The 57,671-nt window shown below is 40.0% G+C and carries 43 protein-coding genes and 8 tRNA genes (2 of these 51 running past the window's edge); 28 read left to right on the top strand and 23 right to left on the bottom strand.

The window, feature by feature from the left end:
- A protein-coding gene (locus tag ACZ1GV_RS07045) for a TonB-dependent receptor domain-containing protein (protein ID WP_472673568.1) crosses the window boundary here: on the top strand, nucleotides 1–1,698 show its 3' portion. Its footprint begins 1,164 nt before the window's first position; the window shows 1,698 of its 2,862 coding nt (coding positions 1,165–2,862); the start codon falls outside the window, past its left edge; the stop codon is at nucleotides 1,696–1,698.
- A 144-nt stretch (nucleotides 1,699–1,842) separates the two neighbouring features.
- Here the strand turns inward: ACZ1GV_RS07045 and ACZ1GV_RS07050 are convergent, their stop codons facing one another.
- Complete coding sequence (locus ACZ1GV_RS07050) at nucleotides 1,843–4,065, bottom strand: NADP-dependent isocitrate dehydrogenase (protein WP_472673569.1); 2,223 nt, start codon at nucleotides 4,063–4,065, stop codon at nucleotides 1,843–1,845.
- Nucleotides 4,066–4,203: 138 nt separating this feature from the next.
- Here ACZ1GV_RS07050 and ACZ1GV_RS07055 point away from each other — a divergent pair, with 138 nt between their 5' ends.
- From ACZ1GV_RS07055 to ACZ1GV_RS07090, 8 genes are all read left to right on the top strand, one after another.
- The gene (locus tag ACZ1GV_RS07055; protein ID WP_472673570.1) at nucleotides 4,204–4,899 is read left to right on the top strand and encodes a pseudouridine synthase; all 696 of its coding nucleotides are present in this window, start codon (nucleotides 4,204–4,206) and stop codon (nucleotides 4,897–4,899) included.
- Between the two features lie 87 nt (nucleotides 4,900–4,986).
- Nucleotides 4,987–6,114, top strand: a complete 1,128-nt coding sequence (mnmA, locus tag ACZ1GV_RS07060; protein ID WP_472673571.1) for a tRNA 2-thiouridine(34) synthase MnmA — start codon at nucleotides 4,987–4,989, stop codon at nucleotides 6,112–6,114.
- The gene (gene hflD / locus ACZ1GV_RS07065; RefSeq protein ID WP_472673572.1) at nucleotides 6,095–6,751 is read left to right on the top strand and encodes a high frequency lysogenization protein HflD; all 657 of its coding nucleotides are present in this window, start codon (nucleotides 6,095–6,097) and stop codon (nucleotides 6,749–6,751) included. The genes mnmA and hflD overlap by 20 nt, the downstream gene beginning before the upstream one ends.
- A gap of 9 nt (nucleotides 6,752–6,760) precedes the next feature.
- Nucleotides 6,761–8,131: an adenylosuccinate lyase gene (purB, locus tag ACZ1GV_RS07070; protein ID WP_472673573.1), complete on the top strand. Its 1,371-nt coding sequence runs from the start codon at nucleotides 6,761–6,763 to the stop codon at nucleotides 8,129–8,131.
- Nucleotides 8,132–8,222: 91 nt separating this feature from the next.
- Nucleotides 8,223–9,371, top strand: coding sequence for a cupin domain-containing protein (locus tag ACZ1GV_RS07075; RefSeq protein WP_472673574.1), 1,149 nt, complete (start codon nucleotides 8,223–8,225; stop codon nucleotides 9,369–9,371).
- 2 nt (nucleotides 9,372–9,373) lie between these two features.
- Complete coding sequence (locus ACZ1GV_RS07080; protein ID WP_472673575.1) at nucleotides 9,374–9,829, top strand: GNAT family N-acetyltransferase; 456 nt, start codon at nucleotides 9,374–9,376, stop codon at nucleotides 9,827–9,829.
- Between the two features lie 177 nt (nucleotides 9,830–10,006).
- Nucleotides 10,007–11,050, top strand: coding sequence for a Leu/Phe/Val dehydrogenase (locus ACZ1GV_RS07085; protein WP_472673576.1), 1,044 nt, complete (start codon nucleotides 10,007–10,009; stop codon nucleotides 11,048–11,050).
- A gap of 284 nt (nucleotides 11,051–11,334) precedes the next feature.
- A complete protein-coding gene (locus ACZ1GV_RS07090; RefSeq protein ID WP_472673577.1) occupies nucleotides 11,335–13,905 on the top strand; it encodes a TonB-dependent receptor plug domain-containing protein in 2,571 nt (856 codons plus the stop codon).
- Nucleotides 13,906–14,113: 208 nt separating this feature from the next.
- Here the strand turns inward: ACZ1GV_RS07090 and sucD are convergent, their stop codons facing one another.
- The 8 genes from sucD to sdhC form a co-directional block, all read right to left on the bottom strand.
- Nucleotides 14,114–14,986: a succinate--CoA ligase subunit alpha gene (gene sucD / locus ACZ1GV_RS07095; RefSeq protein WP_210559328.1), complete on the bottom strand. Its 873-nt coding sequence runs from the start codon at nucleotides 14,984–14,986 to the stop codon at nucleotides 14,114–14,116.
- A complete protein-coding gene (sucC, locus tag ACZ1GV_RS07100; protein ID WP_210559327.1) occupies nucleotides 14,986–16,152 on the bottom strand; it encodes an ADP-forming succinate--CoA ligase subunit beta in 1,167 nt (388 codons plus the stop codon). Before sucC ends, sucD begins: the two co-directional genes overlap by 1 nt.
- Nucleotides 16,153–16,297: 145 nt before the next feature.
- Nucleotides 16,298–17,791: a 2-oxoglutarate dehydrogenase complex dihydrolipoyllysine-residue succinyltransferase gene (odhB, locus tag ACZ1GV_RS07105; protein WP_210559326.1), complete on the bottom strand. Its 1,494-nt coding sequence runs from the start codon at nucleotides 17,789–17,791 to the stop codon at nucleotides 16,298–16,300.
- Between the two features lie 15 nt (nucleotides 17,792–17,806).
- Nucleotides 17,807–20,614, bottom strand: coding sequence for a 2-oxoglutarate dehydrogenase E1 component (gene sucA, locus ACZ1GV_RS07110; protein ID WP_472673578.1), 2,808 nt, complete (start codon nucleotides 20,612–20,614; stop codon nucleotides 17,807–17,809).
- A 124-nt stretch (nucleotides 20,615–20,738) separates the two neighbouring features.
- Nucleotides 20,739–21,452: a succinate dehydrogenase iron-sulfur subunit gene (locus ACZ1GV_RS07115; protein ID WP_210559324.1), complete on the bottom strand. Its 714-nt coding sequence runs from the start codon at nucleotides 21,450–21,452 to the stop codon at nucleotides 20,739–20,741.
- Nucleotides 21,453–21,470: 18 nt separating this feature from the next.
- Nucleotides 21,471–23,237 (bottom strand): succinate dehydrogenase flavoprotein subunit, encoded by a 1,767-nt coding sequence (gene sdhA, locus ACZ1GV_RS07120; RefSeq protein ID WP_210559323.1) that lies wholly within the window; start codon nucleotides 23,235–23,237, stop codon nucleotides 21,471–21,473.
- Nucleotides 23,237–23,584: a succinate dehydrogenase, hydrophobic membrane anchor protein gene (gene sdhD / locus ACZ1GV_RS07125; protein WP_210559322.1), complete on the bottom strand. Its 348-nt coding sequence runs from the start codon at nucleotides 23,582–23,584 to the stop codon at nucleotides 23,237–23,239. Before sdhD ends, sdhA begins: the two co-directional genes overlap by 1 nt.
- Nucleotides 23,578–23,952: a succinate dehydrogenase, cytochrome b556 subunit gene (sdhC, locus tag ACZ1GV_RS07130; protein ID WP_472673579.1), complete on the bottom strand. Its 375-nt coding sequence runs from the start codon at nucleotides 23,950–23,952 to the stop codon at nucleotides 23,578–23,580. The genes sdhD and sdhC overlap by 7 nt, the downstream gene beginning before the upstream one ends.
- Nucleotides 23,953–24,336: 384 nt before the next feature.
- Here sdhC and ACZ1GV_RS07135 point away from each other — a divergent pair, with 384 nt between their 5' ends.
- The 4 genes from ACZ1GV_RS07135 (at nucleotide 24,337) to ACZ1GV_RS07150 (ending at nucleotide 33,310) form a co-directional block, all read left to right on the top strand.
- The gene (locus ACZ1GV_RS07135; RefSeq protein WP_472673580.1) at nucleotides 24,337–25,623 is read left to right on the top strand and encodes a citrate synthase; all 1,287 of its coding nucleotides are present in this window, start codon (nucleotides 24,337–24,339) and stop codon (nucleotides 25,621–25,623) included.
- A gap of 270 nt (nucleotides 25,624–25,893) precedes the next feature.
- Nucleotides 25,894–26,970: an efflux RND transporter periplasmic adaptor subunit gene (locus ACZ1GV_RS07140; protein ID WP_472673581.1), complete on the top strand. Its 1,077-nt coding sequence runs from the start codon at nucleotides 25,894–25,896 to the stop codon at nucleotides 26,968–26,970.
- A 15-nt stretch (nucleotides 26,971–26,985) separates the two neighbouring features.
- Nucleotides 26,986–30,246: an efflux RND transporter permease subunit gene (locus tag ACZ1GV_RS07145; protein ID WP_472673582.1), complete on the top strand. Its 3,261-nt coding sequence runs from the start codon at nucleotides 26,986–26,988 to the stop codon at nucleotides 30,244–30,246.
- Entirely contained in the window at nucleotides 30,227–33,310 is a 3,084-nt protein-coding gene (locus tag ACZ1GV_RS07150; protein WP_472673583.1) for an efflux RND transporter permease subunit, read from the top strand. Before ACZ1GV_RS07145 ends, ACZ1GV_RS07150 begins: the two co-directional genes overlap by 20 nt.
- Before the next feature lie 82 nt (nucleotides 33,311–33,392).
- Here the strand turns inward: ACZ1GV_RS07150 and ACZ1GV_RS07155 are convergent, their stop codons facing one another.
- Both ACZ1GV_RS07155 and ACZ1GV_RS07160 read right to left on the bottom strand, forming a co-directional pair.
- A complete protein-coding gene (locus ACZ1GV_RS07155) occupies nucleotides 33,393–36,476 on the bottom strand; it encodes an efflux RND transporter permease subunit (protein WP_472673584.1) in 3,084 nt (1,027 codons plus the stop codon).
- A 1-nt stretch (nucleotide 36,477) separates the two neighbouring features.
- The gene (locus ACZ1GV_RS07160; protein ID WP_472673585.1) at nucleotides 36,478–37,614 is read right to left on the bottom strand and encodes an efflux RND transporter periplasmic adaptor subunit; all 1,137 of its coding nucleotides are present in this window, start codon (nucleotides 37,612–37,614) and stop codon (nucleotides 36,478–36,480) included.
- 119 nt (nucleotides 37,615–37,733) lie between these two features.
- Here ACZ1GV_RS07160 and ACZ1GV_RS07165 point away from each other — a divergent pair, with 119 nt between their 5' ends.
- Nucleotides 37,734–38,615 carry a LysR family transcriptional regulator gene (locus tag ACZ1GV_RS07165; RefSeq protein ID WP_472673586.1) on the top strand — a complete coding sequence of 294 codons (882 nt, stop codon included), beginning with the start codon at nucleotides 37,734–37,736 and terminating at the stop codon, nucleotides 38,613–38,615.
- A 380-nt stretch (nucleotides 38,616–38,995) separates the two neighbouring features.
- Here the strand turns inward: ACZ1GV_RS07165 and ACZ1GV_RS07170 are convergent, their stop codons facing one another.
- A complete protein-coding gene (locus ACZ1GV_RS07170) occupies nucleotides 38,996–39,781 on the bottom strand; it encodes a TatD family hydrolase (RefSeq protein ID WP_472673587.1) in 786 nt (261 codons plus the stop codon).
- A gap of 187 nt (nucleotides 39,782–39,968) precedes the next feature.
- Here ACZ1GV_RS07170 and ACZ1GV_RS07175 point away from each other — a divergent pair, with 187 nt between their 5' ends.
- Nucleotides 39,969–40,640, top strand: coding sequence for an MlaC/ttg2D family ABC transporter substrate-binding protein (locus ACZ1GV_RS07175; protein WP_472673588.1), 672 nt, complete (start codon nucleotides 39,969–39,971; stop codon nucleotides 40,638–40,640).
- Nucleotides 40,641–40,664: 24 nt separating this feature from the next.
- Here the strand turns inward: ACZ1GV_RS07175 and ACZ1GV_RS07180 are convergent, their stop codons facing one another.
- Together ACZ1GV_RS07180 and ACZ1GV_RS07185 are read right to left on the bottom strand one after the other, a co-directional pair.
- Nucleotides 40,665–43,244: an ABC transporter permease gene (locus ACZ1GV_RS07180; RefSeq protein WP_472673589.1), complete on the bottom strand. Its 2,580-nt coding sequence runs from the start codon at nucleotides 43,242–43,244 to the stop codon at nucleotides 40,665–40,667.
- Nucleotides 43,234–44,019 carry an ABC transporter ATP-binding protein gene (locus tag ACZ1GV_RS07185; protein WP_472673590.1) on the bottom strand — a complete coding sequence of 262 codons (786 nt, stop codon included), beginning with the start codon at nucleotides 44,017–44,019 and terminating at the stop codon, nucleotides 43,234–43,236. Before ACZ1GV_RS07185 ends, ACZ1GV_RS07180 begins: the two co-directional genes overlap by 11 nt.
- 23 nt (nucleotides 44,020–44,042) lie before the next feature.
- Here ACZ1GV_RS07185 and ACZ1GV_RS07190 point away from each other — a divergent pair, with 23 nt between their 5' ends.
- Nucleotides 44,043–44,702, top strand: coding sequence for an arylesterase (locus ACZ1GV_RS07190; RefSeq protein ID WP_472673591.1), 660 nt, complete (start codon nucleotides 44,043–44,045; stop codon nucleotides 44,700–44,702).
- 93 nt (nucleotides 44,703–44,795) lie between these two features.
- Here ACZ1GV_RS07190 and ACZ1GV_RS07195 read toward each other — a convergent pair.
- The 6 genes from ACZ1GV_RS07195 to gltX all read right to left on the bottom strand — a co-directional run bounded on the left by ACZ1GV_RS07195 (nucleotide 44,796) and on the right by gltX (nucleotide 46,983).
- Nucleotides 44,796–44,871, bottom strand: a tRNA-Glu gene (locus ACZ1GV_RS07195).
- Between the two features lie 30 nt (nucleotides 44,872–44,901).
- Nucleotides 44,902–44,977: transfer RNA gene (locus ACZ1GV_RS07200), tRNA-Glu, on the bottom strand.
- Nucleotides 44,978–45,005: 28 nt separating this feature from the next.
- A tRNA-Glu gene (locus ACZ1GV_RS07205) sits at nucleotides 45,006–45,081 on the bottom strand.
- Nucleotides 45,082–45,111: 30 nt separating this feature from the next.
- A tRNA-Glu gene (locus ACZ1GV_RS07210) sits at nucleotides 45,112–45,187 on the bottom strand.
- 34 nt (nucleotides 45,188–45,221) lie between these two features.
- Nucleotides 45,222–45,297 (bottom strand) — tRNA-Ala (locus ACZ1GV_RS07215).
- Nucleotides 45,298–45,558: 261 nt separating this feature from the next.
- Nucleotides 45,559–46,983 carry a glutamate--tRNA ligase gene (gene gltX, locus ACZ1GV_RS07220; protein WP_472673592.1) on the bottom strand — a complete coding sequence of 475 codons (1,425 nt, stop codon included), beginning with the start codon at nucleotides 46,981–46,983 and terminating at the stop codon, nucleotides 45,559–45,561.
- A gap of 69 nt (nucleotides 46,984–47,052) precedes the next feature.
- Between gltX and ACZ1GV_RS07225 the strand changes: the two genes are divergently transcribed.
- The 6 genes from ACZ1GV_RS07225 (at nucleotide 47,053) to ACZ1GV_RS07250 (ending at nucleotide 50,322) form a co-directional block, all read left to right on the top strand.
- On the top strand, nucleotides 47,053–47,529 hold the full coding sequence (locus tag ACZ1GV_RS07225) for an EVE domain-containing protein (RefSeq protein ID WP_472673593.1): 477 nt from the start codon (nucleotides 47,053–47,055) through the stop codon (nucleotides 47,527–47,529).
- A 230-nt stretch (nucleotides 47,530–47,759) separates the two neighbouring features.
- Nucleotides 47,760–47,835: transfer RNA gene (locus ACZ1GV_RS07230), tRNA-Val, on the top strand.
- 46 nt (nucleotides 47,836–47,881) lie between these two features.
- Nucleotides 47,882–47,957: transfer RNA gene (locus ACZ1GV_RS07235), tRNA-Val, on the top strand.
- A 22-nt stretch (nucleotides 47,958–47,979) separates the two neighbouring features.
- Nucleotides 47,980–48,055 (top strand) — tRNA-Val (locus ACZ1GV_RS07240).
- Between the two features lie 326 nt (nucleotides 48,056–48,381).
- Entirely contained in the window at nucleotides 48,382–49,536 is a 1,155-nt protein-coding gene (locus tag ACZ1GV_RS07245; protein ID WP_472673594.1) for an acyl-CoA dehydrogenase family protein, read from the top strand.
- A 9-nt stretch (nucleotides 49,537–49,545) separates the two neighbouring features.
- Entirely contained in the window at nucleotides 49,546–50,322 is a 777-nt protein-coding gene (locus ACZ1GV_RS07250) for an SDR family NAD(P)-dependent oxidoreductase (protein WP_472673595.1), read from the top strand.
- 14 nt (nucleotides 50,323–50,336) lie between these two features.
- On the opposite strand, the gene ACZ1GV_RS07255 is transcribed toward ACZ1GV_RS07250, so the two are convergent.
- The gene (locus ACZ1GV_RS07255; protein WP_472673596.1) at nucleotides 50,337–50,636 is read right to left on the bottom strand and encodes a hypothetical protein; all 300 of its coding nucleotides are present in this window, start codon (nucleotides 50,634–50,636) and stop codon (nucleotides 50,337–50,339) included.
- 429 nt (nucleotides 50,637–51,065) lie between these two features.
- On the opposite strand from ACZ1GV_RS07255, the gene hisG reads away from it, so the two are divergent.
- The 6 genes from hisG to hisA are packed head-to-tail and all read left to right on the top strand — an operon-like array spanning nucleotide 51,066 to nucleotide 57,011.
- A complete protein-coding gene (gene hisG / locus ACZ1GV_RS07260; RefSeq protein WP_210559304.1) occupies nucleotides 51,066–51,965 on the top strand; it encodes an ATP phosphoribosyltransferase in 900 nt (299 codons plus the stop codon).
- Between the two features lie 29 nt (nucleotides 51,966–51,994).
- A complete protein-coding gene (hisD, locus tag ACZ1GV_RS07265; protein WP_472673597.1) occupies nucleotides 51,995–53,362 on the top strand; it encodes a histidinol dehydrogenase in 1,368 nt (455 codons plus the stop codon).
- On the top strand, nucleotides 53,359–54,519 hold the full coding sequence (gene hisC, locus ACZ1GV_RS07270) for a histidinol-phosphate transaminase (RefSeq protein ID WP_472673598.1): 1,161 nt from the start codon (nucleotides 53,359–53,361) through the stop codon (nucleotides 54,517–54,519). Before hisD ends, hisC begins: the two co-directional genes overlap by 4 nt.
- A 4-nt stretch (nucleotides 54,520–54,523) precedes the next feature.
- Entirely contained in the window at nucleotides 54,524–55,606 is a 1,083-nt protein-coding gene (gene hisB / locus ACZ1GV_RS07275; RefSeq protein ID WP_472673599.1) for a bifunctional histidinol-phosphatase/imidazoleglycerol-phosphate dehydratase HisB, read from the top strand.
- Nucleotides 55,606–56,247, top strand: coding sequence for an imidazole glycerol phosphate synthase subunit HisH (hisH, locus tag ACZ1GV_RS07280; RefSeq protein ID WP_472673600.1), 642 nt, complete (start codon nucleotides 55,606–55,608; stop codon nucleotides 56,245–56,247). The genes hisB and hisH overlap by 1 nt, the downstream gene beginning before the upstream one ends.
- An 11-nt stretch (nucleotides 56,248–56,258) precedes the next feature.
- Nucleotides 56,259–57,011, top strand: coding sequence for a 1-(5-phosphoribosyl)-5-[(5-phosphoribosylamino)methylideneamino]imidazole-4-carboxamide isomerase (gene hisA / locus ACZ1GV_RS07285; protein ID WP_472673601.1), 753 nt, complete (start codon nucleotides 56,259–56,261; stop codon nucleotides 57,009–57,011).
- Between the two features lie 117 nt (nucleotides 57,012–57,128).
- Here the strand turns inward: hisA and ACZ1GV_RS07290 are convergent, their stop codons facing one another.
- Both ACZ1GV_RS07290 and ACZ1GV_RS07295 read right to left on the bottom strand, forming a co-directional pair.
- A complete protein-coding gene (locus tag ACZ1GV_RS07290; RefSeq protein ID WP_472673602.1) occupies nucleotides 57,129–57,338 on the bottom strand; it encodes a YgaP family membrane protein in 210 nt (69 codons plus the stop codon).
- 21 nt (nucleotides 57,339–57,359) lie between these two features.
- Nucleotides 57,360–57,671: the 3' end of a hypothetical protein gene (locus ACZ1GV_RS07295; RefSeq protein WP_472673603.1), read on the bottom strand. It continues 1,032 nt past the right edge of the window; 312 of the gene's 1,344 nt are visible here — the last part of the coding sequence; its start codon lies beyond the right edge, outside the window; its stop codon occupies nucleotides 57,360–57,362.

Here is a 57,671-nt window from a genome sequence, read left to right on the forward strand (position 1 = left end):
GGTGTTGTTCCTATGGCTAAATTCTTTGACGAACTAGGTAACCGTTCTGCAGCTAACGAACGTGACATGTTCCGAGTCGTTGGTGGATTTGATGGTTACTTTACACTAGGCGATACCAATTTTGATTGGGAATTGTTTTATGTTTACGGTGAATCAAACAATACACGAGTAACAGAGAATGACTTAATTCCTGGTAACTTTGCTGCTGCCGTTAACTCTATGATTGATCCTGACACAGGTGAAGCCGTTTGTGTTGATCCATCAGCTGCAACGGTAGATGCAGGAAACTGTGTTGCATATAACCCGTTTGGCTTTGCACAAGCATCACAGGAAGCTCGTGATTGGGTATCGGCTGACGTAACTCGTAAAGATCAGATAACACAAGAAGTGTTTGGTGGTTCAATCGCTTCTGATACCGAAGAGTTTTTCTCGTTACAAGGCGGCCCTATTGGGTTTGCTGCTGGTTTTGAATATCGTGAAGAGTCTTACAGTACTATTACTGATGAATTAACAAAATCAGGTGCTTTATTAGGTGCTGCAACACCGGACGAGTTTGGTGAATACGATGTAACTGAAGGGTTTGTTGAAGTTAGCTTACCTATTTTAGCTGATGTTGCTTTTGCTAAAGAGTTAACTCTTGATGCAGCATACCGTACAGCGGATTACTCTCACGCTGGTTCAGCGGATGCTTGGAAAGTTGGTTTAATGTATGCTCCAATTGAACAACTGCGCTTACGTGCGACGTTCGGTGAAGCGGTTCGTGCACCAAACTTATCAGAAGCATTCAGCCCTCAATCACCAGGTTTCGGCCGCGTATCGGATCCTTGTGATGCTGATAACATAAACGACGATCCAGATCGCGCAGGCAACTGTGCCGCTTTAGGTATTCCTGTCGGTTTCCAAGCAAATGACAACGTAAGTATCGATACAATTTCTGGTGGTAACCCAGACTTGTTCTCAGAGACTTCAACGTCAACAACGTATGGTTTAGTTTGGGTTCCTGAATTTGTTGAAAACCTAACAGTAACTGTTGATTATTATGATATTGAAATCAAAGATGCGATTATTTCAGTTACGGCTCAAAACATTGCTGATAACTGTGTAGACGCGACTGGCGGTCCTGATGAGTTGTACTGTAGTGCAATTGACAGAGACCCAACAACTAAAGATATCGACTTAGTTCGTTCTGGCCTACTTAACGCTGCAGCACTTAACGTTTCTGGTATTGAGTCAGAAATTAACTACCGTATGTCTTTAGAAAGTATGGATTTACCAGGTGACGTATCATTCAAGTTATTCGTTTCTAAATTGATAGAGCTAGAACAATTTGAATTCCAAGATCGTCCTGATGAAATCAACGTAGAGACAGGTGAAGTGGGTGACCCTGAGTTACAAGTTCGTTTATCTACAACATACGTGTTGGATGATTTAACGGTTAACTGGACTATGCGTACTATTGATCGCGTTGTAACTTACGACGTATCACCAAATGGTGGTTCTCCTGAAGATGCAGACCCGTATTGGGTGCCTAGCATAGTTACTCACGATGTTTCTGGTAACTACGCATTTAGCGATGACATCTCAGTAAACTTCGGTATGCGTAACGTGTTTGATAAGTTACCGCCTGCGTATACTGTTAACGCACAATACGACATTGTTGGCCGTCGTATATTTACTGGTGTAAACGTAAAATTCTAATCTAATTAGTTTTACATATAAAAAAACCGGCTTTATGCCGGTTTTTTTATTTTTAGTAAAACAATCTTTAAGCGTTTAGTGACCTATCTCTAGATAATAAAAAAGGCCACCTAGGTGACCTTCAATATTAACAGCAATGTAACTTTAGCCTAAAAGCGCTAAACCTGCGTTCAGTGTATTGCTTGGGCGCATAGCCGCAAAGCCTTTTTCATCAGATGGCTTGTAGTAGCCACCAATGTTCATTGCAACACCTTGTACTTCATTTAGCTCAGATACGATTGTATCTTCGTTAGCAGTCAAGTGCTCTGCTACCGCTTTGAATGTTGCTTGTAGGTCAGCGTCATCCGTTTGTGCCGCTAATTCTTGAGCCCAATAAAGTGCTAAGAAGAAGTGAGAACCACGGTTGTCTAATTCATTCACTTTACGTGAAGGCGACTTGTTGTTATCTAAGAACTTAGCCGTTGCTTTATCAAGTGTTACCGATAATACACGTGCTTTTTCGTTGCCGACTGTATTTGCTAAATGCTCATACGATGCCGCTAATGCTAAGAACTCACCTAGTGAATCCCAGCGTAAATGGTTTTCTTTTTCAAACTGCTGAACGTGCTTAGGCGCCGAACCACCTGCACCCGTTTCAAATAAACCACCACCGTTCATTAGAGGAACAATTGACAACATTTTTGCTGACGTTCCTAATTCTAAAATTGGGAACAAATCAGTTAAGTAATCGCGCAGTACGTTACCTGTTACAGAAATCGTATCTTCGCCTTTCTTGATTCTATCAAGTGTGAAACGAGTCGCGTCTTCAGGCGCTAAAATACGAAGGTCTAAACCATCTGTATCGTGATCGTTAAGGTATGTATTTACCTTTTTGATAAGCTCTGCGTCGTGCGCACGTTTTTCGTTTAACCAGAATACCGCAGGCATGCCAGATAAACGTGAACGGTTAACTGCAAGTTTCACCCAATCTTGAATTGGTGCATCTTTAACTTGACACATACGGTAGATATCGCCAGTTTCAACATGATGTTCAAACACTAGATTACCGTCTTGGTCTGTAACTTTAACAGTGCCGTTCGCTGGGATTTCAAACGTTTTATCGTGTGAACCATACTCTTCTGCTTTTTGAGCCATTAGACCAACGTTAGGTACTGTACCCATAGTTGACGGATCAAAAGCCCCGTTTTCAATACAGAAAGAAATTGTTTCTTGGTAAACCCCTGCGTAACAACGATCAGGAATAACAGCTTTCATATCTTGCAGTTTACCTTCTGCGTTCCACATTTGACCCGAAGTACGAATCGCTGCTGGCATAGATGCATCGATGATAACGTCTGATGGAACGTGTAAGTTTGTAATTCCGCGATCTGAATCAACCATGGCCAAATCTGGTGCAGTTTCGTACACCGCCATGATATCGGCTTTGATTTCAGCTTGTTTATCTGCGTCTAATTTTTCTATTTTCGCATAAACATCGCCTAAACCGTTTTTAACATCAACGCCTAGCTCTTCAAATGTCGCTGCATGTTTTGTAAATACGTCTTTATAAAACACTTTAACGATGTGACCAAATATAATCGGGTCAGAAACTTTCATCATAGTTGCTTTAAGGTGAGCTGAGAATAGTACGCCCTGCTCTTTTGCGTCGGCAATTTCGTTAGCCAAAAAGCTATTTAATGCCTTAACGCTCATAAATGTTGCATCAACAACTTCGCCCGCTAGTACAGGAACTGAGTCTTTTAAAACCTTAGTAGAACCGTCTGCGCCAACAAACTCAATTTTTAAAGAACCATCTTTAGCAATCGTTGTTGATTTTTCACTCGCAAAAAAGTCACCCTCGCTCATGTGAGCAACGTGAGACTTAGACGTTTTCTCCCACTTGCCCATAGAGTGTGGGTTTTTCTTAGCATATTGCTTTACTGCACCTGGTGCGCGTCGGTCAGAGTTACCTTCACGTAAAACTGGGTTTACTGCAGATCCCAATACTTTCGAATAAGCCGCTTTAATCGCTTGTTCTTCATCTGTCTTAGCTTCTTCAGGAAACTCAGGTAATTTAATACCTTGTGCTTGAAGCTCTTTAATCGCTGCTTTTAATTGTGGGATTGACGCAGATACATTTGGAAGCTTAATGATATTTGCTTCTGGAGTCTTTGCTAACTGGCCTAAGTAAGCTAGGTCGTCGTTTACACGTTGGTCTTCCGGAAGGAAGTCCGCTAAGTTAGCAATAATACGTGCCGCTAATGATATATCGCGTGTTTCCACTTCGATACCAGCTGTTTTGCTGAATGCTTCAACGATTGGTAAGAATGAATAGGTCGCCAATGCTGGCGCTTCATCTGTCTTGGTATAGATGATTTTAGATGTCATTTAGATTCCCTACATTTGCAGTGAGTTTTTCGTTCGACTAAGTATAGCGGACGATTATCTGAATATAAGCCTGAATTTTGGTTGAGCATACTATAAAATACCGCTACTTTTTGAAAGACCTTTATCTATAATAGCCCTATGAAAACTGTAAAAAATAATGCTCACCCCGGAAATAAGGGCACAAATGCTAAAAATCAACGTTTTAGCAAAAAAAAATATAGCGCCAAAAGCCCCACGCCGTCTGCTTCTTTCCGTGCAAAAAGTAACTCAGAAAAAAAGAAATTGGGGCCTCCTAAGGTAGTACTTTTTAACAAACCTTTTCAGGTACTTACACAATTTACAGATCAGGAAGGTCGAAAGACACTGAAGGATTATATTGATATTGAAGGCGTGTATGCCGCAGGTCGTCTTGATAGAGATAGTGAGGGTTTATTAGTTTTAACTAATGACGGTGCGCTTCAAAACAAGATTGCTAGTCCAGACCACAAAACAACAAAATGTTATTGGGTTCAAGTGGAAGGAGCGCCTACGGAGGCGTCATTACAACAACTTCGAGACGGTGTAGAACTTAAAGACGGTATGACAAAACCTGCGAAAGTTAACATAATCGATGAACCAGACTTAGTCTGGGAACGTGTACCGCCGATTCGTGAACGAGCGGCCATCCCCACAACCTGGCTTGAAATAACTATTTCCGAAGGCAAAAATCGACAAGTTCGCCGAATGACTGCACATATCGGCTTTCCTACTCTTCGACTAATTAGATATCGAGTCGGCAACTGGACAATAGATGGTATTAAGGTTGGAGAATATAAACTCATCGAAAAACCTTAAAAAGCCGTACTTGGAACTTACTTATTAACTGCGCTTTATGTTAGAATCCGCGCAAATTTTAACGGTCTGGAATATTTGTCTGCAACTATGTCTGATATTACTTCTGAAACGCTAAGCGAAAACGCTACTAAAAAAGTCATCGTTGGTATGTCCGGCGGTGTTGACTCATCTGTATCTGCTTACCTTTTACAACAGCAAGGTTATCAAGTAGAGGGTCTTTTCATGAAAAATTGGGAAGAAGACGACGATGACGAATATTGCGCTGCGGCAGAAGACTTAAAAGATGCACAGGCTGTTTGTGATAAGTTAGGTATTGAATTACATACCGTTAACTTCGCGTCAGAATACTGGGATAATGTTTTTGAGCACTTCCTTGAGGAATACAAAGCGGGCCGTACTCCAAACCCAGATATTATGTGCAACAAAGAAATTAAATTTAAAGCTTTTCTGCAGTTTTCAGCGGAAATCTTAGGTGCGGACTATATTGCGACCGGCCATTACGTTCGACGCACCGCAGATGATAGCAATACAAAAATGCTGCGAGGTCTAGATCAAAACAAAGACCAAAGTTACTTCCTATACGCTATCGGCGAAAAACAAATTGCACAGACCTTATTTCCAGTTGGTGAGCTAGAGAAACCGGAAGTACGTCGCATAGCCGAAGAGCAAGGTCTAGTTACTGCAGATAAGAAAGACTCCACTGGTATTTGTTTTATCGGTGAACGTAAATTTAAAGACTTTCTGCAAAAGTTTCTTCCTGCGCAACCAGGTGATATTGAAACTCCTGAGGGTGAAGTCATTGGCCAACACGAAGGCTTGATGTATCACACGCTTGGGCAACGCAAAGGCCTATTGATTGGTGGTTTAAAGGAATTTAAAGATCAACCATGGTTCGTTGTAGACAAAGATGTTAAACGAAATGTTTTAATTGTAGGTCAAGGTAAAAATCACCCTTTACTATTTTCCGATGGGTTAGTTGCAAACCAACTAAACTGGGTTGATGGCAAAGGTCCCCAATCACCAATGCGTTTAACAGTTAAAACTCGTTATCGCCAAGACGATATCCCATGTGCGGTTACGCCAGATCTAGTAAACGGTTCTATCAAAGTGTTATTTGACACGCCGCAACGCGCTGTCACACCAGGACAATCTGCCGTTTTTTATGATGGTGACGTATGTCTAGGTGGCGGCATCATTGAGCAGTATTTGCGTTAATATGACAGAGCAACAACGAAATCAAACCATAGCTATGGCGGCCATCTGCGAAGCAGCGTTGCTCATTCAGCAAGTTTCTAAAGGGCAAGCTATTGATACAGTGGCAATGCGTACTTTGTTGAGTGGAGTTATGGCTACCTCGCCCGACTCAGTTACCGACGTTTATCAAGATATTGCCGCGTTAAAGCAAGGTAGTTATTTGTTAGTTCATCAACTTAGTGGGCAGGCTACCAGTAAAGATGTGGAAGTAACTCGTTATTTAGCCGGCATGATGTCACTTTCAAAAAAGCTACTAAATAACGCTCATGCTTTGTCTGGCTTAACAACCTCATTAAAAGAAATTGAGCGTCGACTTGAACACTTCGATATTTGTGACGCTTCTGTCGTTGGCAATTTTGCGGATATTTATAGCAAAAACATCAGCCCTATTGGTCAAAAAATCAAAGTAATCGGTACGCCACAAAACCTAAAACAACCTTTAATACAAAATCAAGTTAGAGCACTATTGTTAGCCGGTGTTAGAGCGGCTGTGCTATGGCGCCAAATGGGCGGAAAACGCCGGCAATTTATTTTTAGTAGATACAAGATTTTACAAAGCGCGATTTCATTTAATAAAGAATTATCACTAATCAGTTAAGAGGTCATCATGCAACTCTCTGCACTTACAGCAATTTCACCAGTAGATGGACGTTACGGTAGCAAAGCGTCAGAACTGCGTTCTATATTTAGCGAATTTGGTCTTATCAAATATCGTGTAGTCGTAGAAGTACGTTGGTTACAAAAATTAGCAACGATGGACGGCATTGCAGAAGTTCCAGCCTTCTCTGATAGTGCTAACGCGCTGTTAAACAAAATAGTTGATGAGTTCTCTGAACAAGACGCACAACGCATAAAAGACATCGAGCGCACCACTAACCACGACGTAAAAGCGGTAGAATATTTTTTAAAAGAAAAAGTTGCCGATAACGCAGAGCTTACTGCCGTAAATGAGTTTATTCACTTTGCATGTACTTCTGAGGATATTAACAACCTTTCACATGGTCTGATGTTATCTGCTGCTAGAAAAGAAGTGGTTTTACCTTATTGTGACAAAATCTTATCTGAGCTTAAAAAACTAGCGAACGAATACAAATCTATTCCTATGATGTGTCGTACTCACGGCCAACCAGCTACACCTTCGACAATGGGTAAAGAAATGGCAAACGTATATGTTCGTTTGCAACGTCAACGTGACCAGATAGCAAATGTAGAAATACTTGGCAAATTTAATGGCGCTGTAGGCAATTACAACGCCCACTTATCGGCCTACCCTGAGCAAAATTGGCATGAACATTCAGAAGCCTTCGTAACGTCTCTAGGCTTAAGTTGGAATGCATTTACGACTCAAATTGAACCTCACGATTACATCGCAGAACTGTTTGACGCTATGGCGCGTTTTAATACTATTTTGTTGGACTTTGACCGTGACGTTTGGGGCTACATCGCAATGGGTCACTTTAAACAAAAAACGGTGGCAGGCGAAATCGGCTCTTCAACAATGCCTCATAAAGTGAATCCTATTGACTTTGAAAATTCGGAAGGCAACTTAGGTATTGCAAATGCAATCTTTACTCACCTTGCAGCAAAACTGCCTGTGTCCCGTTGGCAACGTGATTTAACCGACTCAACTGTACTTCGTACATTGGGGGTTGGTGTTGCTCATTCGATCATTGCATACCAAGCGACATTAAAAGGTATTAGTAAACTTGAAGTTAATGAGCAAAGTTTGTTAGACGAGCTAGATAACAATTGGGAATTATTAGCTGAGCCAATTCAAACTGTTATGCGTCGCTACGGTATCGAAAAGCCTTATGAAAAACTAAAAGATTTAACTCGTGGTAAAAAGGTAAACAAAGACGTTATGGCTGAGTTTATTGATAACCTAGAGTTACCAGAGACGGTAAAAGCTGAGTTAAAATTAATGACTCCAGCAAATTACATCGGTGACGCAGAAAAGTTTATCGCTCTTTTAGACTAAGCTATCAAAGTATTAACACATTTACGTTGGATTATTATTTAAGCCAGTCTTTTGACTGGCTTTATTTTTAGGAAATTAAGGCTCACATACCATGAACATAAATTGGACCAATATCTCTCAAGAAGAGTTTTTAAAAAATTATTGGCAGCAAAAGCCTGTTGTTTTGAAACAAGCTATAGAAAACTTTGAAGATCCAATTGACGCTAATGATTTAGCTGGCTTGGCCATGGAAGAAGTTGTCGAGTCTCGAATTGTAGAAAATGCTAATAACAAATGGAATGTGAAACATGGACCATTTGCTGATTATGACCATTTAGGAGAAAACGGCTGGTCTTTGCTTGTGCAAGGTGTTGACCGCTGGATACCCGACGTTTATTCACTTCGACAGCTTGTTGGTTTTATTCCAGAATGGAGCGTTGATGATGTTATGGTGTCGTATAGTGCGCTAAATGGTGGTGTTGGTGCGCATTTAGATCAGTATGATGTTTTTATCATTCAAGGCAGCGGTTCTCGTCGTTGGCAGGTTGGTAGTGTCGACAAGTCTTTAATGCAAAAAGAAATAGTACAAGACCTTTTACAAGTTGAAACACTTAGTCCAATCATTGACGAACTGTTAGCCCCTGGAGATATATTGTACATTCCTCCTTTCGCACCCCATTGTGGTGAAACACTATCTCCAAGCCTTAGCTATTCAATAGGTTTTAGATCACCAAATCAAACTGAGCTACTGACATCATTTGCCGACTTTATTTACGAAAACGAATTAGGTAAAGCGCGTTTTGTTAACAATGCTTTTAAAGAGGAAGCTTCGCTTAATTCTGCGTTGCCAATGGATACTGTTAACAAGCTAAAAGACTTTATGTTAGAGGCTCTTGATAACAATAATTTTGACCGCTTTTTGCACCAGTTTTTGACTGAGCCTACTCGAGAGTTAGATATCATTCCGAGTGAGCAAGAGTGGAGTGAAACACAGTTAATTCAATTGATTCAGTCTGGCAATATAACAATCCAAAAGGTATTAGCACTAAAAACTTCGTACTTTTTAGATGATGACGCTTTGCACTTCTATTGCAACGGTACTTATTTCAAGCTTATTGATTCTCAACTAGATTTTGTAAAAACAGTACATTGTGAGTCTGCTCTTGACAAATTTAATCTAAAAAGTTCCCTCAACCAATTAGAAAATATTTCACTTTTGACTACACTTATTAATACAGGTTACTTATACATAGACGAGTAAAAATGAACTACAAAACTGATAAAGTTTCGTGGAGGAAGTCAAAAAAGGAAATTCGCGCCATTCGTGAACAAGTATTTGTTTACGAATATCAATTCCCATTAGAGTCAGAGTTTGATCATCATGATATTCAATGTCAGCATGTGTTAATCCGTGATGATGAAGGCAGAGCGGTCGCAACTGGCCGCTTATGCGATGATGGCAAAATTAGCCGTGTTGCAGTGTTAATGAAGCATCGTATACCTAAAGTGCGACGACAAGTTTTTAAAGAGTTACTAAATTTAGCAAGAGCTAAAGGCTTCCAAAAAGTCTATTTTGATTCATTGTTAGACGAGGTTGATAAATATAAAGAGCAAGGTTTCGTGCCGGCCGGTAAAGTTTATATGGATGGAGGCATCGCAAAACAACCCCTTATGTGCTCCGTTGACCTATTCAAAATAGCGCAAAACGTTTTACATTAATTTTGGAATACTCGGCCAACTTGGATTGGCTTTTTCAATCACGTTATAAATGGACCAGTTTTGTTTACAATAAAATGAGGTCTAACCAGTTAGCCCCACACTTCCACTTATATGTGTTCCGCGTATTCTCTGATAGAGTCGCTCAAAATTTTATAGACCATATAAATGGAGTTGACGTTGACTGTTTTTTCTCAAGCTGAATTTGATAATCATGAACAAGTTGTATTTGCCCACGATGAAGCTACAGGCTTAAGAGCAATTATTGCCGTTCACAATACTAATTGTGGACCTGCGGTTGGTGGTTGTCGATTTTGGAATTATGCAAGCGACGAAGAAGCACTTGTAGATGTGCTTAGGTTGTCAAAAGGCATGACATATAAAAATGCATTAGCTGGCCTAAATTTTGGTGGTGGTAAAGCGGTAATTATAGGTGACCCTAAAGAACTTAAATCGGAAGCACTGTTTCGTGCATTTGGTAAAAAACTAAATAACTTAAATGGCACTTACTATTCTGCTGAAGACGTAAATATTACCACTGCAGATATAATGCATGCCTATAAGGAAACGGATTATGTGGTCGGTTTAGAAGGTAAAAGTGGTAATCCTGCTCCGTTCACTGCTTATGGTACCTATTTAGGTATTAAAGCTGCTGTAAAACACAAACTAAACACTGATAGTTTGGAAGGTCTTACATTTTCTATTCAAGGCCTAGGTTCAGTTGGTATGTATTTGTGTGAACGCCTCTACAACGAAAACGCAAAATTAATTGTTAGTGATATTAATCAAGCCTCAATAGATAAAGCGGTAACAGACTTTGGCGCAGTGGCCGTTGGTTTAAATGATATTTATTCCGTTGATGCCGACGTTTATGTTCCTTGTGCCTTAGGCGCAACTATCAATGACCAAACAATTCCTCAATTAAAAGTGAAGATTGTTGCTGGTTGCGCAAACAACCAATTAGCAGAGCCTAGACACGGCTTTGACTTGAAGGAACGAGGTATATTGTATGCTCCAGATTACGCAATTAACGCTGGTGGAATAATCAATATCTTTTTTGAACAAGATCCCGAAGGCTATTCATCGGATAAAGCCAATAAAAAAGTCGAAGAGATTTACGACACGTTATTAGAAATTTTTGAACGTTCTGAGAAAGAAGATAAACCAACTCATGAAATCGCTGATGTTCTAGCTCAAGAAATTATAAAAAAAGGCGGAAAATAACGTAATCATTTAGCGAAGTTTAAAGTGAGTAGCCTTGCTCACTTTAAACTCCTACCAATCGCAGCAACACACCTACCTTCTAAAAGTTCAAAAATCAAATTTTTAACCCTTCATTTCTTGCAATCAATCGCATTTTTTTTAAAAAAAAGCGTGTTTTGTTGGTTTTTTATCCACTTAATAGCGGGTTCAACTAGCAATATTCTTTTTTTCGTTGTAGGTTTAATTGGTCTTTACACTCAAAAATAATAATTAAAGACTTAAAAGAATAACCAAAGGGAACATATATGTATAAATTAAAGCCACTTTCACGGGTACTAAAATACACTTTATTATCAAGTTTATCTGTAGGCGCTGTAACACCTATGGTCGCATTTGCAGAAGATGATAAAGCAGAAAAGAACATCGAAAAAATAGCTGTTGTTGGTACACGTGCTGCTCCACGATCAGTCGGAGACTCTCCAGTTCCAGTTGATGTTATTAGTGCTGAAGAATTTAATAAGCAAGGTTCAACAGACATGGTCTCTATGTTACAGACCACTGTTCCTTCGTTTAACGTAAACGAACAGCCTATTAATGACGCGTCAACTCTTGTTCGCCCTGCTAACCTAAGAGGCATGGCTGCCGACCATACGTTAGTTTTAGTTAACGGTAAACGTCGTCACCGTTCAGCTGTAATTACATTTTTAGGTGGTGGTTTATCTGATGGTGCTCAAGGACCAGATTTATCAGTTATCCCGTCAGTTGCAATTAAACAAGTAGAAGTACTTCGTGATGGTGCTGCTGCGCAATATGGTTCTGATGCCATAGCTGGTGTTATTAACTTTGTTCTTAATGATGCGTCAGAAGGCGGTCGTTTTGAAGTTAAGTATGGCTCTTATTACGAAGGTGATGGTGATACGTTGCAATTAGGCGGTAATATAGGTTTACCACTAACCGACAAAGGTTTTGCGAACTTCTCTTTCGAATACAAAGAATCAGATCCTACAAGCCGAAGTGTTCAACGTGATGACGCAGCAGGTCTAATTGCCGCTGGAAACACATTTGTAAATGATCCAGCTCAGGTTTGGGGCAACCCAGAGTTTAAAGACGATATAAAACTATTTGGTAACTTTGGATTAGAGCTAAGTAACGATTCTGAAGCATATATGTTCTTAAACTATGCCGAGCGAGAAGTTGAAGGTGGTTTTTATTTCCGTAACCCACACAACCGTGGCGGCGTAAATGATGGTGGCACTGATGTAAACGGTAATCAGTTACTTCTAGTTGGTGATCTTACTGGTGATATGAGTGGCAATTGTCCTATGGATATTCAAACCGGTAGCAATGTATTGACTAACCAGAGATATATTGATGAGGTTCAGAATAATCCTGATTGTTTTGCGTTTAACGAAATATTCCCAGGTGGCTTTACACCGAAGTTTGGTGGTAAAATTGTCGACTCTTCAATTGCACTTGGTACCAAAGGTGAGACTGATCTTTTCGTAAGTGAATTGATGTATGACATTAGTTTCTACGCGGGTTCAAATGAAGTAGACTTCATGATCAGCAATACCATTAACCCAAGCTTAGGTCCAAATAGCCCAACATCATTTAAACCTGGTAAATACATACAATCAGAGCAAGCAATTAACATTGATTTCTCAAAGTTCGTCGATAACTTTAATGATGGTAATTTGAACGTTGCAGGTGGTTTTGAATTCCGTCATGAGTCTTATGAAAGTATTGCTGGCGATTATAAGTCTTGGGAAATAGGTCCATTAGCGGCACAAGGTTTTGGTATCGGTTCAAACGGTTTCCCTGGCCTATCAGCTAAAAGTGCTGGTAAAAACGACAGAAATAGTTTCGCAACTTACGTTGATGTTGAATACAACGTAAATGATAACTTCATGGTTTCTGGTGCTTTACGTTTTGAAGACTTCTCTGATTTTGGTAACACCACAAAAGGTAAACTAGCAGGTCGTTATCAATTAAATGATCAGTTTGCTGTTAGGGGTGCATACAGCACTGGCTTCAAAGCTCCTACAATTGGTCAATCAACTGTTCGTAACGTAACAACTGCGTTTGGTACTGGTGGTGAGCTAATTGATAGAGCGACGTTACCTCCAACAGATCCAATCTCTGTACTAAAAGGTGGTAAAGCCCTAACACCAGAAGAGTCAAAAGCATTTAGTTTTGGTGTTGTTGCAGAACTAGATAGTGGTCTATTCGTAACGGCTGATTACTTTAACATTGACGTAAGTGACCGAATTGCAACGGTTTCAGGTATTAAGCTAACCCCTTCTGATATCGATTTATTGTTATCACAAGGCGTTCAAGATGCATCAAGCTTCTCAGAAGTAAGTTACTTTACTAACGACTTTGATACATCGACAAAAGGTTTAGATATTGTTGCAAACTATAGCTCTGACTTTATGGATGGTGAAAACCGTTATGCTCTAGCGTATAACTGGACAAAAACAGAAGTTACACAAAATTCTGCCAATATTTCAGATGAGCGTGTACGCATGATCGAAGAGAACTTGCCAGAGCACCGTTGGAGTTTCACAACAACGCACTCAAACGAAGGTTGGAGAGCGATGGTTCGTGTTAACTACTTTGCTGGTATTTACGAAGATCACCTAGATTCTGCATTACCAATTGAAGACATTAGTGCAGAGTTTACTGTTGATGCAGAAGTTGCGTACGACGTAAATGATAGCTTTGAGGTCGTAATTGGCGCTAAAAATCTACTCGATGAAACGCCAGATGAAAATACAATGTGGGATAATGAAGTTGCTGGTGCACAATATCCAGTTACCTCACCTATCGGTATTAATGGTGGCTTCTACTACCTGAAAGGTGTTTATAAGTTCTAATTAATCGCGTTTTAAATGCAACGCATTAAAAACTATGACATTTTTAAAAGGCCCTTCTGGGCCTTTTTCATGTCTTCAATTTGTAGTCTTTCAGTAATAAAGTAGAAAGCAATATGTAATTGCCTCAACGTTAAATTCTTACCCGCATAAAAAAGGCCGCCATTCGGCAGCCTTTCAATAAAGTTCTAAAATGTCATTTCTGACGATTTTACCAACCCGTTTTCTCTTTTAGTGCTTTACCAATTTCTGCTAAAGAACGAACAGTTTTAACGCCTGCTGCTTCAAGAGCTGCAAATTTATCGTCTGCCGTGCCTTTACCACCAGAAATAATCGCACCAGCATGGCCCATACGTTTACCTTCAGGTGCTGTTACACCAGCAATATAAGAAACAACAGGTTTAGTTACATGATCTTTAATGTAAGCCGCTGCTTCTTCTTCTGCAGTACCACCAATCTCACCAATCATAACGATTGCTTCAGTTTTAGGGTCATTTTCAAATAACTCTAAAACGTCAATGAAGTTAGTACCTGGAATTGGATCACCACCAATACCAACACAAGTAGATTGACCAAAACCAGCGTCTGTAGTTTGCTTAACTGCTTCGTACGTAAGAGTACCAGAGCGAGAAACAATACCTACACGGCCAGGCTTATGAATGTGACCAGGCATGATACCAATTTTACACTCTCCTGGAGTGATAACACCTGGGCAGTTAGGACCAATTAGGCGTACGCCTAATGTGTCACATACTACTTTTGCATCAAGCATATCTTGAGTAGGGATACCTTCTGTAATACAAACGATTAGTTTGATTCCAGAGTTAGCCGCTTCTAAGATAGAATCTTTACAGAAAGGAGCTGGTACGTATATAACAGATGCATCCGCACCCGTTTCAGCTACCGCTTCTGCAACTGTATTAAATACAGGAAGACCTAGGTGAGTTTGACCACCCTTTCCAGGAGTAACACCACCAACCATGTTAGTGCCGTATTCAATCGCTTGTTCAGAGTGGAAAGTACCTTGAGCACCAGTAAAACCCTGACAGATTACTTTAGTATCTTTATTAATTAAAACGCTCATTATTTACCCTCTGCAGCTTTAACTACTAATTCAGCAGCGCTTTGTAGGCTTTCTGCTGCGATGATGTCTACGTCAGAATTTGCTAATACTTCACGACCTTTCTCAGCGTTAGTACCTTCAAGACGAACAACAACTGGTACGTTAACACCAACTTCTTTAACCGCACCAATAATGCCTTCTGCGATCATGTCACAACGAACAATACCACCGAAGATGTTAACAAGTACCGCTTTAACATTGTCATCAGATAAGATGATTTTAAATGCTTCAGCTACACGTTCTTTAGTCGCGCCGCCGCCTACATCTAGGAAGTTTGCTGGGCTACCGCCATTTAGGTTTACGATATCCATCGTACCCATTGCAAGACCAGCACCGTTAACCATACAGCCAACGTTTCCGTCTAGTGCAACGTAGTTAAGTTCCCACTTTGCAGCATCAGCTTCACGCGCGTCTTCTTGTGAAGGGTCGTGCATTTCTTTAATGTCTGGGTGACGGTAAACAGCATTGCTATCGATCGCTACTTTAGCGTCTAGACAGTGTAAGTCACCAGCTGGAGTAATTACTAATGGGTTAACTTCGATTAACTCGATGTCTTTTTCTTTAAACAGTTTCGCTAAACCCATAAAGATTTTAACGAACTGAGAAATTTGCTTGCCTTCAAGACCAAGTTTGAACGCTAAGTCACGACCTTGATAAGGTTGTGCACCCACTAACGGGTCGATTGTTGCTTTAAGGATCTTTTCAGGAGTCTCTTCTGCAACTTTCTCAATCTCAACACCGCCTTCTGTAGACGCCATGAATACGATACGACGGCTAGAACGGTCTACAACAGCACCTAGGTATAATTCTTGTGCGATATCTGTACAAGTTTCAACTAGAATACGGCTAACTGGTTGGCCTTTTTCATCTGTTTGATACGTAACTAGACGCTCGCCTAACCACTTTTCAGCAAATGCTTTAATTTCGTCTTTAGTTTTAACTAACTTAACGCCACCCGCTTTACCACGGCCACCGGCGTGTACCTGTGCTTTAACTACGAATTCGTTTCCACCGATTTGGTCCGCAGCTGCTGCTGCTTCCGCTGGGGTCTCGGCAGCGATGCCCTTAGATACAGGAAGCCCGTATTGAGCAAACAACTGTTTACCCTGATATTCATGCAAGTTCATGATGTTCTATCCATCTCTGTTATAAGTAAAAGGCTGTAACTTAAATACAGCCAGAATTAACAAGCGGGGCTATTATAGTTAACCCCTCAATTAGTGCAATAAAAGGCACATATAAATGCCGATTATTGCGTTAATTTTCGTGTAATTAGATATCTAATAATAAACGAGCAGGATCTTCTAATAACTCTTTAACTGTTACTAGGAAACCAACTGACTCTTTACCGTCAACTAAACGGTGATCATAAGATAGAGCTAAGTACATCATAGGTAAAATTTCAACTTTACCATTTACTGCCATTGGGCGGTCTTGGATTTTATGCATACCCAAGATAGCGGTTTGTGGCAAATTAATGATTGGTGTAGATAATAATGAACCAAATACACCACCATTTGTGATGGTGAAGTTACCACCTTGCATTTCTTCAACAGTAAGCTTGCCATCACGACCTTTAATCGCGAGTTCACGAATACCATTTTCAATTTCTGCAAAATTCATTTTATCGCAGTCACGTAAAACTGGAGTGACTAAGCCTCTCGGTGTTGAAACCGCAATACTTACGTCAAAGTAGTTGTGATAAACAATGTCATCACCATCAATTGAAGCGTTTACTGCAGGGAAACGTTTTAATGCTTCAACTACCGCTTTTACATAAAAAGACATAAAGCCTAAACGAGCGCCATGACGCTCTTCAAACACATCTTTATACTGCTTACGAAGGTCCATAATTGGCTTCATGTTAATTTCGTTAAACGTCGTTAACATTGCCGTTGAGTTTTTCGCTTCTAATAGACGATTCGCAATAGTTTTACGTAAACGAGTCATAGGAACACGTTTTTGAGTACGGTCACCACTTGCTACTTGAACCGCTGGCTGTGCAGCTGGTGCAGATTTGGCTGGCGCAGATGCTTTCGTTGCAAATGCTTCAACATCTTCTTTCGTAATTTTGCCGTTTTTACCCGAACCTTTGATTTTACTAGCATCAAGACCTTTTTCAGATACTAATCGACGTACCGATGGCGACATAACTTCATCGCCTGATGCACTTGAAGTTTCTTCGTTTGAACTTTCTGAGCTAGGAGCACTAGTGCCGCCCGCTGTAACTTCAGCAATTTCTTGTTCGCCAAGTACAGTATCGCCTTCGCCATGAAGTATTTTCGAGATTACGCCAGCTTCAGGAGCAACTACTTCTAGTACTACTTTATCAGTTTCAATATCAACCAGGTTTTGGTCTCTTTCTACTGAATCACCCTCTTGTACGTGCCAAGTTGCAATTGTTGCATCAGCTACCGACTCAGGTAACACTGGTACCTTAATTTTAACAACTTGTTTTTCTTGTGAGCTAGTAGAAGATTTAGCTGACTCTTCTTTCGCCGGAGACGCATCTGCCGCTGGAGCTGCATCTGAAGCACCAACACGAGCAATAACTTGTTCGCCTAGTACTGTTGCACCTTCGTCTTCTAGTATTTCTGTTATTACACCATCTTCTGGTGATACTACTTCTAGCACTACTTTGTCTGTTTCAATGTCAACTAAGTTTTGGTCACGAGATACTTTATCTCCAACCTTAACGTGCCAAGTAGCCACTGATGCGTCTGCAACTGATTCAGGTAATACTGGAACTTTAATTTCAGTAGTCATGGTTAATCCTTGAGATTATTTAATCGTTAGTGCGTCGTTGACCAACGCTTGTTGTTCTTTAGCATGCACAGAAGCATAACCTACTGCCGGAGATGCTGATGCAACTCGTCCTGCATAAGTTAAATTCGCGCCCTTTGGAATTGAATTCCAGAAATGGTGTTGGCTACAATACCAAGCGCCTTGGTTTTGAGGCTCTTCTTGACACCACACAAAATCATTAACGTGTTTGTATTCGGAAACCACTTTTTCCATTTCGTCATGCGGGAATGGATAAAGTTGTTCAATACGCACAATCGCCACATCTTGTTGTTCGTTTTTACGACGCTGTTCTAACAAATCGTAATAAACCTTGCCTGAACAAAATACAACGCGTTTCACGTTATCTGGATTGATTTCGTCAATTTCACCAATAACATTTTGATATGTACCGTCTGCTAGCTCTTCCATAGAAGAAACTGCAAGTGGGTGACGCAGTAATGATTTAGGAGTCATTACTATAAGCGGACGACGCATTGGACGAATAGCTTGACGTCTGATCATATTAAACACTTGAGCTGGTGTCGACGGTACACAAACTTGCATATTATGATCTGCACATAACTGAAGGAAACGCTCGAGACGTGCCGACGAATGTTCAGGCCCCTGACCTTCATAGCCATGAGGCAACAACATAGTTAGACCACATAAACGGCCCCACTTCTGTTCGCCCGAGCTAATAAACTGATCGATAACAACCTGGGCAACGTTAGCAAAGTCACCAAATTGTGCTTCCCATATGACCAATGAGTCTGGTTGTGCCGTTGCATAACCATATTCAAACGCCAGTACACCAACTTCAGAAAGAACCGCATCGTAAATTTCGAAACGCCCCTGATCTTCTTTGATGTTTTCTAGTGGGGTGTATGTCGAAGCATCGTTTTGATTGTGCAAAACGGCATGACGGTGGAAGAATGTACCACGGCCAGAATCTTGACCCGTTAGACGAATATTCATTCCTCTATCGACGATGTCTGCATAAGCTAATGTCTCAGCAAATCCCCAATCAAGTTTCTTGTCGCCATTAAGCATTTTCACGCGTTCATCGTATTGTTTTTTAACACGAGAATGCAATTTGTGGTCTTCTGGATAAGTAGTAATCTTTTTACCAAGCTCTTTTAACTTAGAAAGCTCTACCTCTTTTGCGTAGTCTATATCCCAGTCATGACCTAAATAAGGAGACCAATCTGCAGAATGCTCCGTCATCGGACGTTTCTCTTCTACAGTACACTCACCTTTATCTAAAATAGCACGGTAGTCATCCATCAATGCCTTAACTTCATCGTCGTTTAAGGCGTTTTCGCTTTTAAGCTGTTCAACATAAAGCGCGCGAGGTACTGGATGTTGTTTAACTTTTTTATACATTAATGGCTGTGTTGCACTCGGCTCGTCAGCTTCATTGTGACCGTGACGACGGTAGCAAACTAAATCAATAACAACATCACGATTAAACTTATTACGATAATCGACCGCTAATTGCGATACTAGCGCTACTGCTTCTGGATCGTCTGAGTTAACATGGAAAATCGGTGCTTGGACCATTTTTGCAATATCAGTACAGTATTCAGTAGAACGAGTATCTTCGCTGTTTGACGTTGTAAAACCAACTTGGTTGTTAACCACAATACGAATTGTACCACCAACTTTATATGCTCTCGTCTGAGACATATTAAAAGTTTCTTGTACTACACCTTGGCCGGCTATAGCTGAGTCACCGTGAACTGTAATTGGTAATGCTTTAAGTCCCGTTTCACAGCCTCTGCGGTCTAAACGCGCTCGAACTGAACCCATAACAACTGGATTAACGATTTCTAAATGCGACGGGTTAAATGCCAATGCAAGATGAACATTACCGCCAGCAGTTTCGAAGTCAGAAGAATACCCTTGGTGATATTTAACGTCACCTGCTGTTAGGTTTGGATCTACTTTTCCGCCGAATTCGTCAAATAATTCACCAGACTTTTTACCTAAAACATTAACAAGAACATTTAAGCGACCCCTGTGGGCCATGCCAATAACAACTTCTTTCTGGCCTTGCTCACCAGCAGCATGGATAATTTCTTTTATCATTGGAATAAGAGAGTCACCGCCTTCCAATGAAAATCGTTTTGCACCAGGGAATTTAGCACCAAGATATTTTTCCAAACCATCTGCGGCTACTAAACCTTTCAAAATGCGAGTCTTAATCTCTTTTGAGAAAGATGGCTTGCTTTTAATTGACTCAAGTTTATTTTGAATCCAGCGCTTCTCATCAGTGTCAGTAATGTGCATATACTCTGCACCTATTGACCCACAATATGTTTGTTGAAGGGCTTGATAAAGTTCGCCAAGTGGCATTTTATCTTTGCCAACAGCAAATGAACCAACATTAAACTCTTTAGATTTGTCAACGTCAGCCAAATCATGATGTTCAAGAGTTAGCTCTCGAACCTTCTCTCGATCCCATAAACCTAAAGGATCTAGATTAGCGTTTTGATGGCCTCTAAAGCGGAACGCGTTGATAAGCTGTAAAACCTTAACTTGCTTTTCATCAGCTTGGTCGGCAGCCGAAACTACCACGCGATCTTTGGTTTTAGCTAGTTGAGCGAATAGATCTCGTACTTCTGAATGTTTAGTTTCAACCGACACACCTTCTACTTTAGGTAGTTGATCAAAGATTTCACGCCATTCATCAGCAACGGACGTTGCATCATCTAAGTACAATTCGTACATCTGCTCAACATATACCATGCTGTTAGCTGATAAGTGCGAACTATCTAGCCAAGTTTGCATAACACCTTCGTGCATTAGATATATATCCTTGTAAGTCTTAACGACTTTTTATTACCAAAATTAAAATAAAAAAGAGCCCTTCCAAGTAAATGGAACGACCCTTAGTGTTAAAGTATAACCGCTGGACACTCTGCCAAGATTAGACTGACCTCTGCAATAACATAGATTTAATATGACCAATCGCTTTAGTTGGGTTTAATCCTTTTGGACAAACATTGACACAGTTCATTATACCGTGACAACGGAATACGCTAAACGCGTCGTCCAAGTCAGCTAAACGCTCATCGGTTGCTGTGTCACGACTATCGATCAAGAAGCGATACGCGTGTAACAAACCAGCTGGGCCGATGAATTTATCAGGGTTCCACCAAAATGACGGACAAGATGTTGAACAACATGCACATAAAATACATTCGTATAAACCATCTAGCTTGTCTCTTTCTTCAATAGACTGAAGATGTTCACGCGCTGGCGGTTGCTTGTCATCATTAATTAAGAAAGGTTTAACTTTCTCGTATTGAGTGTAGAACTGAGTCATGTCAATAACAAGGTCACGAACAACAGGAAGGCCAGGTAATGGACGAACAACGATTGTTCCCTTACCTAAAGCTGACAATGGTGTAATACACGCCAAGCCATTTTTACCGTTCATGTTCATGCCATCAGAACCACAAACCCCTTCACGACAAGAACGACGATACGCTAAAGTTGGGTCCTGCTCTTTTAACAAATTAAGAGCATCCAACACCATCATGTCTTGACCTTCTTCAACCTGAAGCTGGTAGTCTTTCATGTATGGCGCATCATCAACGTCTGGGTTATAACGGTAAATAGAGAAATTCAAAGTTTTCATAATACGTTATCTACCTTATTAGTAAGTTCGCGCTTTTGGCGGGAAGGCTTCACGGTATTTAGGTGACATGTTTACATCACGCTTGCTCATTTCTTCTGTCGTCGGATCATAAACACTGTGACATAACCAGTTTTCGTCATCACGCTCTAAGAAGTCTTCACGGCTATGGGCACCACGACTCTCTGTACGGAAGTTTGCAGCAACAGCAGTTGCATACGCCGTTTCCATAAGGTTATCTAGCTCAAGACATTCAATACGCTGAGTGTTGAATTCACTGGAATTATCAGAAAGTTTCGCATGTTTTAAACGCTCACGAATTTCTTTCAGTTCAGCAAGACCTTCAGCCATTGCTTTACCTTCACGGAATACAGAGAAGTTTAACTGCATACATTGTTGCAAGTCCTTCTTAATCTGTACCGGATCTTCGCCTGTCTTGTTGTTTTCCCAACGATTATAGCGTTCTAACGCAGCGTCGATATTTTCTTGAGTAACTTCAGTAGCACCTTTACCTTCACCTAGATACTTCTCAAGGTATTGACCAGCGGCACGACCAAATACAACCAAATCTAGTAGAGAGTTACCACCTAGACGGTTAGCACCGTGAACAGATACACAAGCGATTTCACCAACTGCAAATAGCCCTTCTACTTCTTTAAATGAACCATCTTCCGCTTTGGTCAATGCTTGACCATTTACGTTAGTAGGAACACCACCCATCATATAGTGACATGTTGGAATAACTGGAATTGGCTCATCTGCTGGATGTACGTGAGCGAACGTCTTAGACAACTCACAAACACCAGGTAAACGTGACTCTAGAGTTTCACGGCCTAAATGATCAAGTTTAAGTTTAAGATGCGGGCCCTGAGGACCATCACAACCGCGACCTTCACGAATCTCAGTCATCATTGAACGAGCAACAACGTCACGAGAAGCTAAATCTTTAGCATTAGGCGCATAACGCTCCATGAAGCGTTCACCATCTTTATTTAAAAGATAACCACCTTCGCCACGACAACCTTCTGTTACCAATGTACCTGCACCAGCTATACCTGTTGGGTGGAACTGCCACATTTCCATATCTTGTAACGCAACACCGGCACGAACAGCCATACCAACACCGTCACCAGTGTTAATGTGCGCGTTAGTAGTTGAAGCATAAATACGACCTGCACCACCCGTTGCTAAAACGGTTGCACGCGCTTTGAAAAATACAACTTCACCACTTTCTATATCAATCGCAGTACAACCTACAATTGCACCGTCTGAATTTTTTACTAGGTCGAGTGCATACCACTCGCTATATACGGTAGTCTTATTTTTAACATTTTGTTGATATAACAAGTGTAACAATGCGTGGCCTGTTCTATCCGCTGCTGCCGCTGTACGGGCTGCCTGCTCGCCACCAAAGTTTTTAGACTGACCACCAAAAGGACGTTGATAAACAGTGCCGTTTTCGAAACGAGAGAAAGGTAATCCTTTATTCTCCATTTCTAATATTGCCTCTGGTCCTGTTTTACACATATATTCGATAGCGTCTTGGTCACCGATAAAATCAGATCCCTTAACTGTGTCATACATGTGGTATTCCCAATTATCTTCGTGCGCATTACCTAGCGCTACTGTAATGCCACCTTGAGCAGATACAGTATGTGAACGAGTTGGGAATACTTTAGAAATCAGCGCGCAAGACTGGCCTGATTCTGAAATTTGTAAGGCGGCACGCATACCTGCACCACCAGCGCCAATAACAACAGCGTCGAATTCTCTAACTGAAATACTCACTAAACACCCCACAAAATAAATAGACCTGCTACAACATAAGCCAAGCCAATAGTGTTAAGAATAAAGCTAAGTACTGCACGAACTGACGAATTCTTAACATAATCAGTAAGAACTTGCCACAAGCCAATGCGAGTGTGAACCCATATACAAAGCAATGTAATAAATGTAAAAATCTTAACGCCTAAATTCGCGAATAAACCAGACCAAATCTCATACGTCATTTCTGGTGTTGATAAAAATACGTATAAAATGAAGAAAGTGTATGCCGTCATCAACAACGCAGTTGTGCGAAGAGATACGTAATCTTGAACACCATCTCTTTTCAACGAAGCTTGATTGATTACCATATCCATACTCCAGCCAAAATTACTGTTACAATCCAAATAGCAATCGCCAATTTGGCACTTAGGTTACCTGACTCCAACTCTTCCCAGTGACCCATATCCATTATTAAGTGACGGATGCCACCAATGATATGGTAAGAAAGTGCTGCCAATGTACCAATCGCAATAATCTTTCCTAAAACACCTTGCATTAGCTGTTTAGCTAACTCAAAGCCTTCGGCAGATTGAAGAGAAATGGCCCAAACTACAATAACGAAGATCAGAGCGAAGAACATCGCAACACCAGTGATACGGTGAAGAATTGACGCATTCGCCGTAGCTGGCATTGAAATGGTAGTCAGATCTAGATTTACAGGTCTTTGTTTTTTCACGATTACTTGCCTATCAGAGCTGTTTATTTATAGAGTATACCGATGAAGTACACCAATGGTTTTGTTGAACTTAAAATTTATTTTATTTGATCTAAATAAGCACAACTAACAGTACCTGCATACGAGTGCAGTACAAGGAGTATATATAGCGATTTACGATATATCAATTTCTGTTTAAATTTAACGTGTTAAAGAGCAATATTTATACAGGTCAGAATAATAGATGAATAATAATTAAACATTTGTGCAATAAAATTGACTTTTTACTCTACTTTAGAGTTACAATAGCGTGATTTTTTTAATGACTTATCTTAATTATTTCATTTTCTTCTATACTGATGACTATGATTAATTAAAACAACTACATATTCGAGGAGAACATGCATGGCAGATAAAAAGGCCACAGTTCAAGTCACAGGACAAGAACCATTTGATTTACCAATAATGTCAGGCACAGCTGGTAACGACGTCATTGACGTTCGTACACTGGGTAGCCATGGCGTTTTCACATATGATCCAGGTTTTTTGGCCACTGCTTCATGTCAATCAGAGATTACTTTTATTGATGGTGGTAAAGGTGTTTTATTACACCGCGGTTACCCAATTGAGCAGTTAGCAGATGGCTCTTCATACTTAGAGTTATGCTATTTGCTTCTTCACGGTGAGTTACCGTCGGCTGAAAAGCTAGAAGAATTTGAAGAAACCATCACTCACCACACTATGGTTCATGAGAAGATTGCAAACTTTTTCCATGGGTTTGTAGTTGATGCGCATCCGATGGCAATGCTTTGTGGTGTTGTAGGCGCACTGTCTAGTTTTTACCACGATGACTTAAGTATTACGGACCCTGCTCAACGTAAGCGAAGTGCATATCGTTTAGTAGCTAAACTGCCAACTATCGCAGCAATGGCATACAAATACAGCATAGGTCAGCCGTTTGTATACCCTCAAAACAAACTGTCTTACTCAGAAAACTTCTTACACATGATGTTCTCTGTTCCAGCAGAAGAGTACAAAGTTAATCCTGTTATAGCGAAAGCTATGGATAAAATTTTCATGCTTCATGCTGATCACGAGCAGAATGCGTCAACGTCGACTGTACGTCTAGCGGGTTCTTCAGGCGCAAATCCATATGCATGTATTGCAGCTGGTATTGCATCACTTTGGGGCCCTGCACATGGCGGTGCTAACGAAGCTTGTTTAACTATGCTTCAACAAATCGGTTCAGTTGACCGTATTCCAGAGTTCGTAGCTAAAGCGAAAGACAAAGAAGACCCGTTCCGTCTAATGGGCTTCGGTCACCGTGTTTATAAGAACTTTGACCCGCGTGCTAAAGTAATGCGTGAAACTTGTCATGAAGTTCTAACTGCACTTAACATCAATGATCCGTTATTAGATGTAGCAATGGAACTAGAGCGTATCGCGTTAGAAGACCCGTACTTTGTTGAAAAGAAACTTTACCCTAACGTAGATTTCTACTCAGGTATCATTCTTAAAGCAATTGGTATTCCTACAAGCATGTTCACAGTTATCTTCGCAATGTCTCGTACTGTTGGCTGGATCAGCCACTGGGACGAAATGTTAAGCGAAAAAGGTCAAAAAATTGGTCGTCCTCGTCAGTTATACACTGGCCCAGCAAAACGTGATTACGTTTCTGCTGACAAACGATAACTTTTGATTTACTCATAAAAAAGCAGCCTTTGGCTGCTTTTTTTATTTCTTCATTTCTTATTCTTATTCTTATTCTTATTCTTATTCTTATTCTTATTCTTATTCTTAACAAATTTAGCTAACTATTAGTCAAATTCGTCACATTTTTGTATTACCCTTCTCGCAATACTTACTTCATATTTGTAAGTAATTGATTTTAAATAAATTAAATAATGGCACGAGTAATGCGATAAACGTTTCAATACATAGCATTTAAAATGGACCAATGTAATGAACAAAAACCAATTAAAACGACTGCCACTTGCAATTATTTTCGGTGCAACACTATTGTCACTTCAAGCGTGTGAAGACGCGAGTGCTTCAATCGACAAAGAAGCAAAGCAAGAAGAAGTTATAAAAGTTCCCGTTGAAGCTGAAACCATCGTTCGCTCAAATATTGCTAACTATTACGCGGCTAACGCTATCCTTGAATCAACAGCTGAAGCCGATGTCATTAGTAAAGTTCAGGGCTTAGTTGAACAAGTTTATGTTGAAGAAGGTGACTACGTAAAAGAAGGCCAGCTTTTAGCTAAATTAGACGCCACTCGATATCAACTTATATTGCAACAGCGCCAAGCAGAGCTTGAGCAGGTTCAAAGTGAGTTAAAAAGGTTAAACACGGCCAAAAATAAATCATTTGTGAGTGCCGACACGCTAGAAAAACTACAATGGCAATTTCAATCGTTGCAAGCGGCGACAGACATCGCAAAATTAGACGTATCAGAAACAAAGATTGTTGCGCCAATTAGCGGCTATATTTCTAATCGATATGTAAAGAAAGGCAACTTAGTACATCAATATCAACATCAAAACCTGTTTCACATAGTCTCTCAAGAAGCTCTTGAGGGAGTAATTTACCTTCCAGAGGGCCGTCTTCCTGAAGTTCAGCATAAACAACCAGTAGAATTAAGTTTACCTGCAATTGGAAATAAAACTTATACCGCACACATAGATCGAATCAACCCTGTAATTGATTCAAATAATGGTACTTTTAAAGTCGTCTTTCGTGTTGATAACAACGATGGCAACCTGCGCTCTGGTATGTTTGCTGAAGTAAATATACAACTTGGACTTCATAAAGATACCTTAATCGCACCTTCACGTGCGGTAATTTCGCTGGATAACACAAATTACGTTTATCAAATTATCGACGGCAAAGCCGTAAAAACAGCAATAACGACTGGTTATCGTAACAATGGATTAGTTGAAGTAGTAAATGGCCTAGAAGATAACGCGTCGCTAATAGTCGCCGGTCACAATAATCTTAAAAACGAGTCTGAAATCACTATTGTCGCGGTACAACAATAACTCAAAGGAATGAACATGAAAATTGTAGAAGTTGCAATTAAGCGCCCGGTAACGATTTGGATGTTTGTCCTTGCAGTGATGCTATTTGGCATGGTGTCACTGTCAAGACTGGCGATAAACCTATTGCCTGACTTGTCCTACCCCACATTAACTATTCGAACTGATTATGCGGGTGCCGCGCCAGCCGAAGTTGAGCTGTTAATCAGCAAACCGATTGAAGAAGCTATCGGGATTGTTAAAAATATTCGCCAAGTTAGCTCGATTTCTAAGGCCGGTCAATCTGACGTTATATTAGAATTTAATTGGGGTACCGATATGGATATGGCGAGCTTAAACGTTCGCGAAAAACTAGACATCCTGCAATTGCCTTTAGACATAAAAAAGCCGGTATTGTTGCGCTTCAACCCCAGTTTAGATCCAATCATGCGGCTTGCGTTAGTTTCTGATCAAACGTCAATGGATTTAAAGTCGGTCCGTATATTTGCAGAGGAACAAATTAAACGGAATTTGGAATCAATTTCGGGGGTAGCCTCTGTTCGCGTCGGAGGTGGTTTAGAGCAAGAAATTCATATTGAGATAGATCAGTATAAATTAAACCATCACCAAATTCCTCTACAGCACATAGTACAACGTTTAAAAGACGAAAACATTAATATGGCTGGAGGAAGAGTTAAAGATATAAACCAAGATTACTTTGTAAGAACCATCAATCAATTCAAAAATATTGAAGAGATACGCCAACTTATTATCAAACAAGATAAGTTAAAGATTATTCGCCTTGGCGACATTGCTTCGGTATCCGACAGTCATAAAGAACGCGATTCCATTACGCAAATTAACGGTAACGAGAGTATCGAAATTTCTTTATACAAAGAAGGTGATGCAAACTCAGTACAAGTTGCTAAGTCCGTTTTAAACCAACTTATTCCCATTAATGAAAATTTGCCTGGCGAGCTAAAATTACAAACTATTTATAACCAAGCTGAGTTTATTGAATCGTCTGTTAACGAAGTTAAATCCGCAGGTATTATCGGCGGGTTACTCGCAATGTTGGTACTTTATTTGTTTTTAAGAAACGCATGGACAACATTTATCGTTTCTCTATCTATTCCAGTCTCTGTTATCGCAACATTTAACTTTATGTATGGTAATGGTATATCGTTAAATATCATGAGCCTTGGTGGCATTGCATTAGCAATAGGCCTTTTAGTAGACAGTGCCATTGTAGTACTTGAAAACATCGCCCGTTATAAAGAAAAAGGTATGGCACCTAAACTTGCTGCGTTAAACGGAACAAATGAAGTGGCAATGGCAGTTACCGCCTCAACGCTAACTACTATGGCTGTGTTTTTTCCATTGGCATTTGTTGAAGGAATTGCAGGTCAATTATTTAGCGATCAAGCAATGGCAATAACCTTTGCCCTCCTCGCTTCACTTATCGTATCAATAACCCTGATACCGATGTTAGCGTCTCGCGAAAAAAGACAGCACATTGACATTCCTGAAGTTGCACCGACCATAAAACCGCAGGTGGAACGTACTAAATTTGGCAAACTAATGTATTTCATTTTATGGCCATTTAAAGCCTTATTAATGGTTATTGTTTATTGGATACCTCTTTCTGTAATTATCGTTTTAAAGTCAATACTTAGACTAATAACTAAAGTGATATCTTTTATACTTGTGCCTACTGCGAAAGCTTTTAACTGGGCGTTTGAGAAGCTAGCAGCTGGCTACAAAAGTCTATTAGGCGTCGCCTTAAAATGGCCTAAATCAGTCACAGTAGCGATAATGACTATCTCCCTTGCGTCGTTACCACTAATAGGCAAATTAGGCTCTGAATTATTACCTCCTATGTCTCAAGGAGAGTTTTATGTTGATGTACTTATGCCAACCGGGACTAAGCTAGCTGTAACACAACAGAATCTATCAAAACTGTCTCTGTTAGCAGATGCACACCCTCTTGTAGAAAAAACATATAGCATGGTAGGTACTGGTAGTTTGCTTAATGCATCTCCAGCACAAAGTGGCGATAATTGGGGACGCTTAAATGTGGTCATGAAAAAGCAAACTAATAAGCTTGACGAAGAAACGGTAATTCAACAGTTGCGTGATAATTTAAAACTAATGCCAGGTGTTGTCACAACCATAGAACGACCGCAACTCATGAGCTTTAAGGCGCCAATTCAAGTGGTTTTAACTAGCTATGACTTAGACGGTTTAACATTAGCGAGTGACAAATTAGTAAATAAACTTAACGAGCATTCACTGCTAACAGATATAAACCCTACATTAAAAACCGGCAATCCAGAGATATCATTAGATTTTAATCATGCACGGTTAGCTCAACTTGGTCTCAGTGCGTCAGAGGTCTCTGAAATCGTCGCGATTCAAGTTGGCGGGAAGGTAGCAAGTAAACTGGTTGTGGGCGACCGAAAAGTAGATATTTTAGTTCGAACGGCTGAGGCTAAACGAAACTCCCTTTCTGATCTGCATCAGTTAATTATAAACCCCACTGCAGATAAGTCTGTTACGCTTGAAGATGTGGCCAAAATAACACTTACAACAGGTCCAAGTGAAATTAATCGCCTTCAACAAGAACGTGTTGCGCTAATAGATGTGAATTACAACAGTGGTGACTTAGCTGCTGCAGTTATCATCGTAAAAGAAATTATAAAAGACAGCGCTTTACCACTTAATGTTCAAACCAGTATTGATGGCCAAAATGAAGATATGGAGGTTTCATTTAACTCTTTAATGATGGCATTGGCATTAGCGGTCTTTATGGTTTATATCGTAATGGCTTCACAATTCGAATCTTTACTGCATCCTTTAATTATACTATTCACTGTGCCTTTAGCTGGTGCTGGATCAATATACGGGCTTTACTTAACCAACACTAATATCAGTGTGGTGGTATTTATCGGGTTTATTATGCTTGCCGGTATAGTAGTTAACAATGCCATTGTCCTTATTGATAGGATCAACCAATTACGAGAACAAGGTGTTGACAAGCTTGAGGCAATTAAACAGTCTGCAGAGACTCGCCTTCGTCCCATTGTAATGACAACACTCACTACCACGTTAGGTTTACTACCTCTGGCTATTGGACTAGGTGACGGTTCCGAAATGCGCACACCTATGGCACTTACCGTAATATTTGGACTCGTGTTCGCTACTGTCCTCACGTTGATCTTCATCCCATCGTTGTATTGGCTATTTGACCTTAAACAGTTTGAAGCAAAAGGAGACGAACATGTCGTTGCCATCAAATAAAAATAGTCATTCAGCCTCGTTAGCAACCTTCGCATTGCGTCGCCCTGTAACTACAGTGATCTTATTCCTGTCACTTTTAATGTTGGGTGCAATCTCAAGTAGATTACTGCCATTGGAAAAGTTTCCAGGCATAGAGATACCTGAATTATTTATAAATATTCCGTATCCAAATTCAACACCAGCTGAAGTAGAACGACAAATAACGAAACCTGTTGAAGAAGTGTTAGCTACTATCACGGGAATTCAACAAGCACAGTCTTGGTCAAGTGAATCAGGGGCCAATATCGGACTATCTTTTAAATGGGATGAGAACATAAGTGCAAAGTCTATTGAGGCACGAGAAAAAATCGATGCTATTAGAGAGCTTTTACCTGACGATTTAGAACGAATAATGGTTTATCAATTTAATACCGGCGATTTTCCTGTCTTTAATCTACGCATTTCTTCAGATAGAGATCTGTCATTTGCCTATGATCTCCTAGACAAACAACTTAAAAGGCCGATTGAGCGAGTTCCTGGAGTTTCACAAGTCACGCTTTACGGCGTGGATAAAAGAGAAATTGCTATTCGATTAGATGAGTCAAAAATAGCGGCTTATAAGTTATCTGTTCCAACGATAATCAATACTATGCGCAGCATGAACTTTAGCCAGTCGGCAGGCTTTTTAAATACCGCACAAGGTAAAATTCTTATTTCGCCTAACGGTCAGTTCAAAAGCATTGAAGAAGTTGAAAATGTGCCCATCAACGCGTACGTAAAACTTAAAGATGTTGCAAATATTAGCTACGAATTGCCTGAGCGAGAAGAAGGCCGTCACCTTCATCAAACCTATGCAATCGGTATGGATGTGATGAAAGAGTCTAGTGCTAACCTAGTTGACGTTGCAACCCGCGTAATGGCCGTTGTTGAAGAGGCCAAAACCAATCCGCAATTTGATGGTATCTCACTATTTGTTATGCAAAATACTGCTGAGGACGTCACCACATCGCTTGGAAATCTTACCGAAGCAGGATTAATTGGCGCCTTTTTATCAATTGTAGTGTTGTATGCCTTTTTAAGACATTTTGCGACAACCATTATTGTTGTGTTATCTGTGCCATTTGCCATCTGTATAACACTCGGTGCTATGTACATGATGGGATATAGTTTAAATGTGCTCTCACTCATGGGCCTGATGCTCGCTATTGGTATGTTAGTCGATAACGCCGTTGTTGTTACCGAGTCGATATTTCACGAACGTCAATTGGACGACGATATCAAACGCGCGACCGTAAACGGGGTAAACCACGTTTCTCTTGCGGTTATTGCGGGAACTTGCACTACGGCGATTGTATTCTTACCTAACATTATTGGTAAAAAAATAGACGTCACAATATTCCTTGAGCACGTCGCTATTGCAATTTGTATATCTCTTTTTGCCTCCTTACTCATCGCACAAACACTAATTCCGTTGCTAACTAGCAAGATTAAAAACATCCCGAAAACCCATACCGGTGAAGACAAGTGGCATATATATTATCGTAAAGCCCTCAACGTGGTGATGAAGCATCAGAAGAAGTCGTTTTTTGTCGGTTTTTTATTGTTTATTTCTATGGTGATACCACTAAACATGGTCTCTAGCGATGAAGAAAGTGGCGTTTCCAATAGTAGAATGTGGTTAAACTATAATATCCAAGGCAACCAAAGCTTAGAAGAAGTTGAAAAAGCAGTTGTACTAATGGAAGACTACTTATACCAAAACAAAGAACTATTTGAGTTCGACAGTGTTTATTCTTATTACCGCCCTGGTTTTGCTCGTTCAACACTAAATATGAACAAAGAGCTAACGAAATCGCCTAGTGAGATCAAAAAAGCAATCGAAGCGAACTGGCCTACTCTAGTAATTGCAAAACCTCAATTTGGTTGGGACCAAGGAAATGGCGGTGGCGTGAGAATTAGCCTCGCTGGTGCTGCGACCGAAACACTTATTGAAATAGCAGATCAAGTTGTGCCTCAATTAGCCAACATAGACGGCTTAGAAGATGTAAAGTCAGAAATTACTGGCGATCAAAAAGAAATTCAAATCATTGTCGATAGAGATAAAATACAAAGATATGGTCTGAGTAGTCGCGAGGTAGCCCAAGCGGCATCATCGGCTCTGCGAGGGATGAATTTACGAACATACAGAGACCCAAATGCCGGTGAAATTCAGGTTCGGCTAAAGTTCTCTGATGACGTAGAGAAGTCACTCGAGCGATTTAAATCAATCATCGTAATGTCTAAAGGCAATATAGATTACCGTTTAGACCAATTAGCTGAAATTACCGTAACCCCAAGGTTAAACCAAATATACCGTAGATTCCGTCAAACAAACTTAGCAATTGGCGCAAATTTAGCTGAAGGAACAACGTTAGAGCAAGCGCAAGAACGAATTACCCAACTAATGAATCAAATTGAGTTGCCAAATGGCTACAAATGGAGTTTAACCGGTAGTTTCGAACGTCAAAAAGAAGCCGAAAATGTGATGCAGATTAATATGTTACTAGCATTAATCATGATTTACATTGTAATGGCAGCATTATTTGAAAGCCTCGTTTTGCCGACCGCGGTGATAACCTCATTACTATTTTCCATATCAGGTACCTTTTGGGCGTTAGCAATCACGGGAACCAGCATGTCAGTGATGGTTATGATAGGTATTTTGATTTTAATGGGTATCGTGGTTAACAACGGCATTGTTTTAGTGGATAGAATAAACCAGCTAAGAGACGCCGGCGCGACCTTGTATGAAGCAGTTGTTGAAGGAAGCACATCTAGGTTAAGACCAATATTAATGACAGTGTCCACTACGATTCTAGGATTGTTACCTTTAGCTATCGGCGATGCAAACATAGGCGGTACCGGCAGTCCTGAATATTCGCCAATGGCTATTGCTATCATGGGCGGATTGATATTTTCGACAGCAACCAGTTTATTGCTCGTACCGTTGGCTTATGTGTTGCTTCTAAAACTTGCGGATAGAACAAGACGTTTATTCTTAAGAGCGACACAAATCACAACTAAAATAACGCGAATTAAAGTTTAACGACTTTAAATGAAATAAAGGCCTGAGCGGTTCGACAACCTCAGGCCTTTATATTCGGCAACAATAATAATTAATAAAACGGTTAGGACGGTAAGTCTTCGTTTAGTTTTGGCTTAATTAATAAATAATACATTACCGGAACAACCACTAAGGTTAGAATCGTAGCAAAACCCAAACCAAACATAATGACCACAGCCATGCTCTTAAAAAAGTCATCTGTTAATAGCGGAGCCATACCTAGGACGGTAGTAATAGCAGCCATAGAGACAGGACGGACACGACTTACTGATGCGTGAATAATGGCATCATAAAAAGAACGACCATCCTCTTTTTCCAACTCGATTTGTTCAACTAACACAATACCATTTTTGATTAACATTCCGGATAAGCTTAACAGACCAAGTAAACTCATAAAACCAAAGGCGATTCCCGTAGTTAAAAAGCCAAATGATACTCCAATAATTGCTAATGGCACGGTTGTCCAAATTACTGTAGCCAATTTAAACGAGTTAAAAAGCAAAACCGTAATAATAAACATTAAAGCAAAACCTAGTGGTAACGCACTAAAAATTGGCTGTTGAGCTTTTTTACTGGCTTCGAACTCGCCGCCCCAAGTAAGCTCATAACCAACAGGTAGTTTAATTTTTTCTATTTCAGGTTTTACTTTAGCAAATAGCTGCGCCGCTGTTTTATCCGACAATATGTCGTGATCCGCCATGACTGTTAAGGTTCGCTTTCTATCTCGACGGTTAATAATAGGATCTTCAAACTCCATTGAAAACTCTGAAATCACTTTAGATAAAGGCACGTACTGAGCTAACACTGGCGAATATATTTGCATATCCTCTATGCTATCAATCACATTTCTTTGTTGCTCTGGCATCCTTACTACAATTGGTAAACGCTCAGTTCCCTCTCTGTAAACGCCCACTGTTTTACCAATAAAGTTTGTTAGTAATAGATCATCCACTGCCGATTTTGTGATCCCCACTTCTCGAGCGGCAATTGCATCAAACTTTGGTCGCATGACCTTAGTCATATTTTTCCAATTATCCGAAATGTTTTTAGCATCCGGCTGAGCTAATAATATTTGTTTGGCCTCGTCGGCTAGACTTCTCAGAACCGCTGGGTCTGAGCCAGAAAAACGGGCTTCAATTTTTGATGCTTGTGCAGGACCAATTTCAACACGTAATAGCTTTGACTCAAGTTCAGGGTAATTATTTTCAATATAGCTTCTAACCGATTTCATCACTGGCGTTAATTGTTCTTTGTCATTAACCCGAACAATTAATTGTCCATAGTTGCTGTAGTTTAGCTCCATATTATAGGTCAGCATAAAACGTGCTGCCCCACGCCCTATTGTATTTGAGACAAAGGCTACATTTTCATTTTCCATCACAGCTGCTTCCAAGCGTTTACCAGTTTCTTCAGTCGCTCGAATATCAGACCCTTGTGGCAATCGATATTCAACATAAAACATGGGTAAATTAGACGCTGGGAAAAACGATTGTTTAACGGCACCAAAACCTATAACAGCGACGACAAATAACGCAAACATGGCTAACATTGTCGTCTTTGGAAACCTTAACGCTTTTGATAAAAAGTTTTTGTACGATACATAAAGTTTGCCAGCATATGGGTCGCTTTCTTCGTTATCATCATTCGTTATTTTTGCCTCTTTAAACAATAGACTTGCGTAAAATGGCGTTATGGTAATGGCCGTAACCCAACTTAATAGCAACGATATAAGTAGCACGTAAAACAGAGAGCCGGCAAATTCGCCCGTCGCATCTGGTGACAATCCAATTGGCGCAAAGGCAATTATTGCGATAAAAGTAGCTGCTAATAAAGGCCATTTGGTCTGACGAACGATTAAACTCGCTGCGTCTGCTTTGCTCATCTTTCTGTGGATACCAACTAATACACCTTCAACAATGACAATTGCATTATCAACCAACATTCCCAACGCAATAATTAATGCCCCTAAAGAGACTCGGTGCAATTGTAAGTCTAGAATATGCATAAAAATAAATGTGCCTAAAACAGTCAATAATAATATCCCACCAATTAACAGACCTGTTTTTACACCCATAAATATCAGTAAAACGATAATGACAATAACAACAGCTTCAACCAAACTTTGAATAAATCCTGATACAGAATTTTCTACTTCTTTGGGTTGGTTATAAACCGTGTCGATATCCATACCATAAGGTCGTTGCAACTCCAGCTCCTTGAGCTTTTCGGAGACTATCGCACCTACATCGACCACATTTGCACCTGAAGTAAATGATAATCCTACGTAAATTGATGGCGCACCATTGTGGCGTACTATATGACTTGGCGTCTCGTCGTAATCTTTATAAATTTCTGCGACGTCAGACAAAATAATTCGTTTTGATTGACCCGGCGGACTAATTACCAAGTCCCCTAACTCTTGAACCGAGGCAAACTCGCCAGTTGGATCAAACCTGATTTTTTCGTCTCCAACTCTTACAAATCCAGCGTTCGACACGACGTTCTGTTGGGCTAATAACTGATACAAATAATCAGTTGAAATACCAAGCGATACCATTCTATTTTGTGACATTTCAATGATAACTTGCTCTTGCTCAGTACCTACAACCGTGACTTTGCCTATCCCTTTGATTAAAACTAACTCACGACGAATATAATCAACGTAATCATTTAATTCATCGTTAGTGAAGCCGTCTCCAGACACAGCTAATAACACACCAAATACATCACCAAAGTCATCTTTAACTATTGTAGGCGCGGTCCCTGCTGGTAACTGTGGACGGTAATCGTTTATTTTACGGCGCAACTCATCCCAAATTTGTCTGAGCTCCGCTTTTCGATACGTTGACTTCATTTCAACGATAATTTGTGAGATACCGGCACTTGTTATCGATTTCACGTTATCAACATAAGCTAACTTTTGAATTTCATTTTCTAGCGGGTGGGTAACTTCTTCCTCAACTTGAACGGGTGAAGCTCCTGGGTACTGAGTGATTACAATTGCTTGTTTTAAGACAAATTCAGGATCTTCTAATTGACCTAACTGAAAGTAAGAAATTGTGCCGCCGATAAGTAAAATTAATGCAAATAACCAAGAGGTCGTCTTTTGCTTAACAAAATACTTCGCAATATCAAAACCATCTGACATTTTACAGTCCTCTCTCTTGCTTCCATTCTGAAACACTTTGTCCTTCAACTAGCAAATGAGGACCAGCCGCAATCACCTTATCGCCTGAGATGAGCTTTCCAGCCTCTAACGCTTTTATTACCATTCCACTTTGTCGTGTTTCAACTACTTCAACAGCAACAAGCTCGGTGCTCATATCTTTTCGTACTTTCATAACAAATTGGGTATTAGTCGCTTGGGAATCTTGTACTTTGTTATTTGGCACAAATACCGCTGATATTGGGACAATTAAGGCATTTATATCACTCGCTAGCAATTTATCGAGCTCAACTTCAAGCGCACCTGTCATGCCAGGCAACACATTAATATCTTCAGGTGTGGGTAACGAAAACACGACTTGATAAGACTTTGTCGCCGGATTTGGGATAATGTCATGTTCCTTAAGCGTTACTTTATATTTATTTTGTTGATTGCCATCAAAAATTAGCGTTGGCTGATACGTTTGTGCTTTAGTTGATTTTGGCAATTTAATCATCAATTGTTCAGGTACTTGAATTACTACGTCAATTGTTTCGCGCCCTTGTAGCTCCATTATTGGCTGTTTAGCCTGGACAAACTCAAACGCCTCTACATTAGTGTGAGCAACTATGCCGCTAAATGGTGCTTTAATTACAGAATACTTAAGGTTGTTTTTTGCCGCATCAAGTTGCGCAGAGGCAATGTCTAATTCGGCTTTAATTTGATCATATTCCGCAGACGAAATAAGTTTTTCTTTTAACAGCTTGTCTGCTCGTTCAAACTGAGAGCTAGATAATTTGAAACGGGCTTGAGCTTGCTTATGCTGGATAATAAAATCGCTATCGTCGAGTACGGCTAACACATCGTCTTTGTTAACATTTTGTCCGGCCACTACTTTAATTTCGGCAATTTCGCCGTTTACTCTAAAAGCAAGGTGAGCATAAGTTGATGGTTCCACTGTCGCTGGAAAAGTCCGAATAGTATCTCCACTAACTTGTTTTACCTGGGCTAATTTGGCAGGTCTAACTGTATTCGAAGGTATCTCAAGGTCTTTCTCTTCTTTAGTGCATCCTGATAAAACTAATTGTGAGCTAATAATAGCGACTAACGAAATTGTGTTGAAAAGTTTAAAGTAACTCATTGATTAGACCTTATATTTATAAGCGATTTGTAAGATTTTATCACCTATCTAGATAATTCATATTTATATTAAATTAATAAGAGTATAAGATTTATTTATACTCTTTGGGATTATCAATAATGAAACTAGAACAATTAGAAACTTTTGTAACTATTGTTGAAACTGGCTCCATCAACGCTGCAGCGCAAAAATTATCCAAAACGCAACCTGCAATAAGTATGACTATAAAAAGACTAGAAGAATTTATCGGTTTTTCACTTTTTGACCGAACAAATTATAGACTTAAACCAACTGAAAAAGGATTGACCTATTACCAAAAATCGAAAGCGATATTAGATCATCTTCACGAGCTAAGTGAATTTACCACCAGTGTTAAATCCGGTATCGAGCATGAAGTTGCTATTGCTATAGAAGACACAGCTAATGTCAGCTCTATTTTAAGTACCCTTCAACCTATCCAAAATCAATTTCCTGACACCGAACTTATAATTGAAACAGAAAGTAGACTTAATAGTTTATCCAGGCTATTAAATCACGAAGTTCAACTGGCAATAACGCCTTGGTTATTGACATTTGCTAGTGAGGGTGACTTTCAGTCTAAAACAATAAAACCTATGTCTATGTTTTATTGTGTGCATAAAGATCTTGTTGCACCATTCGGGGTTCATAAATCTGAAGAACTGAACGAGTCTATACTTCGAAAATTACCTCAGTTATTACCAAGGGAGTTTGGAGTAAACTTAAATCAGGCAAAAATAATGAAACCTATTGGCCGTAGCATAGTTAAAGTAAATAACTTGACGTCAATGTTATCGGCACTTCATGCCAAACTAGGTTGGGGCCCGATAACAGATGGCTATTGGGATGAAATAATGGAAAGGCACTTTTTACGATTCCCAATTGATAAAATGTCGTCACCTATTATTAGCGAGATTAGAATCATAAAAAATCGCTACGCTACATTAGGACCTGTCGCTGAAAAAATATGGCAATCGTTTTAGAAAAAAAACACATTTTGTATCAATTTATTTACAAAGGGCGCTTTTTATCTTTATTTTATTTGTTCAACAAGCTGTGCATAACCTGAGGAAAACCAGTTTAAAAGCGGGGTCTAACTTTTTTTCCACAGTATTAAACCTTTGATCACAACTAGTAAAAAAATCAGAAAGGTCAACTTTCATTTATCGTCTTATTGGGCTAATCTAATCAACAGTAGTCAATTTATTAACATGATTTGACAGAAGTACAGAGATGTACTTAAAGTTTAGCGCACGGCTCTAAAAGAGCCATTCCCTCGCCCAGATCAGGAATCGTTCTGGGCTTTTTTTTGTTTAAAATTCAACGTTAATGAATCAGCAAAGTTGTTCGTGGACGAGAATATTTATAATTTGGCTGTGGTAAATAGATCTTTGAAGTTTTGCGTCGTTTGATTTGCAACTTCTTCAACAGACACTCCTTTTAATTGAGCAACAAACTCAGCGACATGCTTGACATAAGCAGGTTGATTTTGTTTGCCTCGATAAGGAACTGGCGCTAAATACGGAGAGTCCGTTTCTATTAGAAGTCTGTCTAATGGCATTTTGCGAACCACATCTTGTAACTCTACAGCATTTTTAAACGTCACTATGCCTGAAATAGAAATGTAGAAGTTTAAATCCATAGCTTGTTTTGCCATTTCCCATGACTCTGTAAAGCAATGCAATACGCCTCGACATTTGTCTGCATTGTGCGCTTTTAATATTGCTATTGTATCTTCCCTTGCGTCACGAGTATGGACAATAATAGGCTTGTTTAATTCATTGCCGACTTCGATGTGGTGAGCAAATGACTTTTGCTGTTCTGCAATAGAGTCTTTTGAGTAGTAATAATCCAGACCTGTCTCGCCTATTGCGACTACTCGCTTATCTGAAGCTAATGACGTTAAATCGGATAAACTAAAATTTTTGTCTTCTCCAACGTGTAAAGGGTGAACCCCGCAAGAGAACGATACATTAGGATACGCTTCTGACTTTGCTACCATCTCAGGGAACTGATCCATTGAAATCGCAACGCACAACATATGTTCAACGCTATTTGCACTTGCGTTATCGAATAAAGCTTTAAAATCGATGTTTTCTTTCTCAAGATCAATTCTGTCTAAATGACAGTGTGAGTCTACAAAACGCATAAATACCTCTAAATTAAATATCGACTATAATTATCTTACAAAAGAAGTGAGAAAAAAAGGCAAATGGTTCGTACCTCCTACAAAGTTTATGAATTTATTGCTGTATATAAAAATCACACCGAATAGTGTTTACATACCGAGCGGTCGGTATTACAATTCTGCTATTCGAAATTAAGGACTATTTGTCATGTTTAAAATATCAATTTCTCTAACTGCTCTTTTATTACTTATCCCAAGCTATGCTGCTTCTTTAGATAACAAGTCGGTAAATACGGAGCAACTGATAAAAAAGTATCAAAGTGAAATTACACAAATCTCACCGGATAGTTCACCTTATGATATCGTCGAGTCTTTATCTAAAGTCGTCTTCAAATCTGTTACTGACGCGAAGTCTCGTGGCGATGAAAAAACAACAAAAGAGTTAATGGAATTGATTGTTAAACAACAATTGTTGCCTTTTGTAGATGTTAGATTTGCAGCTTATAAAATTTTAGGTCCTCAACTAAAACAGTCGACAAAAGAAGAACGTGATTTATTTGTTGATGCGATGGAAAGAAACCTTGTAGAAACGTATTCGTCAGCCTTAGTTCAATACAATAATCAAGAAGTAAATTACGAGCCTAAAAAAGATGTCACTGGTCAAAAAATGGTAGCCGTTCGAACTGAACTACTACAACCAGGTGGTAAGCCTCTGTCAATGATTTTCAAATTACGAAAAAACAGCAAGACTGGCGAATGGAAAGCGTACGATCTTATCGTCGAAGGCATCAGCTTAATTGATTCAAAACGAGCTGAGTTGTCACAACCATTAAGAAACGAAGGTATAGGGCAAGTTGCAGAAACGCTTTTGGAAGATTAATTCCAAAAGCGTCAACCTAAGATACTAAGCCAATTGTCTTATCAGCTCGCTAGGTGTGATTTTTAACAACGACCGCGTACTTAGTGAGCCTATTATTGCAACAAATGCAGCTCCAACCAGCGGGCCAATTAGCCACAACTCCCAATGCCACACCCAGTCCATCTTGAATGAATAAGTTTGCAATAGGTATAAGCTAAACTCTGCAACAAGTGCCGCTATAAAGCCTGCTATTCCCCCTAAGCTAACAAACTCGTACGTAATCGCGTTACGAATTATTGAGCCTTTAGCACCGATTGTTCTAAAGATTACCGTCTCCTTTTTCCGTTCATCTAGAGACGATTGAACTTGTGCTAATAAAACCAATGTTGCTGCTATTACAACTATTAATAAAACAAACTGTATCGCAACCGACACCTGCGCTATCACACTTTGAATTTGCTCTAACATAGCCGCAACATCAATAATACTGAGAGTTGGATAATCGGCCACTAACTCATTTAGCCATAACTTTTCTTCTTTCGGTAGATAAAATGAAGTGATGTAAGTCGCTGGAAAATCACCAATAACATCATCACTAAATATCATATAGAAATTCGGTTGTAGACTATTCCAGTCTACCGTTCTAATACTTGTGATTTTTGCGCTAACGGTTTGAGAACCGATTAAGAAAGACAACTGATCGCCTAGTTTTAACTCTAAACGCTCTGCGACTTTAGCTTCTACTGATACTTGTTTTTCAACATTTGCCGGCATCCATTCACCTTCGATAATTTCATTATTATCAGGGAATTTTTGAGTAAACGTTAAATTAAGCTCACGACCAAAACCTGTACGAGCCTCTTCTTTCGCTTCTTCATTATTTTCGTTAGACTCAGTTTCTTCATGGAGCTCCTTTTTGCCTTTGAATTTAGCGCCGTCTTCTTGCTCGTTGTCCCTTCTTTGCTTAAGAATCTCATCATTTATTTGAGTCAATCGCCCTCTAATAATCGGATAAAATTGTTCTGGTTTTATCCCCTGATCTTCAAATCTAGCCTCAATAGCAGGTAGCTCATGTTGCGCTATGTTGATAATGAAGTGGTTTGGCGCTCCCTGTGGCATTTGTTCTTGCCATTCTTGTATTATTGAGTTTTTTAGCGAGTACAATATCAATACAAGCATTATCGCCAACGTAAAACCGATGACTTGTGATACGTTCTCTTTTGAACGGCGTTGTAATGAGGCCAATGCTAGTTTAAGTGCACTATTACTTGTTTTTGTACTTAGTACTCTACACGCAGTTACGAGTACTCTAGATACAATGATAATTACCACAGATAATACGGCGCCAGCACCAAGCACGATTGCTGTTAGTCGGAGATCTTGGCTATAAAACCAAACTAGAGCAATGGTAGTCACTACCATTATAATTTGCGAGCTTAATGACGACGTCACGCCATCCCCTAAGTTTCGTCTAAGTACTCTTAATGGTGGTACATTAAACAGCTTCAACAATGCAGGTACCGAGAACATCAAAGCACAAACAAAACCGGTTATAGTCGCGACAAAAAACGGTTTAAACCCTACGGGTGGTAGTGTTTTAGGTAAATAGTCTGCTAATGAATACAAAGCTATTGATTGCATGCCTGCACCTATCACTAAGCCTACTGCAATACTAACTATTGCAATAAGGCAAAGTTGAGAAAGGTAAATGACTTGTACTTGTCTAACACTTGCGCCAAGTGTTTTCATTATCGCAATAGAATCTAAATGTCGTTGGCTGTAAAGTCTTGCAGAAACAGAAATGGCGATTGCCGCAAGCAATACACCTAAAACACCAGCGAGCATAAGAAAGCTTTCAGCTCTTTCTAATGAACTAGTAATGCCAGATGCGCCCTCTTTCACCCCTCTAAACTTTTGGCTTTCCGATAATTGTGGCGTTATCCACTCTTCGTAACTTTGGAGTTGCTGTTCTGAACCGGCGAATAAACCAGCATATGTAACGCGACTACCTGGTTGAATCACCTCTGTTTTTGGCATGTCTGCCACGTTCATTATGACTCGAGTACCTGAATTGAAGACTTGAAACGGCGCATCAGGTTCAGCATCGATAATGCCACCAACTTTAAAACTAGCCTCTCCAACATCAATTTCCTCTGGCTTGTCCAACGCATAATAAAGTCGTTTGCTAATCCAAACTACGCCAGGCTTTGGGCCTTTAGTTACAAATGTTTCAGTTGTATCTTGGATCGATTGAACTGTGAGCTCGCCTCTAAGCGGATAATTTTGTGTCACCGCCTTTACGACCGCTAAATTCATTTTTTCGCCAGCAAAGGCCATCGACGAAAAGTATATATGTTTGTCAATATTGAGACCTAAAGACTCAGCTTTATCAAAATATTCTTGGTTAATCTCAATTGGACTAATTAAATCTTTATCAGCAGCTAAAAATTCAGCGCTTTTTGCCAAAATAGATTGTTGAACACGGTCAGTAAGGCTGCTCAATGCCATTACTGATGAAACAGCAAGCACTATAGATAACGCGATTACGGTTAGCTCACCGCGGCCAAACTCCCGCCTGAAGAGTCTTAGCGATAAGCCAAGCCAAGTCATAAACTTATTTTGCATCTTGTTTGGCCTTTTCTATGTTGGTTACTTCCGCAAGTCTTGGTTTAGTCTCACCTTGTTCTTTTAACGATCCATCTTTTAGTACAAATGTCTTTTCACAACGCTTTGCTAACGCAGGATCGTGTGTGACTAAAACTAACGTAGTGTCGGCACTTTTATTTAAATCAAATAACAAATCCTCTACTAAGTGACCATTCACTGAGTCGAGGTTTGCTGAAGGTTCGTCGGCGAATAAGAGTTTTGGTTTAGTAATAAATGCTCTAGCAATAGCAACTCGCTGTTGCTCGCCACCAGACAACTGGTTTGGAAAATGATCTAAACGATGGCTCAAACCTACTTTTTCTAGCCAATTAGCCGCGTTTTTTCTGGCATTTTGACGTATCTCGGCATCGTCGGACAATTCAGCGGGTAGCATAACGTTCTCAATAGCTGTTAAACTCGGTACGAGTAGAAACTGCTGAAATATAAATCCGATGTCCGATCGACGAATAGAAGCTCGTTGCTCTTCATCCAATTTTTGTATTTGCGTTCCATAAAACTCTATCTTGCCAGTGGTAGGTAAGTCTAATCCGGCTAGTAGGCCTAAAAGTGTCGATTTCCCTGACCCTGAGGCGCCAACAATGGCCACTGACTCGCCATTATTTATGGATAAGTTAATATCGCTGATGATAGTGATCTTTTTATCAGCTTCAGCGTTTTTATTAGAAGAGTTTGACAATACAACGGTTTTACTGATTTTATGCGCAACTAGCGCCGGTAATGCATCTTTATTCATGAAGTTAGGATCCAATCAAAGCAATGAATTTACATAGTAAAAGAAACTGGTTAAACAAAACAAGCTCCCTGTTTTTTGTCATTACGCTACTTTGCACGTTTTCGATGACTATCAATGCCAAAACACAAAAGGTATTAATGTATGGCGACAGCGTTAGCGCCGGTTACGGTATGCAAACCGAAGAGAGCTGGCCGTATTTATTAGCGCAAACTTTTGTAAAAGAAAATTCAGATATAGTGTTAATTAATGCGAGTATCAGCGGTGAAACTACCGGAGGTGGCATCGCTAGATTGCCAAAAGTATTAGAAAGACAAAATCTCGACGAAAATGATTGGGTGATTCTAGAGCTTGGCGGTAACGATGGACTTAGAGGTTTCCCAGTGTCAACCATGCGCAGTAACTTACAAGCGATGATTGATGAGGTTAAAAGTCGTAATATCAATGTTGCCATCATGCAGGTTAGAATTCCTCCGAATTACGGAAAACGCTATACCACCATGTTTGAAAACGTTTATAAAACATTAGCGACCAAAAACGATATACCACTGTTACCTTTTTTCATGGAAAAAGTGGCAACAAATCCAAATTACATGATGCGAGATGGTATTCACCCAAACAAAAGCGCGCAAATCATTATTCGTGATGAGATGAAAAATGTTATTGAAAACTTGTTATCAGACTGATAAATGGAACATTTTGACCGGATGAAACTATTTGGATTTGATTATTTTTTTTAGGTTTAAACACTGAGAGTTGTAACTGAAGTAGTTAAAAAGTGGTACTCCCAAGGGGATTCGAACCCCTGTTACCGCCGTGAAAGGGCGGTGTCCTAGGCCTCTAGACGATGGGAGCACAGGACTTTTTAAAGCATTATAATTTAAGTGGTACTCCCAAGGGGATTCGAACCCCTGTTACCGCCGTGAAAGGGCGGTGTCCTAGGCCTCTAGACGATGGGAGCACTAAGACTTAAATTTGGTGTTAATTGTTGGTACTCCCAAGGGGATTCGAACCCCTGTTACCGCCGTGAAAGGGCGGTGTCCTAGGCCTCTAGACGATGGGAGCACAGGACAATTAAACTGTTGATGTAATAAGTGGTACTCCCAAGGGGATTCGAACCCCTGTTACCGCCGTGAAAGGGCGGTGTCCTAGGCCTCTAGACGATGGGAGCACTAAGACTTATCAATCAATTTTGTAATAGATACTGGTGGAGCTAAGCGGGATCGAACCGCTGACCTCTACACTGCCAGTGTAGCGCTCTCCCAGCTGAGCTATAGCCCCTTTATTACAAAACTGGTATCAACTACAGCGTCGACATGTTTGCCTCAACTGCGGGGCGCATTCTATGCACTCCGAATATTTTCGTCAACCCTTATTTTAATAAAAATACCTAAGTTTGGGTTGTTTGGTTATTTTTTTAACAAGATGGTTAAAAATCATTAAAAAAGCCGATCATTTGACCGGCCTTATTATTATCTTCTATAAAAACATAGATTTTATCGAAATAGTTTTTCGATTACCCTGCTCTTTTTTAAACACCTGTTATTGAGCTGCTTCTCGTTGTTCAACAAAATGAATAGCATTTTCAATTCGCTCTACAACTTTAGCCTGGTCAATAAGTTCAAGGGTAACATCTAGTGAAGGTGAATTACCGCCACCTGTGACCGCTACCCTTAATGGCATGCCTACTTTACCCATGCCTAACTCTAATTCTTCAGCTGTCGCATTAATTGCTGCCTGAATGTCAGCCGCTTGCCAGTTGTCCAACGCTGCTAACTTTTCTTTTGCAACAATTAACGCTTCTTTAGCTACAGGGCGTAGATGCTTTTTAGCGGCCTTTTCTTCTAACTCATCAAAATCTTGATAGAAATAAGTGCTAATTTCAGCCATTTCTTTTAATGTTTTAACGCGTTCAGCTTGAATTTCAACAATAGACGCTAATTTAGGGCCTTTTGTTGTATCAACATTCATGTTGTCGAAATGCCACTGTAGGTGAGTCGCAACTTCTTCAGCAGGTAAAGACTTCATATATTGTTGATTCATCCAATTTAGCTTTTCAGTATTAAACGCTGATGCAGAGTTATTAATATCGTTAATATCAAACAACTCAAATAATTCTTCTAAGCTAAAAATCTCTTGATCGCCATGCGACCAACCTAAACGAACTAAATAATTAATAACGGCTTGAGGCAAGTAACCATCATCACGGTACTGCATTACACTAACAGCGCCATGACGTTTAGATAGCTTTTTACCATCATCACCTAAAATCATTGAACAGTGTGCATATTGAGGAACGGTAGCACCTAATGCTTTAAAGATATTAATTTGACGAGGCGTGTTCAATAAGTGATCTTCACCACGAATAACGTGCGACATACCCATTTCCCAGTCGTCTATAACAACACAGAAATTGTATGTTGGAGTGCCATCGGTACGTTGAATAATTAAATCGTCCATCTCTTCATTCGAAATACTCATGTCACCACGAATTGAATCTTTAAACTCAACCGCGCCGCCTAGTGGATTTTTGAAACGAATTACAAATGGAGCATCACCATGGGCTGCAACTTCCGATTCACTTAAATCACGGCATTTCCCGTCATATTTAGTGCGTTCGCCCTTTGCTTCTTGTTCAGAACGTAATGTTTCTAATCGTTCTTTTGAACAGAAACATTTATAGGCTTTTTGGTCGTCTACCAATTGTTGAACGTATTTTTTATAAATATCAAAACGTTTAGTTTGATAAAAAACCTCTCCGTCACCTTCCATGCCTAACCATGACATTCCGTCTAATATGGCTTGAACGGCTTCTGGCGTAGAGCGTTCTAAATCAGTATCTTCTATTCGTAAAATAAATTTACCGTTATGACGCTTAGCGTATAACCAAGAATAAAGTGCAGTACGTGCACCACCAACGTGTAAATAGCCCGTAGGACTTGGGGCAAAACGAGTAACAACGCTCATTAATGTATCCATTTAGTTTATTCATTAAAATTTGCACGCTATTCTATAGAAAAACGTGAGGGACTTAAAATGCAATATTGGTTATTTAAATCAGAACCCGATGAATATAGCATCGATAGCTTAAAAGCGGAGAAGAATAGTACGGGACGATGGGACGGTATACGTAATTATCAAGCTAGAAATTTAATGCGCGACGAAATAAAAGTAGGTGATGGTGTTTTGTTTTACCACTCTAGTTGTAAAAACGTGGGTGTCGCGGGTTCCGCTATCGTTGTGTCTGAGCCCTACCCTGATCCTTTACAGTTTGACTCTATGAGCAAATATTATGATGCAAAATCATCACCGGATAATCCGCGCTGGTTTAGTTTAGATATTCAATACAATGCACACGCTAAAAAGCTTTTACCGTTAACCACTATAAAAGCAACTAAAGCACTTAGTGATATGACGCTAGTTAAACAGGGCCGATTATCGATTCAACCAGTAAAAAAACATGAATGGGAAATAATATTAACCGCATGCGGTATTGTAAGTGAAAACGATTAGTGATTATCAGGACGTATGCAGTTATAAATGTGATTAATACCTATTTAGTCTAAAAATTACTTATATTCATTTAAAATTTGGCTGTTATTTATTCTGAATTTGTTTTTTTTGAGCAGTTTGTTTAAGAAATGTTCGAACGGAATTCTTTTTTAAAAATAGTGTTGACTCTTTTTATGGCCTCCCTATAATACGCACCACTTGAGCAGCAAAGCTGTTTAAGAGATAAAGTTGGGCGGTTAGCTCAGCTGGGAGAGCATCGCCCTTACAAGGCGAGGGTCACTGGTTCGAGCCCAGTACCGCCCACCACTACTTTACCCTTAAGTTTTGGTTTCAACTTTATCAGATTTTAATTGGGCGGTTAGCTCAGTTGGGAGAGCATCGCCCTTACAAGGCGAGGGTCACTGGTTCGAGCCCAGTACCGCCCACCAATTAAAATCACTCTTTGAAAGTGGGCGGTTAGCTCAGTTGGGAGAGCATCGCCCTTACAAGGCGAGGGTCACTGGTTCGAGCCCAGTACCGCCCACCACTTTCAAAGCCTCTATTTTTAAATAGCCTAATTAATTCCTACATTTCTATTTCTATTTCTATTTCTATTTCTATTTCTATTTCTATTTCTATTTAAAATTAATTTTAATATCCAAATCCCGTAATAGTTTTTATTAAGCATTTTTAATTTGTGCCTGTCTATTTAACCGACAACTCTTTGGTCTACTTTAATAACTAAGTAAAATTTTCAATACATGCAGCTTCAACCTATTTCATTCCTAAACTTTTCATTAACTTGGCTTTCTGGCAAATTGTCGAGCAAGTTCAATAGCGCCTAATTAGGTGCACTTTTCTAGAGTCATTAAGATGAATCTTTCTTTAACTGAAGAACAACAACTAATACAAGACACTGCGCGTCAATTTGCCGAGAATGAACTCGCACCCAATGCAGCTGAGTTAGACCAAACTGGCAACCGTACTATTCTGCTAAGCAACTTAAAACAATTAGCTGAGCTTGGCTTTATGGGCTTAAATACCAGTGCAGACTATGGTGGAAGCGAAGTCGGTACTATTGCTTTTAGTTTAGCAATTAAAGAATTAGCTAAGGGGTGCGCTTCTACTGCCGTAACTACGTCAGTGACAAATATGGTAGCAGAAGTCATTCAGGCAGTAGGTAATGAAGCACAAAAACAAAAGTATCTTCCAAAAATATGCTCCGGTGAATACCCTGCTGCTGGCTTTTGTTTAACTGAAACTGGCGCCGGTTCTGACCCTGCTGGTATGAAAACCATGGCAACTAAAGATGGGGACGACTACATACTCAATGGCAGTAAAATGTTTATTACCAGCGCGGAATACGCTGGCGTGTTTGTCGTCTGGGCCGTTACCGATAAAGATGCACCTAAAGGCAAAGGCATTTCTTGTTTCTTGGTAGAAAATGGCACACCTGGATTAACTGTAGAAGCCGCTGAACATAAAATGGGCCAAAAAGCCTCTGCGACCAACGAAGTTCGTTTTGAAAACTGCAGAATTCCAGCCTCAGCGCTTATGGGAATAGAAAACGAAGGTTTTAAAGTCGCAGTAACAGAGCTAGCGGGCGGTCGAATTGGTATTGGATCGCTGGCCTTAGGTATTGCTGAAGCTGCTATGGATTATGCTCGGGCATACATTGCGGAACGAGAGCAATTTGGTCAAGCCTTGATCAAGTTTCAAGGTTTACAATGGAAGTTAGCTGACCGTTACACTGAGTTAGAAGCGTCTAAGCTTCTTCTTTTACAAGCAGCTTACCTAAAAGAACAAGGTTTACCTTTCTCAAAACAAGCATCTATGGCTAAGCTATTTGCAACGGAAAAAGCCAACGAAATTTGTTATGACGCAATTCAGTTGCTAGGTGGTTATGGCTATATAAGCGAATATCCTGTTGAACGCATGGCGAGAGATGTTCGGATTACAACAATTTATGAAGGCACAAGCGAAGTACAAAAAATTGTTATCGCTCGTGAGTTATTAAAAGAAATTTAAGGATCAATAATGGAATTAGAAAATAAAATTGCAATTGTAACTGGCGGAGCGTCAGGACTTGGTCGCGCTACTAGTGAAGGTTTGGTTGATAAGGGCATTAAAGTCGCGATTTTTGATTTAAATGAAGAGTCTGGTGTTCAAGCGGTTAATGAGCTTGGCGCCGACAATGCAATGTTTGTTAGTGTTGACGTTACCAACCCTGAATCGGTTGCGTCTGCCATAACTAAAGTAATGGACGCTTACGGTGCTATTCATATTTTGGTGAACTGCGCGGGCATAGCACCGGCGGCGAAAGTGCTGGATCGCGAAGGAAAAGCGATGCCACTTAATAAATTTGCGACCGCCATAAATATTAATTTAATTGGTACTTTTAACGTTGCATCTCAAGTTGCTGAACAAATGGCAAAAAATGAAGCGCTTGGCGAAGCTTTAGAGCGTGGCGTTATTGTTAATACTGCTTCTGTAGCCGGTTATGAGGGACAGATGGGCCAATCAGCGTATGCAGCAAGTAAAGGTGGTATTATTGCTTTGAGCCTACCAATGGCAAGAGACTTAGCGCGAACAGGCATCCGAGTTAATGCTGTTGCTCCGGGCATAATGGGCACACCAATGTTACTGGGAATGCCTGACAATGTTCAAGAAAGTCTAGTGGCGAACATTCAATTCCCTAAACGTATGGGATTGCCTAAAGAATTTGCTGATTTAGTCATTCATATTGCATCAAATGCATATATCAACGGCGAAACTATCCGTTTGGATGGGGCAATACGAATGCAGCCTAGATAAAATAACTTGTAGGGCTAAGCGTAAAAGTCGAGATGCTCTACTCCGTTTTCATCGACATATTTACCTCGCCCCTTTTTTGGAGGGGTGAGTTCTTTATCTTTTTCTAAATCGGCTGATTTTGCATCAACTGCATCAGTCTTTGATGCTCCTTTCTCATCTGAAGATGACCCTTGTTTACCTTGCTGTTTAGGATCATCGTCTTCAATCCTTTTTGTCTTTGCATCCTTGTGCGCTTTATCAACGTGATAAATATCTTTTTGTTCAGGATCGTTCGCTATTGGGCGACGAATTACGTTGTAAATAAAGTCCACCATAATCTATATCCTCTTCCTTTAAGCATATATTTTTATATTGACGACATAAGGCTTTGATGCCATTTAATCAGCTCACCTGTTTAATTATTAACCAGTTATCGACCAATATGCAAATAGATTAACTTTTTTTACAATTTGTTATAAACGCGGGGTTGATTTTATTCGTTTCACAGTTTAGTTTGTCACCATCAACTTAACGAAATTAGAAATCGAAACATGAACGCTTTAAACGTAAATACAATTTGGTTCCATCATCACGTACCAACGGAATAGTTTTCGGCTAATTTCGCTGGAGGCTATTGTAAGTCCTCCAAGCACAAATTCATTGAGCCCTGGAGGATAATATCTTCCGGGGCTTTTTCGTTTTAGAGTTTAATATTTTGGTTTTACCCTTTTGAAATTTAAAATTAATATTATTTAGGAATGAACATGACAGACAAGAATAGATTAAGAATCGCAGTACAAAAAAAAGGTCGATTAAGCAACGAATCAATTAAATTACTGAAAGCCATAGGTGTAAAACTATCGATTCGTGACAGGCTATTAATAGCACACTCAACAAATTTGCCTATCGACTTGCTGTTAGTTCGTGATGACGACATTCCTGGATTGGTAATGGATGGTATTGCTGATTTAGGCTTTATTGGTGAAAACGAATTAGAAGAAAAAATGTTAGAGCGCCAGGCCGCTAATGAACCGGCTGAATACAAAACGCTTAAACGCTTAGAGTATGGTGGCTGTCGTTTATCAATTGCAGTACCAAATGAATTTGATTATCAAGGTCTTGAGTCGTTAAATAATACAAAAATTGCAACTACATACCCATATTTATTAAAGCGTTTTTTGGTTGCGAACAATATTAACGCGCAACCAGTTATGCTAACGGGATCGGTGGAAGTTGCTCCACGAGCAGGTATTGCAGAAGCTATTTGTGACTTAGTTTCAACGGGTGCAACCTTAGAAGCAAACGGCTTGGAAGAAGCTACTGAAATCTTTGTTTCGAAAGCGGTACTAATACAGAAGTCGGCTTCGCTGACAGCGGAAAAACAAACATTAGTGGACACACTTCTGCCGCGTATTAATGGTGTAATGCAAGCCAAAGAGTCCAAGTACATCATGTTGCACGCACCAATTGCAAAACTTGAAGAAGTTAAAAAATTATTGCCTGGAGCTGAAGATCCAACCGTATTGCCATTGTCTGCAAATAGTGAACAAGCCGCTATTCACGTAGTGAGTCCAGAAAACCTATTTTGGGAAACGATGGAGCAATTAAAAGCATTAGGTTGTACATCGATATTGGTGATGCCAATTGAAAAAATGATGGGCTAATAAGTTAGTTACTAAAGGTAAATTTCGACATGATTACATGGCAAGATCTGACATTAGACGAGCAAAAAGACGTATTGGCTAGACCAGCTATTGCAAACCGAGCTGATTTAACTAGTAAGGTTGCCGATATTATTCAGTTAGTTAAGGATAAAGGTGATGACGCTTTATTAGAGTTAACTGCGAAATTTGATGGCTTAACATTAGACTCGGTAGCACTCCCTCAAGAGCAAGCCGACGCTATTATCGCTACACTTGGTGCTGAACAAAAAGCAGCGATAGAATTAGCATATGGTCAAATAAAGCGATTCCATGAGGCGCAAGTTCAGCCTAATGTAAAAGTAGAAACGAGCCCAGGCGTTGTTTGTGAGCTAATCACCCAGGCAATTAGCTCTGTGGGTTTATATATACCAGGTGGCAGTGCGCCATTGCCATCAACCGTACTAATGTTAGGTGTGCCAGCACAAATTGCGGGCTGTAAACGAACTGTCCTTTGTACACCGCCGGATACCTCGGCTAACAACAAAGGTGGTATAACTGCTGAGATACTTTACGCGGCTAAGTTATGCGGAATTAATGAAATTTACCGAACTGGTGGTGCTCAAGCTGTTGCAGCAATGGCCTATGGAACAAACTCTATTGCTGCTGTCGATAAAATATTCGGACCTGGTAATAGCTTTGTTACCGAAGCAAAGCAACTTGTCGCTCAAGATCCTGCAGGTGCCGCTATTGATATGCCAGCGGGACCTTCAGAAGTTTTAGTACTTGCTGATGCGAATGCCAATTCAGCATTCGTTGCCGCAGATTTATTATCGCAAGCAGAACACGGCCCAGACTCCCAAGTAATTTTAGTCTCAGACTCAAAAACACTTATTGAACAAACTAAACGTGATATTGAGTCACAATTGACACTATTGCCACGAGCTGACATTGCTAAAAAGGCACTATCGAATAGTCGCTTTATTTTAGCAAGCTCGCTAGAAAACGCGGTACAGATTAGTAATCAGTATGCTCCGGAACACTTAATTGTACAGTTTGATAACGCCAGAGAATGGCTTGGCAAACTGGATAATGCTGCCTCTGTATTTTTAGGTGCCTATACACCTGAAAGTGCTGGTGATTATGCTAGCGGTACAAACCATGTTCTTCCTACGTATGGCTATTCAAAAGTACTAAGTTCATTAAACCTTGCTGACTTCACTCGTAAGTTTACCGTTCAAGAGATTACGCCTAGCGGTTTACAAGCTATTGGACCGGCAATTATGACACTGGCGGCAGCTGAAGGCTTAGACGCACATAGAAACGCCGTGGGCCTTAGATTAGACGCGTTAACTGCGAAATTAAACACAGCAATCGATGCTACGGTAAGCGATTCGAATCTAAGCGGTACAAATAAATGAAAACAAATGAATTACAATTAAAGACAAATGAAATGAGTTCAAATGACTTGGTTGAAAGCTTAATTCGTCAAGAACTTAAGTCACTAAAACCTTATGAATCTGCTAGGCGTTTATTTAGTATGTCTGGGAGCGATGACGTGGATACTATTTGGTTAAACGCTAATGAAAACCCATATAGTCCCGAGGTGAGCGCAGATCCTAGTCTTTATAATCGATATCCAGACTTTCAACCAGAGCCATTAATAAATGCCTATGCGAGTTATGCCAACGTCTCTACGGAACAAGTTTTAGCCACTCGTGGTGCAGATGAAGGGATTGAATTATTAATTAGAACTTTCTGTACGCCAGGACAAAGTATCTTAATTTGTCCGCCGACTTACGGCATGTATGCCATTAGCGCAGAAACAGCAGGTATAAACGTTTTAAAAGCGCCATTATTAGAAGTTGATAATGGCCAAACCGTCACTTTTAAATTAGACGTGAGTTCTGTTGTTGAACAAGCTAAAAACGCACAAATCGTGTTTATTTGCTCACCGAATAACCCAACAGGTGACATTATGGATAAGAATGATTTAATTGCTGTTTTAAACGCCACCAAAGAGAAATCAATTGTGGTTGCCGATGAAGCGTATATCGAGTTTTGTAGCGAAGCGACGGTCGTCGACTTACTGTCAGAGTACCCTAACCTAGTCATATTACGTACTTTATCTAAGGCATTTGCTTTAGCAGGTTTACGATGCGGTTTTACGCTGTCGTCGGCCTCTATTATTGATGCGTTAAAGAAAGTGATTGCACCCTATCCGATTCCTGCGCCAGTTGCACAAATGGCCACCCAAGCATTATCGAACAATGGGCTTGCTTGGATGCAAACTCGTGTTACAGAATTAAACAAAAGGCGTGACGCTTTTATAAAGGAAGCCCAGCAATGGTCTTTCGCCCAAACGGTGTATCCTTCTAAAACGAACTTCGTATTGATAAAGCTAAGTAAACTTAGCGCTGACTTTGTTATGAACACCTTTATCAAAAAACACATACTTCTGAGAAATCAGTCAAAACAACTTTTACTCAATGATACAATTCGAGTCACTATCGGCAGCGAAGCTGAAATGAATGCCGTCATCGATGTATTTACTCAATTAGAATCAAAACTGGACTAACACTATGAGCAAGCAACAATCAATTTTATTTATCGACCGTGACGGTACATTGGTACAGGAGCCTCCTGTCGACAAGCAGCTAGACTCTCTTGAAAAGTTAGTCTTTGAACCGCTTGTTGTTCCAGTTTTAACTCGACTACAGCAAAAAGGCTACCGCCTAGTAATGGTATCTAACCAAGATGGTCTAGGCACTGATTCATTCCCGCAGGCGGACTTTGATGCGCCTCATAATCAAATGATGGCCTTTTTCGAATCACAAGGTGTCACCTTTGATGATGTTTTATTATGTCCACACTTTGAGCATGACGACTGCAGCTGCCGCAAGCCTAAGCTTGGCTTAGTAAAAGATTACCTTCAACAAGGTAAAGTCGATTTTACTGATTCTTATGTTATTGGCGATAGAATTACCGATATTCAACTAGCTGAAAATATGGGTATTGTTGGAATTCAGTACTCTCCTGAAAAGATGGATTGGCTAGCAATAGAGAAGTTTTTAACGCAACAAAAAGAAAATCACCGCCAAGCTTCGGTAACCAGAACCACCTCAGAAACAGATATAAAGGTATTTGTTGATTTAGACAGTACAGAAAAGTCTAACATCCAAACGGGTATCGGATTTTTTGACCATATGTTAGACCAAATAGCGTCGCACGGTGGCTTTTACTTAGATTTAACAACAGATGGCGATTTACACATAGATGATCACCATTCAGTTGAAGATACTGCCCTCGCGCTAGGGCAAGCGCTTAAAGAAGCGTTAGGTGACAAGCGCGGTATCGGACGGTTTGGTTTTGTTTTACCTATGGATGAGTGCAAAGCAGAAGCTACATTAGACATTTCTGGCCGTCCATTTTTAGTTTTTAAATCTGAATTTACCGACGCTAGAGTTGGTGATATGTCGACACAAATGGTTGAGCACTTTTTCTTCTCGTTAAGTCAGGCTATGGGGCTAACACTTCACCTTTCTACAACAAAGGGTAATGCACATCACCAAGTAGAAAGTTTATTTAAAGTGTTTGGTCGCGCACTTCGCGCCGCTATTAAAGTTGAAGGAAATGTACTTCCGTCGACAAAAGGGGCGTTGTAATGGCGGGCGAGCTAAAACCAATAAACTTGGTTATTGTAAATACAGGTTGCGCCAATATTTACTCGGTGCAATGTGCATTTGAACGACTTAACGTCGCAGTAACTGTCTCTGATGATCCTGCCGTGATAAAAGCCGCTGATAAAGTGCTTTTACCTGGTGTTGGGTCAGCATTTGCGGCAATGAAAAGCATAGAGCAGAAGAAGCTTGTTGATGTCATACAAGGCTTAACTCAGCCCGTACTTGGTATTTGTTTAGGCATGCAGTTGATGGCGCAAACGTCAAACGAAAAACCGGGTTCACACTTGGTTGCCTCAAAAACCGATACGGTCGAGTGCTTAGGCTTAGTTCCAACAACGATTGAGCGTATGGAGGTCGGTGACCTAGTCTTACCTCACATGGGTTGGAATCAGGTGACGTTAGATAAGCCACATCCGCTTTTTAATAATATTGAGCAAGGTGCATTTTTCTATTTTGTCCATAGCTTTTGCGCGCCTTTATCGGCAAACACATTAGCACAGTGTGAATATGGCCAACCTTTTTCAGCTGCTATATTTCATAATAATTTCTTTGGAGTGCAATTTCACCCAGAGCGAAGTGGAAAAGCAGGCGAACAATTACTAAAAAACTTTATTGAATTATAAATAGGATCGTCATGATTATCCCTGCGATAGATTTAATTGAAGGCTCGGTAGTCCGTTTATACCAGGGCGACTATGGGCAAAAAACAGAATATAAAATCGACCCAGTTGAGCTTGTAAAGCAATATGCATCTGATGGTGCTGAATGGTTGCACATTGTTGACTTAACCGGTGCGAAAGATACCACTAAGCGTCAATTAACCTTGATCAAACAGATGGTTGATTTAGAGGTAATGAAATTTCAAGCCGGTGGCGGTATTCGAACTGAACAAGACATTATCGACTTGTTTGAAATTGGCGTGACTCGAGTCGTGATTGGGTCTCTTGCTGTAAATAACGCTGAACTAGTTATGTCATGGGTTGAAAAGTACGGCGCTGAGCGCATTGTATTAGCGCTTGATGTGAATATAGATAATGAAGGCAATAAATACATCGCGACACATGGCTGGCAAGAAAGCTCTGGCGTTACTTTAGAGTCGGTTGTAGAACAGTTTTTATCTGTCGGATTAAAACATGTGCTATGTACCGACATTAGTAAAGATGGAACACTTCAAGGTCCAAACCAAGCGTTATACAAGACCTTAGCTCAAAAGTACCCACAAATTAGCTGGCAAGCCTCAGGTGGGATCAGTAGCCTTGCCGATATCGAGTTAGCTTTAACAAATATTAAGGGTTCTGGTTTAAACAATGACTCACCAAGTGGCGTAATTCTTGGCCGTTCTCTGCTTGAAGGAAAGTTTGAGTTAAAGCAAGCTATTGCCTTGTAAAGCATGTTTATTTGGCTAAATTATTTAAATTAGGAAATAAAAAGGTATCTAAAGAACTAGCCTCTTTCGATAGTTACTAGGGCATAAAGTATTAGCGTGCCCTAGTATTTAATATGGCTATTGCTGTGCTAATTGCTTTTCAGTCTTAATGCCAAACTTCTGCATGACAATGGCGGCTGGACAAAATCCAGTAAAACTTTGTTGAAATAGGTTGGCGCCAACAAAAACGGTAAGCCATATAAAGTTTTCATGGACGTAAACGGTAAGTGCAACGGATAACAACACCATAAAGCCTGCAAAGGCCGCTACTGCTTTTTCTAAAGACATAATGTCTCTCCTACTAATATTTTAAAAATAGTGGCGTATTGTAATATACGCGTTAGATGCATCTTCAAATTGGCCAAAAAAGCTATCTGCTCTTTTACCCCAAAACTTGTTTATTCCAGCGCTTACTGTCCAGTCTTGAATAGGTTGATAATTGACTTTAAAACGACTGTAACCGTCTTTATCAGAGGGTGAGTAAAAATTAAACAACTGTAAATTAAGAGTATCTTGCATCAAGCGATAATAGAGCTGCGCCGTCCACAGTGTCCTAACGCTCTGAGGTAAAGTCGACGGGGCGGAATTGGGCTGGCTTGGTAAGTCTAAACTTTTTTCAAA

The organism is Psychrosphaera sp. HA2-10 (genome assembly GCF_055693745.1).

What these genes read in the sequence shown, in the direction of transcription:
- ACZ1GV_RS07250 (WP_472673595.1), top strand. Translation starts at nt 49,546, where the DNA reads ATGGAATTAGAAAATAAAATTGCAATTGTAACTGGCGGAGCGTCAGGA.
- ACZ1GV_RS07175 (WP_472673588.1), top strand. Translation starts at nt 39,969, where the DNA reads ATGTTTAAAATATCAATTTCTCTAACTGCTCTTTTATTACTTATCCCA.
- sucC (WP_210559327.1), bottom strand. Translation starts at nt 16,152, where the DNA reads ATGAACTTGCATGAATATCAGGGTAAACAGTTGTTTGCTCAATACGGG.
- hisH (WP_472673600.1), top strand. Translation starts at nt 55,606, where the DNA reads ATGGCGGGCGAGCTAAAACCAATAAACTTGGTTATTGTAAATACAGGT.
- odhB (WP_210559326.1), bottom strand. Translation starts at nt 17,791, where the DNA reads ATGACTACTGAAATTAAAGTTCCAGTATTACCTGAATCAGTTGCAGAC.
- ACZ1GV_RS07145 (WP_472673582.1), top strand. Translation starts at nt 26,986, where the DNA reads ATGAAAATTGTAGAAGTTGCAATTAAGCGCCCGGTAACGATTTGGATG.
- ACZ1GV_RS07245 (WP_472673594.1), top strand. Translation starts at nt 48,382, where the DNA reads ATGAATCTTTCTTTAACTGAAGAACAACAACTAATACAAGACACTGCG.
- ACZ1GV_RS07155 (WP_472673584.1), bottom strand. Translation starts at nt 36,476, where the DNA reads ATGTCAGATGGTTTTGATATTGCGAAGTATTTTGTTAAGCAAAAGACG.
- hisA (WP_472673601.1), top strand. Translation starts at nt 56,259, where the DNA reads ATGATTATCCCTGCGATAGATTTAATTGAAGGCTCGGTAGTCCGTTTA.
- ACZ1GV_RS07190 (WP_472673591.1), top strand. Translation starts at nt 44,043, where the DNA reads ATGAATTTACATAGTAAAAGAAACTGGTTAAACAAAACAAGCTCCCTG.
- ACZ1GV_RS07290 (WP_472673602.1), bottom strand. Translation starts at nt 57,338, where the DNA reads ATGTCTTTAGAAAAAGCAGTAGCGGCCTTTGCAGGCTTTATGGTGTTG.
- ACZ1GV_RS07080 (WP_472673575.1), top strand. Translation starts at nt 9,374, where the DNA reads ATGAACTACAAAACTGATAAAGTTTCGTGGAGGAAGTCAAAAAAGGAA.
- ACZ1GV_RS07150 (WP_472673583.1), top strand. Translation starts at nt 30,227, where the DNA reads ATGTCGTTGCCATCAAATAAAAATAGTCATTCAGCCTCGTTAGCAACC.
- ACZ1GV_RS07090 (WP_472673577.1), top strand. Translation starts at nt 11,335, where the DNA reads ATGTATAAATTAAAGCCACTTTCACGGGTACTAAAATACACTTTATTA.
- ACZ1GV_RS07115 (WP_210559324.1), bottom strand. Translation starts at nt 21,452, where the DNA reads ATGAAAACTTTGAATTTCTCTATTTACCGTTATAACCCAGACGTTGAT.
- ACZ1GV_RS07140 (WP_472673581.1), top strand. Translation starts at nt 25,894, where the DNA reads ATGAACAAAAACCAATTAAAACGACTGCCACTTGCAATTATTTTCGGT.
- purB (WP_472673573.1), top strand. Translation starts at nt 6,761, where the DNA reads ATGCAACTCTCTGCACTTACAGCAATTTCACCAGTAGATGGACGTTAC.
- ACZ1GV_RS07135 (WP_472673580.1), top strand. Translation starts at nt 24,337, where the DNA reads ATGGCAGATAAAAAGGCCACAGTTCAAGTCACAGGACAAGAACCATTT.
- sdhD (WP_210559322.1), bottom strand. Translation starts at nt 23,584, where the DNA reads ATGGTAATCAATCAAGCTTCGTTGAAAAGAGATGGTGTTCAAGATTAC.
- ACZ1GV_RS07055 (WP_472673570.1), top strand. Translation starts at nt 4,204, where the DNA reads ATGAAAACTGTAAAAAATAATGCTCACCCCGGAAATAAGGGCACAAAT.
- ACZ1GV_RS07050 (WP_472673569.1), bottom strand. Translation starts at nt 4,065, where the DNA reads ATGACATCTAAAATCATCTATACCAAGACAGATGAAGCGCCAGCATTG.
- ACZ1GV_RS07165 (WP_472673586.1), top strand. Translation starts at nt 37,734, where the DNA reads ATGAAACTAGAACAATTAGAAACTTTTGTAACTATTGTTGAAACTGGC.
- ACZ1GV_RS07160 (WP_472673585.1), bottom strand. Translation starts at nt 37,614, where the DNA reads ATGAGTTACTTTAAACTTTTCAACACAATTTCGTTAGTCGCTATTATT.
- hisD (WP_472673597.1), top strand. Translation starts at nt 51,995, where the DNA reads ATGATTACATGGCAAGATCTGACATTAGACGAGCAAAAAGACGTATTG.
- ACZ1GV_RS07170 (WP_472673587.1), bottom strand. Translation starts at nt 39,781, where the DNA reads ATGCGTTTTGTAGACTCACACTGTCATTTAGACAGAATTGATCTTGAG.
- hisC (WP_472673598.1), top strand. Translation starts at nt 53,359, where the DNA reads ATGAAAACAAATGAATTACAATTAAAGACAAATGAAATGAGTTCAAAT.
- ACZ1GV_RS07225 (WP_472673593.1), top strand. Translation starts at nt 47,053, where the DNA reads ATGCAATATTGGTTATTTAAATCAGAACCCGATGAATATAGCATCGAT.
- hisB (WP_472673599.1), top strand. Translation starts at nt 54,524, where the DNA reads ATGAGCAAGCAACAATCAATTTTATTTATCGACCGTGACGGTACATTG.
- sucA (WP_472673578.1), bottom strand. Translation starts at nt 20,614, where the DNA reads ATGCACGAAGGTGTTATGCAAACTTGGCTAGATAGTTCGCACTTATCA.
- ACZ1GV_RS07185 (WP_472673590.1), bottom strand. Translation starts at nt 44,019, where the DNA reads ATGAATAAAGATGCATTACCGGCGCTAGTTGCGCATAAAATCAGTAAA.
- ACZ1GV_RS07180 (WP_472673589.1), bottom strand. Translation starts at nt 43,244, where the DNA reads ATGCAAAATAAGTTTATGACTTGGCTTGGCTTATCGCTAAGACTCTTC.
- ACZ1GV_RS07075 (WP_472673574.1), top strand. Translation starts at nt 8,223, where the DNA reads ATGAACATAAATTGGACCAATATCTCTCAAGAAGAGTTTTTAAAAAAT.
- gltX (WP_472673592.1), bottom strand. Translation starts at nt 46,983, where the DNA reads ATGAGCGTTGTTACTCGTTTTGCCCCAAGTCCTACGGGCTATTTACAC.
- sucD (WP_210559328.1), bottom strand. Translation starts at nt 14,986, where the DNA reads ATGAGCGTTTTAATTAATAAAGATACTAAAGTAATCTGTCAGGGTTTT.
- mnmA (WP_472673571.1), top strand. Translation starts at nt 4,987, where the DNA reads ATGTCTGATATTACTTCTGAAACGCTAAGCGAAAACGCTACTAAAAAA.
- hisG (WP_210559304.1), top strand. Translation starts at nt 51,066, where the DNA reads ATGACAGACAAGAATAGATTAAGAATCGCAGTACAAAAAAAAGGTCGA.
- ACZ1GV_RS07255 (WP_472673596.1), bottom strand. Translation starts at nt 50,636, where the DNA reads ATGGTGGACTTTATTTACAACGTAATTCGTCGCCCAATAGCGAACGAT.